49 protein-coding genes, 1 tRNA gene and 1 pseudogene are annotated in these 55,844 nt (G+C 44.0%); 36 read left to right on the forward strand and 15 right to left on the reverse strand.

Annotation, left to right across the window (positions count from 1 at the left end; genetic code table 11):
* Window positions 1-112: 112 nt before the first annotated feature.
* The 8 genes from F3I09_RS31390 to F3I09_RS31425 all read left to right on the forward strand — a co-directional run bounded on the left by F3I09_RS31390 (window position 113) and on the right by F3I09_RS31425 (window position 11,616).
* On the forward strand, window positions 113-2,098 hold the full coding sequence (locus F3I09_RS31390) for a DUF5977 domain-containing protein (protein ID WP_149699014.1): 1,986 nt from the start codon (window positions 113-115) through the stop codon (window positions 2,096-2,098).
* Between the two features lie 42 nt (window positions 2,099-2,140).
* Window positions 2,141-6,748, forward strand: coding sequence for a DUF6443 domain-containing protein (locus tag F3I09_RS31395; RefSeq protein WP_149699015.1), 4,608 nt, complete (start codon window positions 2,141-2,143; stop codon window positions 6,746-6,748).
* Window positions 6,749-6,758: 10 nt separating this feature from the next.
* The gene (locus F3I09_RS31400; RefSeq protein ID WP_149699016.1) at window positions 6,759-7,388 is read left to right on the forward strand and encodes a hypothetical protein; all 630 of its coding nucleotides are present in this window, start codon (window positions 6,759-6,761) and stop codon (window positions 7,386-7,388) included.
* A gap of 406 nt (window positions 7,389-7,794) precedes the next feature.
* Window positions 7,795-8,583 carry a Shedu anti-phage system protein SduA domain-containing protein gene (locus F3I09_RS31405; protein ID WP_149699017.1) on the forward strand — a complete coding sequence of 263 codons (789 nt, stop codon included), beginning with the start codon at window positions 7,795-7,797 and terminating at the stop codon, window positions 8,581-8,583.
* 341 nt (window positions 8,584-8,924) lie between these two features.
* Entirely contained in the window at window positions 8,925-9,341 is a 417-nt protein-coding gene (locus tag F3I09_RS31410) for a hypothetical protein (protein ID WP_149699018.1), read from the forward strand.
* 420 nt (window positions 9,342-9,761) lie between these two features.
* Window positions 9,762-10,373 (forward strand): hypothetical protein, encoded by a 612-nt coding sequence (locus F3I09_RS31415; protein WP_149699019.1) that lies wholly within the window; start codon window positions 9,762-9,764, stop codon window positions 10,371-10,373.
* A 195-nt stretch (window positions 10,374-10,568) separates the two neighbouring features.
* Window positions 10,569-10,805, forward strand: a complete 237-nt coding sequence (locus tag F3I09_RS31420; protein ID WP_149699020.1) for a hypothetical protein — start codon at window positions 10,569-10,571, stop codon at window positions 10,803-10,805.
* Window positions 10,806-10,836: 31 nt separating this feature from the next.
* Window positions 10,837-11,616, forward strand: coding sequence for a DUF2167 domain-containing protein (locus F3I09_RS31425; protein ID WP_149699021.1), 780 nt, complete (start codon window positions 10,837-10,839; stop codon window positions 11,614-11,616).
* A 472-nt stretch (window positions 11,617-12,088) separates the two neighbouring features.
* On the opposite strand, the gene F3I09_RS31430 is transcribed toward F3I09_RS31425, so the two are convergent.
* The 3 genes from F3I09_RS31430 to F3I09_RS31440 form a co-directional block, all read right to left on the reverse strand.
* On the reverse strand, window positions 12,089-12,625 hold the full coding sequence (locus tag F3I09_RS31430; protein WP_149699022.1) for a hypothetical protein: 537 nt from the start codon (window positions 12,623-12,625) through the stop codon (window positions 12,089-12,091).
* 375 nt (window positions 12,626-13,000) lie between these two features.
* On the reverse strand, window positions 13,001-13,696 hold the full coding sequence (locus F3I09_RS31435; RefSeq protein ID WP_149699023.1) for a LytTR family DNA-binding domain-containing protein: 696 nt from the start codon (window positions 13,694-13,696) through the stop codon (window positions 13,001-13,003).
* A complete protein-coding gene (locus tag F3I09_RS31440) occupies window positions 13,693-14,739 on the reverse strand; it encodes a sensor histidine kinase (RefSeq protein WP_188134034.1) in 1,047 nt (348 codons plus the stop codon). The genes F3I09_RS31435 and F3I09_RS31440 overlap by 4 nt, the downstream gene beginning before the upstream one ends.
* A 194-nt stretch (window positions 14,740-14,933) precedes the next feature.
* Here F3I09_RS31440 and F3I09_RS31445 point away from each other — a divergent pair, with 194 nt between their 5' ends.
* Entirely contained in the window at window positions 14,934-17,333 is a 2,400-nt protein-coding gene (locus F3I09_RS31445; protein ID WP_149699025.1) for an outer membrane beta-barrel family protein, read from the forward strand.
* Between the two features lie 164 nt (window positions 17,334-17,497).
* Here the strand turns inward: F3I09_RS31445 and F3I09_RS31450 are convergent, their stop codons facing one another.
* A complete protein-coding gene (locus F3I09_RS31450) occupies window positions 17,498-19,126 on the reverse strand; it encodes a M1 family metallopeptidase (protein WP_149699026.1) in 1,629 nt (542 codons plus the stop codon).
* Between the two features lie 508 nt (window positions 19,127-19,634).
* On the opposite strand from F3I09_RS31450, the gene F3I09_RS31455 reads away from it, so the two are divergent.
* From F3I09_RS31455 to F3I09_RS31475, 7 genes and pseudogenes are all read left to right on the forward strand, one after another.
* Window positions 19,635-20,231: an AraC family transcriptional regulator gene (locus F3I09_RS31455; RefSeq protein WP_149699027.1), complete on the forward strand. Its 597-nt coding sequence runs from the start codon at window positions 19,635-19,637 to the stop codon at window positions 20,229-20,231.
* A 55-nt stretch (window positions 20,232-20,286) separates the two neighbouring features.
* Entirely contained in the window at window positions 20,287-20,643 is a 357-nt protein-coding gene (locus F3I09_RS31460) for a nuclear transport factor 2 family protein (RefSeq protein ID WP_149699028.1), read from the forward strand.
* Between the two features lie 100 nt (window positions 20,644-20,743).
* Complete coding sequence (locus F3I09_RS34850; protein ID WP_370512674.1) at window positions 20,744-20,866, forward strand: transposase; 123 nt, start codon at window positions 20,744-20,746, stop codon at window positions 20,864-20,866.
* An 18-nt stretch (window positions 20,867-20,884) separates the two neighbouring features.
* A complete protein-coding gene (locus F3I09_RS34855; RefSeq protein WP_370512675.1) occupies window positions 20,885-21,052 on the forward strand; it encodes a hypothetical protein in 168 nt (55 codons plus the stop codon).
* Window positions 20,994-21,260: pseudogene (locus F3I09_RS34860) on the forward strand (transposase); the annotation flags it as partial. The gene F3I09_RS34855 and the pseudogene F3I09_RS34860, both read left to right, overlap by 59 nt.
* A 19-nt stretch (window positions 21,261-21,279) precedes the next feature.
* Window positions 21,280-21,777 (forward strand): hypothetical protein, encoded by a 498-nt coding sequence (locus F3I09_RS31470; protein WP_149699029.1) that lies wholly within the window; start codon window positions 21,280-21,282, stop codon window positions 21,775-21,777.
* 289 nt (window positions 21,778-22,066) lie between these two features.
* Window positions 22,067-22,906 (forward strand): alpha/beta fold hydrolase, encoded by an 840-nt coding sequence (locus F3I09_RS31475; RefSeq protein WP_149699030.1) that lies wholly within the window; start codon window positions 22,067-22,069, stop codon window positions 22,904-22,906.
* 353 nt (window positions 22,907-23,259) lie between these two features.
* On the opposite strand, the gene F3I09_RS31480 is transcribed toward F3I09_RS31475, so the two are convergent.
* Window positions 23,260-24,069, reverse strand: a complete 810-nt coding sequence (locus F3I09_RS31480; protein WP_223233450.1) for a winged helix-turn-helix domain-containing protein — start codon at window positions 24,067-24,069, stop codon at window positions 23,260-23,262.
* 274 nt (window positions 24,070-24,343) lie between these two features.
* On the opposite strand from F3I09_RS31480, the gene F3I09_RS31485 reads away from it, so the two are divergent.
* The 3 genes from F3I09_RS31485 (at window position 24,344) to F3I09_RS31495 (ending at window position 26,574) form a co-directional block, all read left to right on the forward strand.
* Window positions 24,344-24,883, forward strand: a complete 540-nt coding sequence (locus F3I09_RS31485) for a hypothetical protein (protein ID WP_149699032.1) — start codon at window positions 24,344-24,346, stop codon at window positions 24,881-24,883.
* Window positions 24,884-25,233: 350 nt separating this feature from the next.
* Window positions 25,234-26,286 carry an exo-alpha-sialidase gene (locus tag F3I09_RS31490; RefSeq protein WP_149699033.1) on the forward strand — a complete coding sequence of 351 codons (1,053 nt, stop codon included), beginning with the start codon at window positions 25,234-25,236 and terminating at the stop codon, window positions 26,284-26,286.
* 42 nt (window positions 26,287-26,328) lie between these two features.
* A complete protein-coding gene (locus tag F3I09_RS31495) occupies window positions 26,329-26,574 on the forward strand; it encodes a hypothetical protein (RefSeq protein WP_223233451.1) in 246 nt (81 codons plus the stop codon).
* Window positions 26,575-26,675: 101 nt separating this feature from the next.
* On the opposite strand, the gene F3I09_RS31500 is transcribed toward F3I09_RS31495, so the two are convergent.
* Both F3I09_RS31500 and F3I09_RS31505 read right to left on the reverse strand, forming a co-directional pair.
* Window positions 26,676-28,145, reverse strand: coding sequence for a serine hydrolase (locus F3I09_RS31500; protein WP_149699034.1), 1,470 nt, complete (start codon window positions 28,143-28,145; stop codon window positions 26,676-26,678).
* A 1,069-nt stretch (window positions 28,146-29,214) separates the two neighbouring features.
* The gene (locus F3I09_RS31505) at window positions 29,215-30,219 is read right to left on the reverse strand and encodes an IS3 family transposase (protein WP_149699035.1); all 1,005 of its coding nucleotides are present in this window, start codon (window positions 30,217-30,219) and stop codon (window positions 29,215-29,217) included.
* A 31-nt stretch (window positions 30,220-30,250) separates the two neighbouring features.
* On the opposite strand from F3I09_RS31505, the gene F3I09_RS31510 reads away from it, so the two are divergent.
* The 5 genes from F3I09_RS31510 (at window position 30,251) to F3I09_RS31530 (ending at window position 34,087) form a co-directional block, all read left to right on the forward strand.
* Window positions 30,251-30,460 (forward strand): hypothetical protein, encoded by a 210-nt coding sequence (locus tag F3I09_RS31510; protein ID WP_149699036.1) that lies wholly within the window; start codon window positions 30,251-30,253, stop codon window positions 30,458-30,460.
* A 271-nt stretch (window positions 30,461-30,731) separates the two neighbouring features.
* Window positions 30,732-31,640 carry an AraC family transcriptional regulator gene (locus F3I09_RS31515; RefSeq protein ID WP_149699037.1) on the forward strand — a complete coding sequence of 303 codons (909 nt, stop codon included), beginning with the start codon at window positions 30,732-30,734 and terminating at the stop codon, window positions 31,638-31,640.
* A gap of 88 nt (window positions 31,641-31,728) precedes the next feature.
* Window positions 31,729-32,604 (forward strand): oxidoreductase, encoded by an 876-nt coding sequence (locus F3I09_RS31520; RefSeq protein WP_149699038.1) that lies wholly within the window; start codon window positions 31,729-31,731, stop codon window positions 32,602-32,604.
* Between the two features lie 22 nt (window positions 32,605-32,626).
* Entirely contained in the window at window positions 32,627-33,505 is an 879-nt protein-coding gene (locus tag F3I09_RS31525; RefSeq protein ID WP_149699039.1) for an NmrA family NAD(P)-binding protein, read from the forward strand.
* Between the two features lie 36 nt (window positions 33,506-33,541).
* Window positions 33,542-34,087 (forward strand): DUF1569 domain-containing protein, encoded by a 546-nt coding sequence (locus tag F3I09_RS31530; protein WP_149699040.1) that lies wholly within the window; start codon window positions 33,542-33,544, stop codon window positions 34,085-34,087.
* Window positions 34,088-34,311: 224 nt separating this feature from the next.
* Here F3I09_RS31530 and F3I09_RS31535 read toward each other — a convergent pair whose 3' ends face one another.
* Window positions 34,312-34,923: a TetR/AcrR family transcriptional regulator gene (locus F3I09_RS31535; RefSeq protein WP_149699041.1), complete on the reverse strand. Its 612-nt coding sequence runs from the start codon at window positions 34,921-34,923 to the stop codon at window positions 34,312-34,314.
* Window positions 34,924-35,068: 145 nt separating this feature from the next.
* Between F3I09_RS31535 and F3I09_RS31540 the strand changes: the two genes are divergently transcribed.
* From F3I09_RS31540 to F3I09_RS31555, 4 genes are all read left to right on the forward strand, one after another.
* On the forward strand, window positions 35,069-35,671 hold the full coding sequence (locus tag F3I09_RS31540) for a carbonic anhydrase (protein ID WP_149699042.1): 603 nt from the start codon (window positions 35,069-35,071) through the stop codon (window positions 35,669-35,671).
* 89 nt (window positions 35,672-35,760) lie between these two features.
* Complete coding sequence (locus F3I09_RS31545) at window positions 35,761-36,390, forward strand: metal-dependent phosphohydrolase (protein ID WP_149699043.1); 630 nt, start codon at window positions 35,761-35,763, stop codon at window positions 36,388-36,390.
* Between the two features lie 50 nt (window positions 36,391-36,440).
* Window positions 36,441-36,971: a DUF420 domain-containing protein gene (locus F3I09_RS31550; protein WP_149699044.1), complete on the forward strand. Its 531-nt coding sequence runs from the start codon at window positions 36,441-36,443 to the stop codon at window positions 36,969-36,971.
* Window positions 36,972-37,164: 193 nt separating this feature from the next.
* Entirely contained in the window at window positions 37,165-37,599 is a 435-nt protein-coding gene (locus tag F3I09_RS31555) for a hypothetical protein (RefSeq protein ID WP_149699045.1), read from the forward strand.
* A 54-nt stretch (window positions 37,600-37,653) separates the two neighbouring features.
* On the opposite strand, the gene F3I09_RS31560 is transcribed toward F3I09_RS31555, so the two are convergent.
* The 4 genes from F3I09_RS31560 to F3I09_RS31580 all read right to left on the reverse strand — a co-directional run bounded on the left by F3I09_RS31560 (window position 37,654) and on the right by F3I09_RS31580 (window position 40,958).
* Window positions 37,654-38,175: an SDR family NAD(P)-dependent oxidoreductase gene (locus tag F3I09_RS31560; protein WP_223233457.1), complete on the reverse strand. Its 522-nt coding sequence runs from the start codon at window positions 38,173-38,175 to the stop codon at window positions 37,654-37,656.
* 505 nt (window positions 38,176-38,680) lie between these two features.
* Window positions 38,681-38,764: transfer RNA gene (locus tag F3I09_RS31570), tRNA-Leu, on the reverse strand.
* A gap of 71 nt (window positions 38,765-38,835) precedes the next feature.
* Entirely contained in the window at window positions 38,836-39,981 is a 1,146-nt protein-coding gene (locus tag F3I09_RS31575; protein WP_149699047.1) for a glycoside hydrolase family 76 protein, read from the reverse strand.
* A 164-nt stretch (window positions 39,982-40,145) separates the two neighbouring features.
* The gene (locus F3I09_RS31580; protein ID WP_149699048.1) at window positions 40,146-40,958 is read right to left on the reverse strand and encodes a 2,3,4,5-tetrahydropyridine-2,6-dicarboxylate N-succinyltransferase; all 813 of its coding nucleotides are present in this window, start codon (window positions 40,956-40,958) and stop codon (window positions 40,146-40,148) included.
* 90 nt (window positions 40,959-41,048) lie between these two features.
* Between F3I09_RS31580 and F3I09_RS31585 the strand changes: the two genes are divergently transcribed.
* From F3I09_RS31585 to miaA, 5 genes are all read left to right on the forward strand, one after another.
* Window positions 41,049-42,179 (forward strand): glycosyltransferase family 1 protein, encoded by a 1,131-nt coding sequence (locus F3I09_RS31585; RefSeq protein WP_149699049.1) that lies wholly within the window; start codon window positions 41,049-41,051, stop codon window positions 42,177-42,179.
* Between the two features lie 3 nt (window positions 42,180-42,182).
* On the forward strand, window positions 42,183-42,752 hold the full coding sequence (locus tag F3I09_RS31590) for an L-threonylcarbamoyladenylate synthase (protein ID WP_149699050.1): 570 nt from the start codon (window positions 42,183-42,185) through the stop codon (window positions 42,750-42,752).
* Between the two features lie 28 nt (window positions 42,753-42,780).
* Window positions 42,781-44,214, forward strand: a complete 1,434-nt coding sequence (locus F3I09_RS31595) for a CCA tRNA nucleotidyltransferase (RefSeq protein ID WP_188134035.1) — start codon at window positions 42,781-42,783, stop codon at window positions 44,212-44,214.
* A gap of 121 nt (window positions 44,215-44,335) precedes the next feature.
* Window positions 44,336-44,911, forward strand: a complete 576-nt coding sequence (locus F3I09_RS31600) for a plasmid pRiA4b ORF-3 family protein (protein WP_149699052.1) — start codon at window positions 44,336-44,338, stop codon at window positions 44,909-44,911.
* Entirely contained in the window at window positions 44,911-45,807 is an 897-nt protein-coding gene (gene miaA / locus F3I09_RS31605; RefSeq protein WP_149699053.1) for a tRNA (adenosine(37)-N6)-dimethylallyltransferase MiaA, read from the forward strand. The genes F3I09_RS31600 and miaA overlap by 1 nt, the downstream gene beginning before the upstream one ends.
* On the opposite strand, the gene F3I09_RS31610 is transcribed toward miaA, so the two are convergent.
* The 3 genes from F3I09_RS31610 to F3I09_RS31620 all read right to left on the reverse strand — a co-directional run bounded on the left by F3I09_RS31610 (window position 45,797) and on the right by F3I09_RS31620 (window position 50,176).
* Window positions 45,797-47,356, reverse strand: coding sequence for a hypothetical protein (locus tag F3I09_RS31610; protein WP_149699054.1), 1,560 nt, complete (start codon window positions 47,354-47,356; stop codon window positions 45,797-45,799). The two genes, miaA and F3I09_RS31610, sit on opposite strands and share 11 nt — an antisense overlap.
* A 116-nt stretch (window positions 47,357-47,472) precedes the next feature.
* Window positions 47,473-49,059, reverse strand: a complete 1,587-nt coding sequence (locus tag F3I09_RS31615; protein ID WP_188134036.1) for an OmpP1/FadL family transporter — start codon at window positions 49,057-49,059, stop codon at window positions 47,473-47,475.
* An 82-nt stretch (window positions 49,060-49,141) separates the two neighbouring features.
* Window positions 49,142-50,176 carry a DUF3300 domain-containing protein gene (locus tag F3I09_RS31620; protein ID WP_149699056.1) on the reverse strand — a complete coding sequence of 345 codons (1,035 nt, stop codon included), beginning with the start codon at window positions 50,174-50,176 and terminating at the stop codon, window positions 49,142-49,144.
* 245 nt (window positions 50,177-50,421) lie between these two features.
* On the opposite strand from F3I09_RS31620, the gene proS reads away from it, so the two are divergent.
* The 3 genes from proS (at window position 50,422) to F3I09_RS31635 (ending at window position 55,657) form a co-directional block, all read left to right on the forward strand.
* A complete protein-coding gene (gene proS / locus F3I09_RS31625) occupies window positions 50,422-51,897 on the forward strand; it encodes a proline--tRNA ligase (protein WP_149699057.1) in 1,476 nt (491 codons plus the stop codon).
* Window positions 51,898-51,965: 68 nt separating this feature from the next.
* Window positions 51,966-54,899, forward strand: coding sequence for a histidine kinase (locus tag F3I09_RS31630; RefSeq protein WP_149699058.1), 2,934 nt, complete (start codon window positions 51,966-51,968; stop codon window positions 54,897-54,899).
* Window positions 54,896-55,657: a LytTR family DNA-binding domain-containing protein gene (locus tag F3I09_RS31635; RefSeq protein WP_012793534.1), complete on the forward strand. Its 762-nt coding sequence runs from the start codon at window positions 54,896-54,898 to the stop codon at window positions 55,655-55,657. The genes F3I09_RS31630 and F3I09_RS31635 overlap by 4 nt, the downstream gene beginning before the upstream one ends.
* Window positions 55,658-55,844: the final 187 nt, after the last annotated feature.

The following is a 55,844-nucleotide window of genomic DNA, read 5'->3' on the forward strand; positions in this document are numbered from 1 at the left end:
ATTCCGGTATATAAATGAAAATGGTTCCAGTTCTGGCTTTGCCTTCTTTATACCTAGGTATGATTACCTATTCAATGTTTTTTACAGGAACGGGGGGGATAAAGAATATTTTGTGCGAGTATCATCACCCATGAATAGTCTTGACTATGTGTGGGGCACAGCTGTTGGTTATAGCCGGGTAGAAGAAATATTGCCTGGTAACGGTAAAACCGTACACGAGTTCACCACCTATAAAGACGTTAACTATTTTCCATCACCGCCTCAATATCCTTTCGCAGCGGAACTGTATCCTTCCTGGGAATTGGGGTTGCCCAAAAAGGCGACGGTATTCGATCAATACAACCAGATAAAGAAAATCAACGAGAACAGGTACGATTTTACCGTAACTGTTTTGTCAGACACCGCTTTTAAGTCCATCAAGCTCCTAACGAACGCACAATATTACGGTAATACCTCTGCACTCTATCTCGGCCCGGGCTACGGAAGCGATACCTATTACGGGTTGACGGGTACTGCGCTATTGGATTCCACTGTAGAAAAGATCGTTTCCGGTGCCGATACCGTACTGCAAAGCGCCAGCTTTGTTTACGATAGTCTGAATAATTTGGCGTCCTTAAAAAAATGGGTGAGCAAGGATCTTCAAAAGTATATTCAAACCAATATTTACTATCCTTATAATTACTCCCTCACAGGTCCTGTAAAAACACTTAGGGATAGCGGAATAATAGTGAAAGTTGCGGAGGAGCAATGGGTGAAAACACCCACTTCGGAAAGTCTGATCAGTGCTACGATTACAGGTTACGAGGTCATTACTGGCAATAAGATAAAGCCCAAATATATCTATGGCCTGCAATCGGATAAACCTGTTCCATTGAGTACCATTGGCGCTTTCAACCGTTTCGTACTCAATCGCAACAGTTCCCTTATTCCATTGGTGACCACAATTGAACGGTATGATGCCAAACTCGTCTCTCTACAGGTGGCTAATAACCTAACCGGTAGCCGCCAGTCTGTGATCTGGGATGACGAACATCAGACATCAGTTAGTACCATTACAGATGCAGCCTATACCGAAGTCGCCTATACCAGCTTTGAAGGACCCAACAACGGTAATTGGACCGTTCCCTCCGGGCAATACAACTATTCCGACGCTATAACCGGAAACAGGTCCTTCAAGCTAAACGGCACCATTAGCGCTTCCGTTACGGTGGGCAGGGAATACGTAGTGACCTACTGGACCACAGGTGCCGGTTTAACAATAAACGGTGTTTCTCCCGAAAAACTAGCCGCTAAAAGAGCCTGGAACCTTTACCGGAATTTGCTCCCCTCCACCACCACCAGTATTTCACTCACAGGTTCAAATGTTGTTATTGATGAACTCAGAGCATATCCTGCTGATGCGATGATGAGTTCAAATACTGTCGATTTCTTTGGCAATCAGACCAGTGTTAATTCCGAAAATAATAAGGTGGCATATACGGAGTACGATGATCTGGGTAGGGTCCGGTTACGGGAGGATGTGGAAGGCAATATAATGGAAATGTCCTGCTATGGTCAGGCAGGTGAAAAGGTTAACTGCAACATCATTTATAAGAATAATGCCATCAGCCGGAAGTTCGTGCAAACCAATTGTACCGGGGGGAATGTTCCGGATACCCTATTATACACAGTTGCTTCGGGTATCTATACGTCTTCCATTAGTCAGTATAAGGCAGATAGCCTGGCCATGAACACCGTTATAGCCAACGGACAAAGCTATGCTAATGCGAATGGCGGATGCGGCATTGTGTATGCAAAATTAAGTTATGAAGATGTGGATATGGACCAAGGCGAGGATGTAGTAGTTAAATTCTACTACGATGCCGCCTGCACAAAACCCAGGTACGTTCAGAATTTACAAGTGGTGACAGGCGTGAATAATACCTGCGAGATTATTCCAGACGATATACATACCGCCAACGGAACCGAGGTGGTAATTGCGTATTCCGTAACACGCGATTATGTGAAGACGGACTGCGATCCACCCGGATTTCCCTGTTGGACATTCGATTGCCATGTCGACTATTTCCTGAAGCCGGGTGATTATGTCATCAAGTAATTAGTGCAGATACCCATTATTCTCCATAATAAAATCATTACCGTGAAAACGAATTATAAACTAACAGGAAAGCTATTAGGGCTGCTGTTGTCGTTTCTAATTCCTGTATGCCTTCAGGCACAACAGGCCAACGACACCCTGAATTTCGATCTAAACTTCTCCCGTTCTTGGCGCCCCATGATCCCATTAAAATCCGGGGCCTCCATAATCAGTCTTTCCCGCACCTCGGCGGAAGTGGCGCAAAGCACCGTTTTATACGATGCCTTTGGAAGGGTGGTGCAAACTGTACAAAAACGCTGGTCACCTTTGGGTAAGGATATTGTGAACTTCAATATCTATGATTCCATGGGAAGGACGAGGAACGATTATCTTCCTTACATAGCTACCACTACTACCGGGGATGCTCAAAACAGTCCTTTAACGGACCATGCCAATTTTTACAACATCTACTATAGCGGCGAACTGACGCCCTATACACAAAACGTTTATGAGCGTTCACCTATGGGCACAATGCAGAAAATGATGGCACCTGGACGAAGCTGGGGCGGTTCGTCGAGGGGGGTAACCAGCCAATATATGGTGAATGCCGTTTCCGACAGTGTACGCATTTGGATAATGAATGGTAACCTGCCTGCCTCCTCCAGCAGATATGCTGCAGGTGAACTATTGGAGGATACCCGCACCGATGAGAACAACCGCAAAGTGGTAACTTATACTGATAGGGAAGGACATGAGGTGTTAAGGAAAGTACAGGTAGCCGCAACACCGGGCACCGGCCACGTGGGCTGGCAGTGTACTTACCAGGTGTATGATGATATGGGCAATCTTCGCTTTGTGATCCCTCCACTGGTGGTGGCAAAGATCATGGGCAGCTGGAACTTGAGCCTCGTTTTAAATCTATGCGCCCAATACCAATACGACCAACGGCAAAGAGTGATAGTAAAAGAAACGCCGGATACAGATTCTACCGAATACGTGTACGACCGCAAAAACCGGCTCGTTTTCGTCCGGGATGGCAACCTGCGTGCTCAAAACAAATGGCAGGTGTCCTTCTATGACAGGCGAGACCGGAACATCATGACTGCGTTATATAACTCGGCCAGTACACGGGTTCAGCTGCAGACCAGCATGAATTCCGCTTCCGCGAGTCAGGCGTTATCTTACACTATTCCTGGTATAGAAGATATGGCCACAGCAGTTAACGACGCCAATCTGTACCAGGCTGGCAGCAGTATCACGTTTCTCAGTGGCTTTGCCTGTACCAATGGGCAGACAGTGGTTGCTGAAATAGTGCCGGTGTCGGGACAGGTAGTAAGTATTACTGCCGACAATCCACTGCCTGCAATACCTGCCAGCGCGCTTACCCCGCTTGTCTACAATTTCTACGACGACTATTCCTTTTCAGGTGCTCAAGCCGCCAATACTGCAGACTTTCAAAAGCCTAAGGCGGGTAGCGACCTATATCCTGAGCGTCCCACGGCAGTGAGCAAACTCACAGAGGGCCTGGTGACTGGTGGAAAGATCAGAATAATCGGTACAGATCAATGGCTGACATCAACCCTGTATTATGACGATAAAGGCCGGGTCATTCAAAGCATTGCTGATAACGAAACTGGCGGAACAGACGTTGTAACCAACCTTTACAATTTCGCCGGAAGATTAATCGGCAATTATCTGAGGCATGCTAATAAACGCAGCGGGTTTACGCCTACTACAACCGTATCCAACGCAATGACCTACAACCATAGGGGGGAGCTTATAAAAGCCACCAAAGAGGTGAATGATAACGGAGTTTCAAAAACCATTTCGCAACTTCGTTATAATGAACTGGGTCAGGTTAAAACAAGTGTTCTAGGGGCCGCGATTGACAGTCTTGAATATGACTACAACATCCGCGGCTGGTTAAAGAACATCAATAAAGGATATGCCGTAAATGGCGCGGCTGATGCTAAGAACCATCATTTCGGTGAACAACTGTTCTACGACAGTACCTATACGCCGCAATATACAGGCAATCTGGCCGGTAACAGATGGCGAGGGTTCAATGATAACGCCTTCCGTTCCTACGGATTTGGCTATGACCCCGCAGATCGCCTGCTTAAGGCCGACTTTACACAATTCACCTCCGGTAGCTGGAATACCAGTGCAGGTATTGATTTCAGTATGAAGGTAGGGGATGGTATCAATGCCGATTCAGCCTACGATGCCAATGGCAATATTCTTTCCATGAACCAGAAAGGATACCAGCCCGGTGGCAGCATTACGGTAGACAACCTTCGGTACACCTACGAAGCCAATAGCAATCGCTTGAAAGGGGTAAGAGATCTCGCCAATAATTCCGCTTCTACCCTGGGTGATTTTAAAGAGGTGAATGGAACCGGAGATAACGATTACAGTTACGATGCTTCCGGCAACTTTACCAGCGACAATAATAAGCGGATCACCAGCATATCCTACAACTATCTCAATCTACCCGAAACCATTAAAGTGTTTGGTAAAGGAACGGTGTCATATTTGTACGATGCTAATGGACAGCGGATCAGGAAAACTGTTATAGATAGCACATCCGATCCCGTTAGAACCATTATCACCGATTACATCGGCGGCTTTGTCTACCAGAACGATTCCCTTTCCTATTTCAATCATGAAGAAGGACGAGTGAGGATGGTGTATAATACCAATCAAGCTCCTCAGAGTACCTACGACTATTTTGTAAAAGACCACCTGGGTAATACCCGCAGTGTATTAACTGAACAAACCAATTTTACCATGTATGCGGCCACTATGGAGCCGGAGAACGCCCTCGTAGAAACTGCTACATTTAGTAATGTGGATGAAACCCGTGCTGCCAAGCCTGTAGGTTATCCAGAAGCTGATACTTCACAAGGCTCATTTGTTGCTAAACTAAATGCAAAATCCGATGGCAAAAAGATAGGTCCCTCCATTGTATTGCGTGTAATGGCCGGCGATACTATTAAGATCAGTGCCATGGCATTCTTCAAGTCTGACGGACCAGTGAATGACGATAAGGCAGTACCTGCGGAAGACATGATAGTATCTCTTGCCCAGGTATTTGGCGATGCTAATGCCATAGATGCTCTGCATGGCAACGGACAAGCAATTCAGCAACAAAGTTTTACCAGTAATTTTTATAACAATAACTATCAGCAATTAAAGCAAAAAGACCTTGGTCGAGGGGGAATCAATAAGCGTAAGTCCTATATCAACTTCGCTCTCTTCGATGATCAGTTCCAGCTGGTGGATGGAAACAGTGGTGTTAGGCAGGTGAAAAATACCCCTGACGAGCTACAGCATTTATTGGTTGATGGGATGGTGATGGAAAAGAGTGGTTTCCTCTATGTATTTCCCACCAATGAAACAGCGCAGGACGTCTATTTTGACGATATCGTAGTTACGGATATTACCGGACCCGTATTGGAAGAAACCCATTATTATCCTTATGGGCTTGTGATGGATGGTATCAGTAGCCGTACACCCCTGAGCCTTGAAAATAGGCAACTATTCCAGGGCAAAGAACTACAGAGGGGTGAATTCGCCGATGGAACTGGCTTAGAATGGTACAATTTCGAGGCACGCTACTATGATCCACAGTTAGGTCGGTGGTTCTCTACCGACCCTGCGGGGCAAGATTATAGTCCTTATATGGCTATGGGCAACAGGCCTATGATCGTTGTTGATCCTGATGGCAGATTCTGGCATATAATAATAGGCGGATTTATCGGTGGCGCTTTAAATGCCTATAGTATGGCATCGAAAGGCTATGCTTCCCGGCTAGATATTGTGAAATCATTTGGAATAGGATTCGTGGCGGGAGCTGCCGCAGCAGCAACAGGCGGCGCTGCTTTGGGCATTATAACCGGAGTAGGAGCAGGTGCGGGGATAACTGGTACCGGTATTGCTGTTGGTGCTGGTGGTTTTTGGGGAGGCTTAGGTGCTGGCGCCGTCGGTGGAGGGGTAGGTGGTATGATTCAGGGAACAGGGAATGCTGTAGCATTTGGAGATATGAGTATTGGCCAATCTCTTGGAGAAGGTGCCAAAGAAGGGCTGTTCGGAGCGATTGGGGGAGCAGTACTGGGAGGCGTGAGCAATGGCATTCTCGCTAAAATTGAGGGCAGGAATTTCTGGACGGGAAATTTGAAGTTGCAAAATATTGATCCAATTCCTACTATAAATGCTCCGGGTGTAACGCTTAGTGATGATGCCACTAAGATAGGAGAAGTAACAGAATGGAGTTTTCGAATGGATGCTGATGGTAACTATCCAAGTTCCACTATTACCGAATATCCAAGTTCTACCATCACCGAGTATCCTTCCTCTTACGTGGGAAGTAGCAACAATCCTAATTATCGGGATTACAGGCTGTCGTTCAAGACTTATACAGGAACCAATCCAGCGTCATCCGTAAATGCTCATCATAATTTACCCCAGGCATTCGAGGCACAGTTTAACGCAGCAGGATTAAACATCAACCATCCGCTGCATATGTCCTGGTGGCAAAGTCCTGCTCATCAGCAAAATGCCAGATTATTTAATGAGTATTGGAGAATATTTTTCCGAAACAATTCAAATCCTACGAGGCAGGAGATATTGACGGAAATGAATAGGATAAAAGCTATTTTTGGATTATAAACTCGGTTATATGAATTTTTTTCTTCTCGATAATAAATTTTTGAATGGAGCTCTTATCGTCAATCCAGATGCTCCGATCGATGGGTATAAGTTTTTAAGAGGAGAATTGGACTTGGATGCGCCTATTCATTTTTCTAAAAATATGGGAAAGAAAAAATATGATGCGATTCATGGGGGCGATGTGGGTGTCCAATTATTTCACAACAGACTATTTGAGGCATTCAAATCGGAAAATGTTACAGGTTATCATGCTATTCCGGCATTAATTAACTTGAAGGAGGGGGTACTGGAAGATTATTCATGTTTAGTAATAGCTGGTAGAGCGTCTGGCATAGATGATTATAAGGGAGAAATAGTCCGTAAAGGGCCTTTTGTTGCAGGTGGACAACCAGACTATTTTAAAAAAGGAATATACTTTGATGAAACCACTTGGGACGGATCCGATATTTTTTTGTTAGACGGCAAACTATTTATTGCCGTAACGCCGAAAGTTAAAGGTATTATTGAAAAGCTGCGAATGACGAACATCGATTTAAAAGGTATTGAAGAAGAGGAAATACCTGTTACAACGTTAGGTCTTCGTAGACCAGAACTGCTTGAATATTATCGCAAACAAATTGATAAGATGGAGGGAAGATAGCCCTTCAATCGTTTGAATTAGCTAACGATACTAGAAAAAAATAGCCAGGGTGTTCTTTAAGGAGCGCCCTTTTCTACGTTTCCTGCTCAAATGTTTATGATGTTGGTGATAAAAGTAAAAAAAGGAGAATACGGGAGGGCTTTACGAAATAACAAATGCTTTTCTAAAGGGGAAGCCCTGCCACCAAGCCACTGGTTATCCGGAAGCTTACACTTCGCAAGGCTCGTTTGTCGCGAATCGAAAGCGGCTTACTGTTGGAAAACGTTACAGTAGGTGTGCGATTTTGTCGAGAATTGATCGTTCTATGTATTCATCTATATCCAGGATCTCCTTCAGAGTAACACTACTTCGGAAAATTTAATTTTTAAATCATTTTTTTATATTTATAAAAAAATATATAGCCTCAATGATATATAATTGGAGTAAGTTAACTCAAACTGAAATTTACCGAGATATATTATCGCAATGGGAGTCTCTTGTGAATAACAAGGCTTTAAAGGAAAAGGATTACCAAGAATTTTTGCGAACACATCCTGCAATCTTTTTAACGATTATTGAATCTTATCTTGTTATTTCTAAGCTTAAGTTGGGTAGTGACTATGAGACCGACTTTGTTGTTGTCAGAGAAGGTTATAGCGACGGAACAATTTATGAGCTAATAGAAATTGAAAGCCCGCATACTAAATTATTTGATAGTTCAGGCAAACTATCTTCAAAATTTAATTCGGCTCTACAACAGATTAGAGACTGGAAAAGATGGTTAATAGATAACAAGAGCCAGTTTAAAAAAATACTACCCACAATAAATACAAAAGTCTTACAAAATAGTAGGCTTCAATTTAAAATTATTATCGGAAGAAGAACTGATGACCTATTGGAATTGGAAAAAAGAAGACAGATAGCCGAAACTGAAAAAATAGAAATTATATCTTTCGACAGATTGACAGATATTGCAAAAAGAAGAAGAAACTTTCAGAACGAATCGACTATTTCATCGGCTCAAATGCATTTTAATGTTACATATGAACAAGAGAATGAACTTGCTAATCCATTTTTTGAATGTATAACGGATTCGGAGTGGAGAAAAATGTGCTATAAAGGAGGAGCGCATTTTCATACAAATCAGCTGGAAAATATTCTGAGAACAAGAACTTATAATGAGCATTTTGATAAATTCAGGAATTTAATATTTTAAAGTTACTTGATTTGATCAGATTCGAATAAATAATAATTTCTTTAGTTTTTTATAATCTGGTGGCTGTTTCGCAAGGATATCACACATAATATTTGAGATTGATCTCAATGTCAATTTGAGAACAGATCTTATCAATAAGATGATTTCCTGGGTTGTTGCCCTATCCTTTCATTATAGTAGAGAAGCTTTTGAGTGTTCATGAACAGTTGTCCTAACATTACCATAGCCATGCGCTTGTGCCAGCTTTGAGCGCTTCGGGTCTGATACTCATTTAGTCCAAATTCCTTTTTACCTTCTCTAAAGGATTTTTCTATAAAGAACCGCTTGCACTGCATATAAGAATGATCGGAACCGAACCTCTATTCTCCTGGGATGATGATTTTAGATACGTAAAATATTATTCCAGCAAGGATTCCAGTATTAAAATAGAAGTTTGTGTGCGCTACGCTCAGCTTAATCAATTACAGGCGTACCAGGATCAGGAAGCTGCCCCTTTATTAAGTAGAATTGATGCTATAAATGAGCGGATCATTTCTAATGAATTTAAAGTAATCAGAGGCAAAAAGGTAATACTGGTTACATGCGACTATGAACAGCCAAAAAGAAAATTAAATAAAGGTCAGGCGATGCGTATCGTCTTCAATACGTCTGCTGGACTTACAAGTGTAATTGTGTCTCATAATTACAAAAATGAGTCGGATAAAGAAAATGGGAAAAAACTATTCAGTACTATTGTTGACAAGTTGGAAATGCATTGAATACTCCAAGAGTTCAACTTGATCCCACATTACCTGAAGCAGGTTTAGAAAGATAGATATAAAACAAAAGGGGCTGTATCAAAACTATGATGCAGCCTTTTTTTTCGGGTACCTGATGGAGACAGGTAGTCATTTAAGCGGCTTTCTGATACATCCCCTTTGCACATTTAAGTGCCCGATAGTGGTCGAAAAGGGTGATTGAGATGGATTCTACAAATACGTTGATGCCGCCATCAAAAGAAGGTAGTCTGACAGATTACTATTTTCCTTATTTTACTGTAACTTGTTCCGGCCTTACATGGTCGCAGGAATCTATTGTGGTAGCGGATAAACAGGGGATACATGTTGGCGTATGTTGTGCAGTCTAAGTCGTTTACATTATTCCTGTTGCCAGACAGGCCTCTAAACCTGAATAAACACATGTTACAAAAACTTGAGCACGACAGCTACGAAACTTGGGTAGAACAATTCCTGGACTCAGGAACAAAAGAATACGAGGTTACTGAAAATAATACACGCCACCATGTGTCAACACGCTTCACCGAAGAAGAACGTGCTTCCAACGAAAATACAATACTGCAGCTCGTTATTGCGCATGCTGAAAAAAAGGAATACCGTAGTCTCTGCATGATGGGTGAATATCTCCGGGCACATGGACATTTCTATTGGGACGCTACTCCCGTAATGTGCAAAACCCTGCAATTGCTGCTACAGCAGGCGAATGAGACAATCGATAACGAAGAGGTGTTCAAAGATCCTTATGTACTTTGTCTCGCCAATTCAGTGTATGATATCGTTTTTCATCAGATCCGGTTTGGAGAATATGGGCTGATCTGCGAGACGTTATACAATCAGCTGATAGCAAAGATCGAGGGCGAAAAATTTGTGCAGTCGTGGCAGGATGCGAAGAAAAACTTTGTTGGAGAATGGTTTCCGGACGGATATTATGAGCAATGTAACTATTTTATCAACTTTGGAAAAGGTGATGAAGAAGAAGATGATGATGACAGTGGTCTCGCTCGACCAGAATAACACAGGGAAAGTGGTCTAAACAACAACACTGCCACTCCCATTTTTCTATTCATACAACATTGCAAAACTATTTCCTATATTTGCCCCGTTGAGGACAATAACGTTTAATGGTCAGGTTTGCCCCTTTTAAGAAATTATCATAAACAAATCCCTTATCGAACTACAACCAATCATTACATGCTAAAAACTTTGTACATGATTGTACTGTTGCTGGGTGCATTGACCCTGAATGCAGCAGTCCCCACTAAAGATTCTACTGAGATCTACAGAGAACAAATGGAGCACTACGTCGATTCTGTCAGAAAAGCTCAGAAATTTGAAACCGGTCTAATCAACCTTCCAGGCGGTAAAGCCTCGGTTGACGTACCTAAAGGATTCAAATTCCTTAACCAGGAACAGAGTAAATGGGTATTGACAGAACTTTTGGGGTAATCCTCCTTCCGGTGCGAAGAACGTACTGGGTATGATATTTCTAGAAAACTCCGATCCTTTTACAGATGGCTCTTATGTTTTCGTTGTTGAATACGAAGACATGGGGTACGTAAAAGATGATGATGCGGAAAAGATCGACTACGACGACATGCTGAAGAACATGCAGGACGATGAAAAAGAAACCAACAAAGTGCGCGTAAAAGATGGTTATCCTACCCTGCATTTCGTTGGATGGGCACAGAAGCCCTATTATGACAAGGAAAAGAGAGTGCTGCACTGGGCTAAGGAAATCAAATTTGGCGACCAGGAAGGTGCCAATACGCTGAATTACGACGTACGTGTATTGGGGCGTCATGGTGTTCTTTCCCTGAAGGCCGTTTGTACTATGGATGAATTGCCACTTGTTAAAGCCAATATCGACAAGGTATTGAATATGTCATCCTTTACCAGTGGTAATGCCTATAGTGATTTTGATCCGAAGATCGATAAGATAGCGGTGTGGACCATCGGCGGACTGGTAGCAGGTAAGATACTTGCGAAGGCGGGTTTATTCGCTGTTTTACTGAAGTTCCTGGCTGCAGGCTGGAAATTCATCGCTATTGGTTTTGTTGCATTTATCGGCTTCCTGAAAAACCTTTTCTCCCGCAAGAAGAAAGAGAAAAATATTGACACCACTGACTTGAATCCCGTCGATGAACAGCAGGATACAGTCGCTGTGGAGGAAGAAGCACAGGCTGCGGAAGGGCTTGCAGCAGATCATACCCCTGCCCCGGAAGCCGGCAATAGTGATACGACATCTAACAACGTATAATTGAAATTAAACCTTATACAAGCCCTCATAAAGTTAGTTTTATGGGGGCTTGCGTAGCTTCCGTTTTGACGAGCCAGACAACAGAATATTTATAGCACACCTCCCCGGGGCCAATTTCTCCAATGAGTATTTGCTTCTTTACTTGGCCTATGTGATAATATATCACCAGTTGAGATAACTGAGGCCAGTTGTTGAAAGGTCTCATTTTCACTCGGTTTTTCGCCGACTGCAAGGTCCGGATGATGCCATTCCCTATCAAAGTCAAAGATCAGTAGGTGCCAGTGATTCATGATCTTCAGCATTACTATTCCAAATGCATCATGTCAGAGTACCCCGATAAAATTGTTAACTACGAATTTATGAGAGGACTAATTCCGGAATATTCGGATCTTAGGGGGAGGGAGGGGGGATGTAAAAAAATAGCAGGTAACAAATCGCGTTACCTGCTGTTCTATTGATAAGAAGTATTTAGTTATTTCCACTCTTCTAACCCGAACACAACGCTATTATCATCATTACGTCGCAATGCTGTGTCGTATATAAGCACGCACTTTTGTGCTGTATTACGTTGCAGCATATAGCTGCGCAGATCAGCAATGCTCTGGATATCCATTCCCGCTGAATTGATCAGGAACAGGTCATACCGATGATAATAGTACTCAAAGTTAAATATCTCATTGCAGAGCACTCCGCGTAGATCTTTGACAATGACATCATGAGGAAGATTAAAGAACTGAAAATAGACATCCACTATCTCCTTGTTCTTAATTCTTTTCTCAAGCAGCTGATACACACTTCTGAATCTGAACCATTTTATCACATTCGAATATGGAATATGATATGCTTTTCCGACTATATCATGATCACTGTGTTGCTTATCCATTAAAGATGTTGTCAGCACATCAATATTTGATTTCAGGAAATAGACTTTCCCTGTCTGCAGCTCAAATGGAGCGATCTTTTCCTGATAGACTAATAATTCCCGGTTGAGTTTATATGTATACGCCATCGGATTATTTTTTAGGTGCTCCTATAGGAGGAAACTTAACTGGACTTTTTGCTGGTGTTGAATTAGGAAAATACTTAGGATTTGTATTAAACTGTATCATCTGATCATTACCTGTCTTCAGGAAAAACAGGATTGACGCAGCTGTACGATGGTTACCGTCAGAAACAATTGTTTTATGATCATTTGTGAATCCGGCAGCAGGGCCAGGCATCGGCCCGCCATTAGGAGTACTGTCGGGTATATAATTCCCATCTAAAGATTATATTTTTGAGATCATCGCCCTTAAATTAGTCAGATGCGTATACAAGTTGGTCTCTTCGTTGCATCATTGGTTGATGCTACCTGACTTTTTCTCTTGCTTGCCGGGCGGCAGGATCAACTGTTCCTGCTCCTGTTAAGGCTGGTCATGAATGCCGACTTGTGGCTTTCGCCAATGGGCAGGTAATGATCACCGATCACAATGCGGTTCCGCTCAATAGCGTCAATTTTGTCGATAGCAGTGATGTAGGATTTGTGACTTCTGACAAACAGCGAAGCCGGCAATATTTCCTCAAGGTTACGGAGGCTGTCAAGCGTAACAACTTTATCCTTATCCGTGTGAATGATCACGTAATCCCGAGCTCCTTCCAGGAAAAGAATTTCGTCGAAGCGTACTTTCACCAGCTTCTGGTCTGTTTTGATGAAAATATGATTGGCTACCGGCGATGGTAGGGTGGGAGCAAACAGCTCCACCACTTTCTGCACTGCTTTGCAAAATCGCTCAAATGCCACTGGTTTCAGCAGGTAATCTACCACATTATGTTCAAAACCATGGATGGCATATTCCGAATAGGCGGAAGTGATCACCACCCTGCATTTGTTATTGATGGCCCGCATAAACTGTAACCCATCCAGCTCGGGCATCTGGATGTCGAGGAAAATAAGATCTGTTTTTTCGGGCGTGGCCAATGACAGGGCTTCCAGCGGTTTGTCGCATGCGGCCACCAGCTCCAGCTCTGGCAGCTTGGATACATAGCTGGCCATTAACTCCAGGGCCCAGGGTTCATCATCTACCAGCAGGCATCTAATCATGGCTTAGTTGTTTTGTGTGTAAGCACCAGGTGTACGGTAAATATATTTCCTTCTTCGCTGATCTTTAATTTATGCCGGCCTGCGTATTGCAATGCCAGCCGGCTCTGCACATTCTTCAATCCGATGCCAGACACCGGGTCCTTCGTATGCCGGTTGATCTTGTTCTGCACCGTGAAGCTGAGCTGACTGTCTGTCGTTTCCAGCTGAATGCAGACGGGATGCGCAGCGTCTGTCACTACGCCATGTTTAAAAACATTCTCCACAAAAGAAATCAGGATGAGCGGCGCAATGTATTTCCCTGCCGTATCGCCAGACAGGTCAAACCGGAGTGCTGTGTTGCGGCTGCGGTACTGTTGTAGCTCAATATAATCCTGCAGGTAACTGATCTCGTTGTTCAGCGGTATTTCCTCGGCGCTGCCGTCGGCTATGACGTACCGCATCATACCAGATAGTTTTTGGATGGCCGGCAGGGAATTTTCCGAATGATGGTATACCATCGAATAAATGTTGTTCAGGCTGTTGAAAAGGAAGTGGGGGCTCACCTGCGATTGCAGCAAGGCTCTTTCCGCTGCCACTTTTTCTTCCTGCAAGCGCAGGCGCTGGCGCTCAGACTTGAGCCAGTTATCTACAAACCAGATGATGGACCCCGGCAGTATGATGTAACTGAAACAAAGCATAGCATTGCCGAAAATGTAGGCACCGCCTTGCCGGGAATAATCCTCATAACAATAATTGCAAATGCCCCACCACTTCTGGAACAGGTGCTCCTGTACGAGGAAGCGGACGCCCACAAACAACCCGGACAGCACGAACCAGCTGGCCACCAGGGCCAGAAACTTTCGTTTCTTAAAAAAGACTGGTAGCAATATGCAGTAATTCAGGTAGAAGACGCCCGCGAAAAGAATGATGTTCGAAAAGAGGATCAAATTCGGGTCCGGGCGGACTATCTGGTTCCTATATGCCAGCTTGTTCAGAAACTCTACGAAGAACATTGTGTAGAGCCAGTAAATAACATGCACCCATATGCGTACTTTCGTTTTCATGCCGGTGCAAAGTACCGAAAAAAGAGAAAGTGGGCCGGACTTCATTGCAAACGCCGCTTTTCATCCGACAAACACCCCTGTCCCGACTGCAAGCCGGATTGTGCCCCCAAAAACGATTCCTGCATTGATAGTAGGAAATGAAGTGTTTGCAGAAAATCTATGGCAGCCGGCAGCCGTGCCGGTAGTTTTGCCCCATGCGAAATTTACTTCACTTTATTCTGTTATGTTGGGCCGCTGGCGCCCACGCAGGTACCATCCAGGTAACGGTATACACTGCTGGAAACTTGCCTATTCCCGGGGCCATTATTACCCTGCAAGGCGTACACCCTCCTGCAACTGCGACACACGGTATTACTGACTCAGCCGCCCGCCTCACCTTCCAGCCTGTTCAGGCCGGGGAATATATCATCACCGCAGCCGCGCCAGGCTTCAGCACTGTCAGCACGGGCCCATTTGTATGGCAGGGGCGCGATACGGCCATTACGCTGGTATTGCCTTCCAATGTCCGGGAACTAGCCGGTGTTACGATTACTGCCGGCAAACCGCTGGTGGAAGCCAATGGAGACAAGGTTATTTACAACACAGAAAACGATCCTTCGCTTGCAGGGCTGTCAGCCACAGAGGCGCTGGCCAGGACACCTTTTGTGAGTGTTGATGGCGAGGGCCATGTGCAATTGAAAGGAAAGGGCGGCTTCATCATCATGCTCAACGGCAAGCAAACATCCATGTTTGCCAATAATCCCGGCGAAGCGTTGAAAGCATTCCCCGCCAGCATCATCAGCAAAATTGAAGTAAATACCCAGCCGTCGGCCAAATATGAAGGAGAAGGGATCAATGGCATCATCAATATTATCACCAAAAAGAAAGTGGCGGGCTACAACATGCACACTTCGCTTACCTATAACACCATTGGCCAGGTGAACCCCAACATGGCCTTTAACCTGAAATATGGTAAGCTGGGTATTACCTCTTTCGTATATTTTGCCAACAGCATGAACTTTCATGCGCACGGCAAACAGGTCTACACCCCGCTCATCACCGCGCCGTTTGCAGAACGCCGCACGCTCGATACCACTACCACCAACGGGTATATGGCCGGCGGCAACCTTGAAGTAGCATACGACATCGACAGCCTGAGAACGCTCAGCCTCTATGGCCGTCTTGCCGCAGGTGGCAAGACACTGGAGCAGCAAAGCCTTATCAGCTCCTATGGCGCCGGGCAAGATCTGTTGCAGCAAAGCCGGCTGACATCCAAAGATGAATCGCATAGCCCTTCCGGCGAAGCTGGGTTCGACTATCAGCAGCAGTTCCGGCAACCGGGCCGCTCCCTTTTTGTGGGCGTGAATGTGCAGGCCAGCGGGCAAAAAAAAATATTGCAAAGCGGGCAAGTGTATGCCACCGGGGACGAGCGATTGCTCCACAACCAGTACCGCGGCAGCAACACGCAAACGAGTATCCAGGCAGATTATGCCCTGCCGCTCCACCCATCTGTCATCCTGGAAGTAGGCACAAAAGCTATCTTCCGGCAGGTTGGCTCTGTATATACCAGCCAGGTAAAGGACCAGGGCGCCGAACAATACCACTCCGACCTTGCGAACGACGACGAGCTGACCTATACACAAAATGTATGGGGCCTTTACAGCATGGGTACCTGGAAGATAAAACATAGCGGTATTACCTTCAAGGCGGGCGGGCGGTTAGAGAAAACCAAGGTACAAGGACATTTTATCCGTAAGCAAACGGATGTGGCACAGAATTATTACAACTTCCTCCCCAGCTTTTCGGGTACTAAAAACTGGGAAAGTGGCCGACGCCTTACTCTACAGTACAGCCGCACGCTGACTCGCCCCGGCCTCACCTTCCTTAATCCCTACACCGATAACCGCGACCCACTCCTCATTACCCGGGGCAACGAGCACCTGCAACCCGAGTTCACCAATAATGCAGAAGTATCTTTCTCCGATTTCAACAGTACATTCTCTTACAGCCTCGCCCTCAGCGGAGCCCTGACCCACGGCGGCATTCAGCGATACATCCATTTTGACGAGGCAACAGGCGTCAGCACCCAAACGTACAACAACATCGGCCGCAGTCTGGTGGCCGGCCTTAGCGGCTACCTTTCTGCCAATCCGGTGAAGCAGTTTTCTGCCACTCTCAATTTCAGTTGTTACTATGCAGACTTTAACAACACCGCCAATGCTACCGAAAAGGGAAGCGGGCTATACGGCTCCTTCAGCACAGCATTAACTTATCTGCCCAATGAAAAGTGGATGTTCTTCAATAATGTCAATTACACCATGCCCGCGTTACAGATTCAGGGGAGGAGCGGCGACTTCCTGTTTTACAACATCGGGGCCGGTTACTGGCTGTATAAAAAGAAATTAAGGCTTACTGCGGCCATGCTCAATTTCCTGGACAAATACTGGCGGGTAAATGATCGCTTCGAATCTCCGCAGGTACGGCAGCAAAGCACCAGCTTCAGGGCCGTCCGGACTTTCTCCGTAGGCCTTCGTTTCAACTTTGGTAGATTAAAAGAAAACACCTCCCGGAAAAGAGGGGTCAATATTGACGATGCCAAACAGGAGCCGCAGTAACGGGCACTTACATAGGTAGGGGAAAACTATAAAAACAAGAAAGCCGGGGATATTATCTCCGGCTTTCGCCAAGTGCCCCGTAGCGGAGCATTATCGATTGCGCTGATGCAAAGTCCGTGTAAAAGTCTTTCCTGATCATTGTACTTCCACTATTTTAGATCTTCTTATAATTGTTTGGCCTGAATATAGTAGTTTTTATCAACGGAAAGACTTCGGCTCCCACTTTCAGGGAAAGGCATTTCTTGCCATTTAGTAGTTGGATTAATCGACAGCGATATGCGATTGTCCAATGAGATTTTTAAAGGCATGTCGAACCCCTCAACGCAATTTGTCCATCTATAGTTTAATTTATCTTCATGAAAGGAATATTCCAGCGTGGGTATCCGGGTTGTTGTCAGATACTGAGCAAATACTTTGGTAAAATCCTTCTTAGTATATTGATTGAGTAGTTCCAACACCTGATCTGTAGAAACAGTCCGATGATATAGCTCCTTGTTCAAGAACTGTAACCATTCTCTGAAAATAGCATCACCTAAGATTTGTCTGATGGTATGTAGCATAGCACTCCCCTTATAGTATTTGTCGGATGTGTTTGAACCTATGATCGGTTCGTCATTTTTTATCCGCTTCCATGTACCGATAGTATATTCATTGCCGGCAGCATTACCGAAAACAAAGTCGGTGTAAAGCGTTTCCAGGTATTTTGTAAAGCCTTCATGGATCCAACTTTCACCCATGCCACAGGATGTGATGCTATTGCCAAACCATTCGTGGCCACTTTCATGAATAAGAATAAAATCCCACTTCAGTCCCCATCCCGTTCCGGAAATCTTGTCTGTTCCTCCGTAACCATTCCGGAATCCGTTACCATATGCTACAGCACTCTGATGCTCCATGCCAGGCATCGGTGCTTCCACCAGCTTGTAACTATCTTCATAAAAGGGGTATGGGCCTAACCAGTATTCAAAAGCATTTAACATAGTGTCAGCCTGCAGGAAATGTGATTCAGCCTTCTTCTTATTATAATCCAATACCCAGAAGTCGCAATCCAGCGAACCTTTTAATCCGTTATATTGTCTATGCCAGCCGACGTATTTTCCAATACAGGGGATGATATTGTAATTATTGATCGGATTGATTACAGTCCATGTGTATGTAATCCTGCCCTTCTTGCCGATTCTCTTCTTTTCTAATCTTCCATTAGCTACAGCTACCAAAGTATCCGGAACTGTGATGCTGATGGATGCACCATTGTCAGGTTCGTCATATAGAACCTCTTTGCAGGGCAACCAGATACTGGCACCTGACCCTTCGCAGGCAATGCTCATCCAGGGCCTGCCCTTTTCATCTTTGGCCCAGATCCAACCGGCATCAAATGGCGGTTTTACTGCCTCTTTCGGATGCCCTTTAAAAGCGACGGATATCATTTGCTTATCACCAGCCTTCAAATCTTGTGGGAAAGTGATCAGGTAAATGCTTTTTAATTTTTTTTCAAATAAGAGCCGTTTTTTCTTCCATGTAATAGAGGTAATTATCATAGGCTCCTGAAGGCTGATTTGCATCACCTTACCTGCATTTATTACCGCAAAACTGATGTTGTTGCTACCAGATATATATTTTTTCTCATAGTCAGGAGTAACGTCTATTGAGTAGTTCAACAAGTTCCACCACCGAAGTTCCTGAGGGGTGTTTGCAGGCATATTCTCTTTGTCGCCATTTGATACTCTCTGACTGTTGACAGGCAAAGTGCAGAGTGAAACGATCGCTGTAAGTAACAGGTACCTAACTTTCATAACGAAATATACTGATTCTTCATTGGAGTTTATATGCCCGGGACTCAGGCTGCCATTATGCTAATGAGTAAAGATATCGAAACTTTCCTTGAAGAGGTGTACCAATTGTATGACGATTATTGATAGGAGAGTGGGTCGTGAGGTGGAGATTTATATATGAAACACCTCTAAATTACCCGACAGGTAACCAATCCTGTCCGGCAAGGTCTAGTTAATCATCGGACGCAAGTCTTGCGTAGTTACCAGAAATGTTGGCACGAAGCATAGACAGCGACTGCTGAAGGTATGCCATTGAGCCTCGAAACTGTCCTGGACGTTGAAGCTTTAGTTGTTCAAAAGCTAAAGTAACATCAAACCCGCATTACTGAAGAGTGGGGACGATTCGACCGGGGGCTAAGAACATATCAAAGGCAGACTGTCGGATCAAATTGGAGCTATTACAGTTTAGTAGTAGTATCAATTTGATCAGACAGTCTGTTATCACGAAGACTTTGTAAATTCGTGGTCTATGATCCGACTATATGAAAACTTCAACCAGGGTAGGGCAAAGGTAGAGCTGTTGTATGCTGATAGTGTAATGAACATGGCTTTCTGCCAGTACCGCCGCTCTTCCGAGGATGCGTTCTTTATGCCTTACGCTGCACTTACTTACGTACGCGAAGGCCGGAAAGTGGTTTTCCTGAACGGTGAACGATATGATATGAAAGCTGGTGATGTGCTTTTCGTTCCGAAAAATTCCATTTTATATTCTGATATCATCGTGAAGCGGGAACCTTTCGTAAGCCTGAACCTACTGCTTGGCGATGCGGATACCTTGCTCAGTCCCATGGCCTGCCACATTGCAGACCGTATGCAGCTGCAATATTACGCCAGCGATCACAACATGAGTCTGAGCACTTTTAAACGATGGTTCAAAAAGAACGTGGGCTGTAGTCCTGGTCAATGGATGATCGAAAAACGATTACAACAAGCAAAATACCTTCTGCAACACAAGCGTCTATCCGTAAAAGAAGCCTGCTATAGGAGCGGGTTCGAAGATGTATCTTACTTTATCCGCAGGTATAAACAGGCCTACGGCCATACACCAGGTCAGGTAGAAATTTGACCTTTTTGTCCTATTCTCTCATATTCCTACGCTGTACTTTTACCAAAAACAAAATATGATCTCACGCGAACAAGCCCTGCAATTTGCGGACGAATGGGTAGCCGCATGGAACGCGCACGACCTTGATGCGGTACTCGAACATTACACGGAGGATTTTGAAATGAGCAGTCCCTTTATACTACAAATGGGTATCAGCCCGGATGGCCGTCTGAAAGGAAAGGAAAACGTGCGGAATTATTGGGAAAAGGCGTTGGTGAAATATCCCGATCTTCATTTCGAGCTGCATGAAGTTTTATCATGTATGAATACTGTTATTATTTATTACACGAGTGTTAAGGGAAAGAAAGCGGCGGAATTTTTTGTGTTCGATGAGGACAGGAACATATTCCTGGCGATGGGGCATTACAATTAAAAGGATCGCAGTAAGTTTGGGGTAAGCGATATTGTGTAGCCGGCCCCAAAATTAAGGCTGTTTGAAGGACGACAAAATCGTTAACTTTAAACAGTCAAGCATGAAAAAGAATCGATTTTCCGAAGCTCAGATTATTAAGGCCCTCAAAGACCAGGAGGCTGGCGGGGACACCACGGCGATTTGCCGGGAGATGGGTATTCACATAACAACGCTGTACAATTGAAAGAAGAAGTATGGGGGGATGGAAGTTAGTCAACTCACCCAGATGAAGGAGTTGCAGGAGGAGAACCGGAAGTTAAAGGCAATGTATGCTGACCTAGCCCTGGATCACCGGATCCTCAAAGAGATCGTTGCTGAAGTACATACAACCTGGGAAACCCATGCAAAATGGCTACATCGTGCGGTTTAACCGCTTCTATCGGGAAGATGTACTGGACGCCTATCTGTTTAAAAGCATCGACCAGTTACGGATACTCAGTGAGGAATGGACGGCGTTTTATAACAACAAGCACCCCCATGAGTCGCTGAACGACATGAGCCCGAGGGAATATTTAGATGCCGTTAATACGGGCAAAATAGCAACCCACAGGGCATCACGGGCATTTAAAACAGTTTAATTTCGATAGATTTCAGGCTATGAAAACAGAATTATATAAAGCGCTAAAAGGGATCAGCGTTGAAAGCCTTAGCGAAGAAGATAAAGAAGAATTGCTGCGATTTTTTGTCGTTGCCAAAACCGACGTCATTAGGAATCAAATTGCCTTCATTTTTTCTGACGCTAATTTTAATAAGGCGATCCCGTTTATAATCGATAAAATCAATGACAAAAACTTGTCCCATAACAATGGGTCGTTAGTATACGCGTTGGAGAATTTGGACGTTAAGGAATACTTTATCGATTTTATAAAGATGGTTTGCGAAATGGAGTATGAGCCAAGATACCAGGCCTACGAAATAGTACAGAAATTTGCACCTACGATTTCAAAGGAGGTACGAGAAAAAGCTTTGAAACTATTGGAAGAACGTCAGATGCTTTTACAAGCAAAGTCCGCTGATACGGAGTCAGACAGCCCGTTAAACTTTGTTGAGCAAACCATAGAATTGTTACAGAACCTACAACAACATTCGGAATAGTAGTAATGTTGAAAATCTGTCGCCCGTAACTCAGTCTTAAAAATGGGGTGGCTAGACGTTAGTAAGAAGGCGCTCATTAATATTGAGAGTCCTTTGGATGATTTGTGGCGTAGCGGAAAGGTTGAATGGTAATAATATTTTATTTTGTATTTGCGTCGTAACAATGAGAAAGGAGAATACTACTACTTTGATTATCAATGCTGTTTTTTAGGTTAAGTCCTGTTAACGGCATATATTTAAGTGTTAGCGGCAATGCAGTCGCCGGTCACAGTTTAAAACAAATCAAAACATGAAAAAGTTTACAATTTCAATTTTGGTTTTCATCGCTTGCTTCACCACATACGGGCAAGTAAAAGTTAATCCTAACGGAAAATTCTTTAATTATAACGGTGTCAAAATATATTATGAAGATACCGGTACCGGCGAACCTCTTTTGTTACTCCACCACTTTTTTTCAACTGCTGACGAATGGAAACCGTATGTGCAAGCTTACGCAAAGCAGTTCAGAACGATTGCCATTGACATGATGGGGCATGGACGATCTGATATTTATAAGGAAGACGATTTCAATTTTAAGCATGGAGACTATGCGAAAATTGTTCTTGCCTTGTTGGACTCGTTGAAACTAAACAAAGTGAATGCAATTGGCGCAAGCAGTGGAGGCATGACACTACTACATCTTAATACAATGCAGCCGGAAAGATTTAAATCTGTTATTGCAATCGGGGCACAAATTTATTTTAGTAAGTATGACAGAGATTTTATAACAAAAAGAGGACCGGATAGTGCCAATGTGAAATTTATGGAATGGGCAACCCAACAATACGGTGCAGAAAAAGCGATGCTTTTGGCAAGGCAGTTTTGGCATAACCTAACACTTTATGGAGATCCTTCTTTTACTCCGGATATATTGGCTACAATCAAGGCTAAGTGGTTAGTTGTACAGGGAGATAATGACGAGGCTGTTCCGTTGCAGCAAGCGTTAGAAATGCATCAATACATACCCAACAGCCGGCTTTGGATTGTTCCTAACGGAGGACATCTACCACACGAGAATGTCGATTTTCAATCTGATTTTTTAAAGGTCTCACTTGAGTTTTTAAATGGAAAGTGGGACAAGAAAGATTAATTGCACTGCCGCTAACAGCTAAGCTGTTTTTTCTGCCCTACATTTAAGTATATGCTTCTTTTCGCTTTCTGCCTGTCGTTATAAATGTGAGAATTTATTTAAAATAAAATCTTCATCATCTTTTGTAGTTTTCTTTTGCTTCGGATACAGAGGCGATAACTGCTGATAATTAAATGATTATCCAACGGAATGGAAAATTCACGCAAACTAAAAGCTTAAACCGGCTTTGGGTAGTCAACTTCACCGGTGCGTGCAATGAGACGGCCTTTTTTTAGCAGATATAGCGTCTACATTCAATACGAACGTCTGGCATAGGCTTATATCCTAAAAAAGAGCAGTTTTGGGGATTTTTCTTAAGAGTTAATTTCAAGCTTATATCCTTTGCCGCGTATAACAACAATTTTAATGTTAGGATCAAATTCCAGTTTTTTTCTAAGTTTTGAGATGAACATATCCAGACTGCGGCCTACTATAACACCTTCATCTTCCCATATCTCTTTTTGTAGCCGGCTTCGCTCTATAGCCTCGTTAGGAGACAAGGCGAAAATACTCAGCACACGGGTTTCCGTTCTGGTAAGGTCTATGGTCTTTCCATTTATCATGAGCTTACGGTTCTCCGTGTCGAACGACATTGACCCCAACGTGAACCTACCCGTAGGCTGACTTTCAGGTAAGGCACTGTCAGGTATAGACCTCCGCGGCTTAACAGATCTCAAAAAAACAAATCCACCAAATCCTAACAATAACAGGGCGCCCAAAAAGTATCCATTCTTTGCTGTAGTTATAGCCGTTGGTTTAAATTTAATGTTAATCATATAACATGCTATGGGTTGCCTTCTTCCTATACAGGTTACAATATCATCTTTCTTATTTTTTGATATCGCATATCCATAGGCTACACTGCCATCGGCACAGTTAAGTACGTTAACGACGTAATCACTTGCAAGCGGGTCTTTGGCTAACAAACGCTGGGTAGTATTTACTAAAAAGCCGGGTTGAAAAGTAAGCTCATGCTCAAACCTGATTTGATATTCATTTTCAGCGATCTTTTTTACGGGAAGAACCCTGGATGTACTGTCGCCCGACTGTAAAAGCAGTTCATGTCCGATCCTGCGGAGCAAAACTTCCCTTCTGGAGATATCAAAATCGTCACTGTCCTCCATACTGAAAGCCACGCAGATGACAGAGATAAATACGAATAGTATCAATCCGAACAGGTATTTGCGTTTTCCGGAGAGGAGATTTTGACTAAGACGCATATTGTCAAGTATTTATTTACAAAGTTTACAATTCTATTTACAATCCAAATTCCCGCACTGGAAGATATCAAAGTAATTTTGCTGAGTCAACTTTGATAGCATATGAAAAATAAAAGTATGTCCTATCCGATGACTTATCAAGAGAATCTATATGGAATTTAATAAACCCACAAAAATCATGAAAAAAGTAATTTATGCGCTGATGTTACCACTGGTTGTGGCGAGCGGACTAGTATTTGCTAATCTTGAAATCAAGAATGAAACTACTAAGAAGCCGTCCCCAAGGCCGCTTTCTGCTGCTGAAAGGAAAGCCGAATTGAAAAAATGGGAGGCTACCCCTGCTGGTATAATGTACAAAAAATGGGAAGCGTCTCCCGCAGGTAAAAAAGTGCATGCCGCTGAAGTTAAAATAAGGAAACACATTAAAGATTATGCCAATATGGAGGGAGCTGTAACCTCTCTTTCTCTTCCGCCAGGCTCAAGATTAGGTTTCGGAGTGATGGTCAGGATTAATGGTGACGATTATATTGTAAAATTTGAGCCGGAAAAGTCTCAACTTGAGCAATTGCATAGCCTGAAAGTTAACGACAAAATAATTATAAGAAGCCATAGCGTATCGCACGCGCCTAAGTATTCATATCCAATAGTATCGTGCGACTATGTAGAACGAGATGGTAAAGTAATTTTTAAACGTGTCCCCCGCAAAGGCGGTTGCTGAGTGAATAAATTATGAAATACATTCACGTATATGCTCTGTTCTTGATGCTTGTTTTTTGCACTTGCCGGTAACCTGGAAATTAATGGGAAGGTCTGGGCACTTTCCCGTTTTGATCAAAAGTCCCTATACGATAAAAGGCCCCCTGCAACCCAAATTATGTTGGGGGAGCAAATTCGCCGTTTTTTTGCTAATACCGGGATTTTAGAAGCTGACGATGGAAGTGTCTGGTTCGTAGGGGTTGGAACTACGGGCAAGCTGTATCGCTATGATGGAACGACCATCACGCGCTGCCCTACCTGCTACTTTCCGCTAATTATTAATCAATATGTTTTACTCTAAATTTAAAAAAAATGAAAAGATTATTTGTGTTTGTCCCGGCTATCCTCCTGGTATTATTTCTATTAAGTTCTTTTGTGCTAAAAGAAAAGGATGCGGGAGAGAAAACAACCAAAGGGACTAAATCATGGCCTGTAAACATCGTTTTCAAATCTACAGATGGCGGACAAACCTGGCAGGACATCAGCAAAGGGCTGCCCGAAAATTTGCGGAAAGATAGTATCAAGGGAAATAGCTTCTTTGCAAATGATAAAGGGCTGTTTATAAGGGTTGGAAACGGACTCTATCACAGTACACCAAATGCCACAGCTCCTTTTTGGACCAAAGAGATTTTCCCTGACGAACATAGCAGCATTGCCCCCGGTAAGTCCTGGATATTTGCCAACAATTACTGGGGTATAAATTTGAAAAAAACAAGCGGAACGAGTGTATGGTCGCCGATATTCGAAAATTTTCAGGAGCCACGAATACGCAGCGTTTTTGAGACTGCCGGAGGTACAATTTTTATCGGCACCGACAGAGGCTTTTTTAAAACTGCTAACAATGGAAAAACCTGGAAACATGTCCATACCGGAAGCTTGGTAGGGCATTTGGCAGAGTCGAATGGCGTACTGGTGGCGATTAGTATGAGAAAGATAATAAGATCGACCGACAATGGCGAAAACTGGGCGGTGGTGAGCAGTGAGGGGGGGGAGGCTTGGGATGTAAAACAGATCAAAGGTGGATTCGCTGCTATCACTTCTAGTTCAGCGTCTAATACCAGGGGGCTAAGGACATCCTACGACGGAGGTAAAACCTGGCAGCCCATTGATGCTGGCCTTCAGGGCAAAGATTTTATTGATTCAATATGGCGGACCTGGAATGATCGCCTTAGTTTGCAAGCCTTCATGACTTCAATTATCCAGGTTGGTGAAAACTTCTTTTGTACTCATCCTGCCGGCATTTTCAGATCATCAGACAAGGGAAAAACATGGAAATTATTACTTCCTTCTATAGAAAATAAGGTCTTCAATTTATTTGTTTCAGGCAACGTGATCTATGCCATACCCAGCAAGGGTGGATGTTAAAAACTCAGATTAACATTCATGCATTGTTTAAAATTACCGCAGGTGGCAGATATGATACCTTGCTCACGGTGGGGAGATCATGAAAAAAAGATAGCGGCCCGTTATATCGCAGCTTCCCCAATCGGCAAAAAACAAATCATCGGTTCGATCTTCGCAGAAAAGCTGATTTTTTCAGAAAACAAATTTCGAACCACAGCACCCAACATCATCCTCGAGCTAATAAGCAAGCCCTTAGCGACCTTAAAAACAATAACGCCGAAGATACAATCTCCGGCGTTAGGCAAGTAGAATTGACCAAACAAGCAAAACCTGCTCTAATAGCGGGTTTTGCATTTTATGTGCCCGGTAATGGTAAGTTATCGAACCAAATTAGATTGATATTCAAGTAGTTAATTTAATTTAACTGATCTAAGCAGCTTTAAATGTTGATCTGCATTTTTGCTTTGAGGATTTAGTTTCAATGACTGTTCATAATTTTTGATAGCTGGTTCTACATCACCTAAAATTTCATAGATCTCGCCCAGGCTATCATATGTATTGGCGCTGTCAGGATATAAATAAACATTCAATTTGAATATTTCCAGTGCATCTTTGACCCTTTTTTGTGAGAGCAGTTTATATCCCATGCCATTTATTTCTTTCTCTGTAGCGGTAAAGCCACTCTTTGTTTTCCTCAGTTTCTTTACTTCTTCTATTGCATTCTTATAACCCACCTTATCTAATGAAATTTTCAAATATTTCAGCGAAGAAGAAAGCCCGAAGCCATTCGCTTCTTTCATATCCGGAATGAACAGCCCTGCCAGTTCATCAATGAATACATCCGGCGAACCACCGGACAGATTTGTAAGCACAATAATAGAAAGGTCATCATTAGGGTATACAAATAAGGCCGAACGGTTACCACCAACAGGCGCAAGAGCAGGGTGGTCAGTTCTTTTTATAACGGGCCAGCCTGCAGCATAACCATTTAGTAAGCTGCTAAATCCACGTGTTTCGCCATTATTCAGTATAGCAGGTGTCCAAAGTGCGTTAAGGCTGGAGGGTTGTTTTAATAATCGCATGCTTTGTAAGGCTATAATCCAGTCTGCCAGTTCCTTTGCTGTTGAACTCATACCGGCAGCTGTCTGCAAAAATGGAGGAAGCGAAAAGAACATATTTGTTAGTTTTCCCTTTTGATACTGATAACCGCCGGCTGCATGGGCTACAATTTCTTTTGTGGCACCAAAACCTGCCTGTAAAGTCTTTGGCATACCTACTTTTTCCAATTGTTCTTTTCTGATAAACTCTTGGAACGACATGCCGCTTAATTTTTCGATTATACGGCCAAGCAGTAAATAATTGGTTTGGTTATAACTAAATTTTTCTCCGGATTTAAACTCATTGGGCATTTGAAGGATCTTCGTCCATGCTTCCTCAGGATCACTGGCTATTAAAACGGCTTCCTCTTCGTCCATAATATCCGGAATACCCGAAATATGTGATAAGAGTTGCTGAATGGTTACTGACTTCCACGTATCGGGTATGTCGGTGAGGTATTGGGAAATAGGTGCATCCAGTCTTATTTTCCCGGTTTCCAGCAATTGCACGATCGCAATGCCCGTAAATGCTTTGGTGATTGAATTAATGGTAAAAACAGTTTTATCACTTACTGGGATTGAATCCTGCAGGTTGGCCAATCCGTAATTGCCTGCTTTAATAATTTTCCCATGCCTTACAATTGCTAGTTGTAAGCCAGGGATTCTACGTTGCTGCATTTGGGTTTGCACAAAAACATCAATACTATCTGCCTGCCCAAAAGCACTGTTGGTAAAAAAGAGAATCATCAATGCGATAAGTCCTTTCTTCAAGAAAATGGTCATAGGTATCTTTTATATAAAGATCGCAAATGTTTGATAATATTTCTTGTTGCCTTTTCTATTTGAGTTGAGATCATATCGTTATGGCTGTTAGGTTATAGGAGATAGTGAGAAATGGATATGCCGTTCAATAAGGCTATGGCAATGCGCTGATAGTTTAAGGAGAGTTGTTATAGAATAGGGGAAAGAGGGATAAAAGAATTTTGCTTGTCAATTGACTCTCAATAATAACGTCCCGGAGCAGACCTTGACAACATAAAAAAACAAAAAGGTCAGAGATTCCCCCAAGAAGAAAGGTTTTTCTGTACTAAGACAGACTTTGTAAGTCCACCTATGCGTCGGGTATGCGTCGTATGGGAATCCCCCAAGAATTCGAATTGATCCATAATCAGGCCCATAGCGGGCTCGGAAGAAGATAAAAAAAGAAAGGTCGGAGATTTCTCCGACCTTTCCACTAGTGTGCCCAGTGGCGGTAAATTATCGAACCACATATTGTTGATTATTAAGTCTTTAATGAAATAGATGCGATATCAGATCAAATATCAGCCATTACATATTATATTATAACCCGTTTCAGATTTGATGATTAATTAGTTATGATTTGTTCTTTGTACATAGGAAAAATACAAACTAGTTGGTATTGTTAGCTGGACTTATTTTCATCAATTTTAGATTTCTGATTCCATAGCACACTATCTAGGCATGATATTCCCAAGCAATGGCTAATGTCACAAGAAATACCTTCGGTTAAGTATTGTTCTGTAATCTATTAGCGATAATGTTGTGTTAAGGATATCAATCTATTAGTCTTAACAGTGTCTTTAAATCTGTTTGAATAAAAATTTTCACAAAATTTTACAGTTGCCCAGATAAGAATCTTGTGGCGGAATTTGAATGAATTTACCAAACCATATCGAGTACCAATTTATACACAAATAGGGCGTAAATGGATTTTTTAATTGGCTTGTCAACTTTGATGGCCTTTGAGACTATTGATTGAAAGCGACAATTAATCAAATTATAATGAGTTTAAGAATTAACTTGGATTTGCAACAAAATAATGGACAAATTATTAAGCTGCTTGTTTTAAAATAGATTTTCCAAATTCTTCATGGGTTAAAAATCCTAGAATTGAATGTATGCGCTGCCTGTTGTACCATATTTCGATGAACTCAAATAGCTCTCTTTTTGCGATCTCGATAGAAGAATATACTGTGTTATACCCCGTCTCTGATTTGAGGATCTTGAAGAAATTCTCCATTACAGCGTTATCCCAGCAATTTCCTTTCCTACTCACACTTTGTTGTACTAGCTTGTCTTTAAGCAATTCTCGGAACTCCTGGCTAGCATACTGTACACCTCTATCGGAGTGAAAGAGAATGTTTCGGACCACCGATCTATTCCGGATTGCCATCTTCCAGGCCGCAACAACTGTTTCTCTTGCAGTCATACCGGTACTCATTGACCAGCCAACGATTCTTCTATCAAACAGATCCATAATAGCGGTAAGATAAAGCCAGCCTTCCTGGGTCCGGATATAAGTAATATCAGACACCCATTTTTCTGAAGGCCCCTTTGCATCAAATTCCCGTTCAAGGACATTATTAGCCACCTCAAGGCCATGATTTGACTCCGTTGTACAGACTTTAAATTTACCCGTAATAACGCTGCGAAGGCCCTTCTTTTTCATTATTCTGGCTACTCGTAGCCTAGATGCATCTATTCCCATAGATACTAGCTTCTTTGTAATCTTCGGACTCCCGTATCGCCCTTTGCTGCTATGGTAAATTTCTTCGACCTTTTTAGAAATTAGCTCATTGTTTATGGCAAGTTGCGATGGCCTCCTGGTAAGCCAGGTATAATACCCACTATGACTCATTTTGAAAACCCTACACATCTTCTCAACAAACAAATGAAAAGGATCAAAGAACTGTCCTGGCTGAAATGGTATGAGCTGGGATATCTTGGGTGGCTTCAGTTGGTGATAATTGTGAGTGGACACGGATGGCATGAAAATCTGATATGTGGTGTTGTTACGTACCTGATAGCAGGAGATAAAACATTGTAAATCAATCATAATGTTAGATTTTTTATGTTATATTTATAGTATGGCAAAATTCAAAGAGGTTATTGTAACGCTTTCAAAAAAGCATCCCCAAACCGGCGAACCCGCGCAGGCCGGACATTCCTTCGTTATTGGAACTTTAGGTAAGAAGACAGGCTTTTACGAGATTGAAACAGAACAATTGAATAAGTTAAAGAACGAAGATCTTCAGCAGGAGCTTTTCAAGTTGTTACACCCGCAGACTCATCACTAATTGATAAAATAGGGCTGTTTATACATTGTTGCCGTAATGAGGTATTACGGTATGGGATATTTATGTGGAAACAGCAACTCAGCTAATCCATTAACTGCTGAAAAGTTCCCAAGGGAGCTTTGACTGCATTTTGGATGTCTGGAAACCTGGCAGCATTCAAGGTTGAGCTATTTACTATTGATCTTATTGTCAGGCAAATGTCCGATCCTCGAAACTCCCGGAAATTTTGTAGATATTTGAAGAAATTTTGCTTCTCTAAAGGTGCATCACAATGGCTGGCATTTCTCAACTTCAGGATTTTCCGTCTCATATACCGGTGACTCATGATTATTTTCACAATTGGAATATTCGGGTAGTCAATGCGGAAACATTAACCTGCGAGAACTACATCTCTCCTAACAGAAGGGATTTCTATAAGGTATTGTTTATAAAAAATGGAGCGGGACTATTTTCATTGGGCATGAACAACTATAACATTAAGGATTCAACTATTCTGTTTCTACACCCCAATGAGATTATATCATGGCGAAGTTTATCGACCAGTATGGTCGGGTTCTATTGTTTGTTCAAAAAACGCTACGTTGATGCTCACCCTTTGCTAAAAGCCTCGCTGGAAAAACATAAATTATTCACTGATCTCAAAAGAAGTATCATTCGCCTGGAACAACCATCGATAGATACCATTAATGGCTTGTTTTCCCAAATGCATGAACAGGGCCAAATGGGCGGTAGTTTGGCAGAGGAGGCAATGCAGGCATACCTTCAACTGATCATTATTGAAAGTGTAAAATCAGTGGATTTTCCATCGCCGCAAAGCATTACAGAGGAATATCACCATATACATGAGTTTTTCCGACTCCTTGAAACTGAAACTTCAAAACTTAATAAGGATAACCCAATCCGTATAAAAACTGCAAAAGAATTCGCGGACGAGCTCGCACTATCTCCCAATTACTTAAATGCCCTATTAAAGAAACATACCGGTCAAAATATCAGCACTCACCTGAAAAACCGTCTATTGGAAGAAAGTAAAGCATTGCTTATTCAGACTGACTGGACATTAAATGAGATTGGATTAACAATTGGCTTTGCTGAACAGTCCAATTTCACGCTGTTTTTTAAAAAGAACCAGGGCATGACACCAAGCGAGTTCAGAAAGAGCTGCCCAGAGTACATCTGATCAAATAGTTGAAATTCATAAATAGTGCATTGATGCTGCGAAGGTGAACCATCTGCAGTTGTAAGACCTTTGATGTAAACTTCAAAGGATGAAAACAAAAGTATGGTTTATAACCGGAGCATCAAGAGGCTTCGGATTTGAAATCGCCAAAGCGGCACTGGCTAATGGCGATAAAGTGGTGGCCACTGTCCGCAGCCAGCCTGAAAAACTCTCCGGCACACTTAAACATGATAATCTTTTGGTGGTTACCCTGGATGTGACCAGCGAAACCCATGTACAAGCAGCAGTTCAAAAAGCGATAGCTCATTTCGGGAGGATCGATATCCTGGTCAACAATGCGGGCTTCGGACTACTGGGGGCTGTTGAGGAAGCAAGCGATAAGGAGGTCCGTGAATCATTTGAAACAAATGTATTCGGTTTACTGAATGTTACCCGGGGTGTATTACCTCACATGCGTTCGCAGCGATCAGGTCACATCATTAATCTATCATCAGTAGTGGGTCTTACTTCTCCTCCGGGTTGGGGAATCTACGCTGCTACAAAATTTGCCGTTGAAGGAATTAATGAAGGATTGGCAGCCGAATTAAAACCGCTTGGCATATCTGTGACTGCTGTTGAACCGGGCTTCTTTCGGACAAATTTTCTGGATGGATCTTCACTATCAACAACCCGCCAGGTAATTGATGACTACAAAGAAACCGCCGGATATATGCGTAGTGCTGCCACGCAACTCAATTACAATCAGCCCGGAGATCCGGTAAAGCTCGCAGCGGCTATTCTTACACTCGCGGATTCTTCTAATCCTCCCGTTCATCTGCCTCTCGGCAACGATACGCTTCATTATTTCAAACAAAAGATGGACAACCTCAATCAGGAGCTCCTTGCGTGGAATGATCTTAGCCGAAGCACTGACTTCAATGATAGTCAGGCCGGCAATCAATCACAATCTTCAACTAATGAATAAGTAGATAAAAAAATTATAACATATGGAAAAGCAATTCAAAGTTTTGATTACCGGCGGTGCCGGTAAAAGTGGCGGTGCGGCCGTAAATGAATTACTAAAATTGAATGTTTCGGTAAGAGCATTGGTCCACAGAGAAGATGAACGCTCAGCACAACTCAGGGCGCGCGGAGTTGAAGTAGTCGTTGGTGATCTTCTGAACTTCAATGATATTTCTGCCGCTATGAACGGTATCGATACTGCCTATTTTTGTTTCCCGATTTTAACTCCCGGGGTTCTGCAGGCGACTGCTTATTTTGCGCAGGCCGCGAAAGCATCAGGATTGAAAGCTATTGTCAATATGTCGCAGATTTCAGCGCGCAGGGAAGCAAAAAGTAATGCGGCACAAGATCACTGGGTAAGCGAACGGATTTTTGATATGTCAGGTATTCCTGTCACACATCTCAGACCCACCTTTTTCGATGACTGGTTCCTCTATGTCAGAGAAGATATCCAAAAACAAAACGCTATTGTATTGCCTTTTGGCAATGGACGCTGGGCACCAGTCGATTCAGCGGACCTGGGGCGTGTAGTCGCACATATTCTTGCTAAACCAGCGGGTTATCAGGGAAAAGTAATTAAACTTTTTGGCCCTGAGGAATATGATGTCTTTGAAATGAGTGGTATTCTTTCCAGGGTCTTAGGACGAAACATAACGTATCATCCTGTAAGTATTGAGCGTTTTACGGAACTGGATGAAGCAAAAGGCGCTCATCCTCATTTCGTACAACATGTCACACACGTAGCACAGGATTGTATAGATGGCATATTTGCGGGTACAAATACAGCGGTAGAGGAGATTACCGGGCAAAAAGCCACAACACTTGCTGCGTTTTTTGCAGACAAGAAAGAGGCATTTATGTAATGGATTCATCAGGGGCTTGCTAAATCTATAAAAGCAATGAAGCACAGAATTTTTAATAAGGAACTTTGGTATTCCTTTATCGCGATCGCCAAACACATTCCTAATGAATTGACGACACCACGGATAAATGGATCTGACTTCTATATACCGGAGGTAACTGCATCATTTGTTAAACGTATACAAGGTTTAAGTTCAGATGCCTCTCCCGTGTGGGGAACAATGTCTGTTGCACAAATGCTGCATCATTTGTCTTTATCACTTGGGGGTGCCTTAGGCTTTTATGCTCAGTCGGATGAGAGTTATTGGCTGAGTAGAACACTTTTTAAATGGATCCTGATAGACCTCTCTTCTGCACAACCCAAAGGGCTTCGCCTTCCATTAAATTTTGTTATTCTTTCGGAACAGAATTTTGACTTTGAAGAGGAAAAGAAGATCCTGTTAGCAATTATAAACAGGGCCTCGACAACGAAATCAAGCGAAGATTGGTCAAAACACCCTTTATTTGGAAAGATGACGAGTGAGCAATGGGGTAAGCTGGCCCAAATGCACATTGACTACCATTTAAGACAATTCAACGTGTAATCTGGTGCAATAGTTAGTGAGACATTTGACATAATCGCCACGAACATAATTTGAATGCGCATGAGGAGTATGGGAATTTACCATATCCCTCATGCGTTATTTACTATTGCCTGCATGTGCCCGCGGCGGCTATATAATTTACATAATGAAGAGAAGGATATAACGATTTGAGATGCAACTTTTATTAATCCAGTAGTCCATAGCTTCATTTACTACGCGCTGTGTTAGGCTTCCAGCAAGGACCTGGCAATTGCTTTATTCAATGTAGCAATACTTTTATCTCCTGTAGCATGCGCGACAACCATCGCACCAACGATTAAACTAAGCAGTTCCAGCAGAAGCGCTTTTGCTTTCGCAGGTTTTACCATTTGCGCCAGGCGCTCACCAATAAAATCTGCTGCTTTTTTAAAGTGCAGATTTACCTTATCGAGTAGTAGACTTGTGTCTTCTGATGTAAAGTCGCTTAGTCCGCGGGTGAAAGTGCATCCGTGGAAGTCGTTTTGCCCAATCCAATCTTTAAGGGCATCAAATACAGTCAAAATCTCTGTTTGCGGATCATGGACCTTCAATGAAGCAAGGTGTTTGGCCAGATTATCGAACCGGAACTCATCCCAGAATTCCAGATAAGATAATATAAGATCATTTTTTGAAGGATAATAGTTGTAAAAAGTGCGCTTTGATACATTACTTTCTTCAATTATCTGGTCAATACCAATGGTGTTGACGCCATATCTGTTAAAAAGTGTTATCGCCGTTTTTAAAATCCGTTCTCGCGGTTTTAAAGTTTCCAGATCTTCAAAACGTAGGTCCCGAAAGGCAGGCGCTGAATTTGACATATGATTCAATTTTCTACTCACATTATTAGCCTTACAAAAGTACGAAAAAAAAGTACACCGATCTGTCTACTTTTTCTTGGTAATGTAAACAGATCTGTCTACTTTTGTAATACTGGATTTCCCCAGTAAATAAAACAGAAGTTATATGGAAGCAAATAAAACGCTCGATTTGAGCCAATTTGAATTCAGGAATATTCCTGGATTCGATCAGGATAATTTTCAGGGTTTTGACCAGGCGATCCCACTTAAAACCATCGTTATATATTGTTTTGACCCACGGGCATCTGAAATTCCAAAGGCGGTAGCTGATTATTTAGGCGATGAAGTATATCCTGGAGAAAATATTACTAACGAAGATGGCGTTCGCGTTGGCCACACGCGTACGTTATTTGCGTTGTCGAATGGCGGTGGCCGTGCACTGCAGGCACTGCAAACTATAGCCACGATGGATTATCTGTTTCACTACAAGAACGTTGTTGTGGTTCACCATTCTTTTTGTGGCATGACCGCCTATACGCCAGATCATATGATTGAGAAGTTTCATGATCATCACCATGTTGATATTTCCGGTATGTGGGCGCATGAAGATATGGCGATTGTCGACTACGAGAAAACGATCAGACATGATGTCGAGTTATTGCGCAATAACGCTATTGTGCCTAAACACCTCAATATCTACGGCTTCTTTTACGAAATCAACTCCGGTCAGTTGACTGAAATCGTACGCGATTTAGCAGTAAAAGAATAGGTTTTTATCCTGTCGGGAAGTTTGTCAAACACAGGATTTTCGACAGGGTATTATAATTCATACTATTCATCATTATTAAAGTTTTTGAGATGATAGCAAATGTGAAAGTTCCGGATAGTTCCATAGTGAAGCAGGCAGAAGAATATGTGCGATCTGTTTCAGATGACATGCTTTTTAACCATGTGATGCGTTGTTATTATTTTTCCCAGTTGTTTGTAAAACATGAAAATAAAAAGGCGGACACTGAGTTAATGTTCCTCTCTACGGTGTTACACGATCTCGGTTTTACAGATGCGGGGAAAGGGCCTAACAGATTTGAAGTCGAAGGCGCACATGCTGCCCGAAAATTTCTGCTCGACAATGATGTGCCGGAGGACAGAGCCTGGAATGTCTGGCACAATATAGCGCTGCATGTCGGCGATCTTAATATGTTTAAAGACGACACTACCCGCTTGATGCAGATGGGGATTCTTTATGATTTGTCTGCGATGCCTTTCTCGCGGAGTCTTGATCCCCGGGATGTTTCGGCGGTTTTAGATCATTATCCGAGGTTAGGATTTAAAAAAGGATTTTTAGCCTTATTTGAGAATGAACTAGATCAAAAGCAGCCCTATCCACATCGATTCCATATGTGTACCTGCATTGAGCATCATCGGACAGGCTCTCTGGATATTCCGGTGCCAGATGCATTTTTTGCAAGTGCACCGTTTGAAGATTAGGACTTAACGTAACAATCGAAATATAACATCCTTTCCAAGTATTGTGTAATATGAATGATAATATCAGAAATTACAGGCCCTTAATATGGTCTTTAGCATTGAGCATCAATGCGCTTATTATATTCGCTATATTTTGTCCGGGTAAAGAACAGTTCAGTCAATATGATTTCAGTTTTCTTCCTTTATTAAATGCCATTCTCAACGGTACAACATTTGTATTACTTTCTCTGGGATTGTGGGCAATTCAAAGAAAGAAAATCAAGTTACATCGTCATCTGATTGTACTGGCATTTAGCTGTACTTCCGTTTTTCTATTATCATATTTATGTTACCATTTTACGACCCCATCTACAAAATATGGGGGAGTGGGATTTTTAAAATATCTCTATTTCATCATTTTAACCACACATATCATACTGGCTGTAATCATCGTTCCGCTGGCGCTGATTTCAATGGGCCGGGGATTGAACAGGGAGATTGATCTGCATAAAAAAATCACTCGCTGGTCGATGCCAATATGGCTTTATGTGAGTTTGACGGGGGTAATTGTTTACTTAATGATTGCTCCGTATTATAAATGATGTTTCCGTGAACAAGGGCGATGCTGTTATATAATAAAAATGGCTATGATAGTAAAGAAGGGGACGTTTCATGAATTTGAGACGTCCTCTTCCGCTTTTGTGCCCGGCAGTGGGGATCTGACTCGGATAGTGTTTTTATAATATGATGTATCTTTGTCGGCAAATGGCGGATTATATTAAACCTAGACCTTCTATGAAACCAGCATTTTACATGATGTTGACAGCAGTGTTGCTGCTCGCAGCCTGCAAGCATCCAAACACACCACTTCAGAAAGAATTCAAAGGTCTCTCCGGCAGATGGAAGTTTACCGCACTTTACCAGGGCTATAGTAGTGACTATGGTCTTAAGATCTGGAGAGCTGTGCTGGAGGATAAATATATACAGTTCAATATGGACGGCAGCATGACAGATGACCGGTATAATCACAATGCTTTTAAAGTTGTTGATTTCTATTCCGATGGACAACTCGACAAAGACAGCGTCATATTTACTTATAGAAAGGATAGTTTTCAAAGTGATACTATCAGGTATTCATATGAACTGTCATCTGATGAATTAATTCTTTATCCGCTTTTAACCGGCGTCGGAACGTATGCGCTGAAATATGTTCGCGTTACCGGTAAATAAATACTGGCGGAATAAAAGAGCATCCATGAATTTTAGCAGACGAAATACAAGTACTCACTCCGATTTTTGTCCATATGCGCTATTAAGTTCTTTTTTCATTTCGGTTTTCATAGCTCTTTCAAGTAAGGCCCCCGGGATTCTCAAAAGAAAGAATGTCTGAATTAGATGTGGCCAATAGGGCATTATTACTCTTCTCCCACAACCAACGGCTTTTAAAACATGTTTTGCATATGTCTCCGCACTTGGACGCATAAAGGACACCGGCTTTCTGTTGGATCCGGAATTCACGCTGCCTGTTAACAGGGAAATAACCCCCACGTTGCTTAGTTCCTGGGCTAACGATTGTGAAAAGGCATTATTATGGGCTTTTGTACCGGCATAAACGGCGAGATATGGTGGCGGTAAAAGCGCTGTATACGAGGAGACATTAAGAATCAATGCCGGAGAATGGAGATAAGGCAAAATTTGCCTTGTCAGCTTTGTCGGAAATATTGTGTTTAAGGCAATAGTGTCTTGTATTTGCTGGCCGGTCATAGCGTCGAAATGGCTGAAGGGTCCAATACCAGCATTGTTGATGCAAAGGGGCCTTCAGAAAAATGGGTGTCTGATATTTATCAATAATTCGCTAAAGAAAGATAACAAAGGAAGGGAGCAGGAGCTAAAAGAACACAGGCCGAAATAGACAAACTATATATAAGGATACAAAACGCCCGTTCTTTACGCTTAGACGATGAATTTACAGCAGAAGAGTTTAAAGAAATTAAGTCAGATCTAACTAAGAAGATAGAAGAACTGGAAAAGAAGAAAACAAAGCTATTATCTACCAACGACAACTACCACGAATACCTTTCCCAAGGCGGCGAAATCATGAAGAACATTGCCCATCGTTATGTTACAGCTTCCCCAATCGGCAAAAAACAAATCATTGGTTCGATCTTCGCAGAAAAGCTGATTTTTTCAGAAAACAAATTTCGAACCGCAGAACCAAGCGTTATCCTCGAGCTGATAAGCAGACCCAGAAAGGATCTTGACCACTATAAAAAGCAAAAGGTCGGAGACATCTCCGACCTTTCCGCTTTAGTGCCCAGAACTGGATTCGAACCAGCACACCCTTGCGAGCGCTGCGACCTGAACACAGTGCGTCTACCAATTTCGCCATCTGGGCAACTGATTCCGTGTTAAGGGATTGCAAAGGTAGACATTTCTCTCAATCTTCCAAATTTTTCTTTCAAATTTCTAAAACAACCACACCCCATTCATCATCGCCACTCCACAAGTCGTCTCAAAAGAGTTAACATAACTATCCGGTGTCCTACGCCACCACTGACCCCACATCAGACCATTGGAGTTGCGATATGTCCAGGCTTCGGACGCGTTATAATTTAGCCATCCGGCATAAGTACTCTGGAGGCCCTGATCGCGGACGAACTTACAAGCCCAGCGTGCGAAAATAGCCTTAAAACCCTGGCAGTCATCGCAATCATATTCATCCGGCAGCAGTCCCTGGGCATTGCACATATTCGCCTTCGTATAGTCCATTGCTTTAGCGGCCATAGATTTGTAGTTGCCGGAAGGGTAGGAGCTATGCAGCATACTACATGCACCGATAAAAGTACCTTGTGTATAGGTACGGGCGCCTTCTGTGATAGTACCCGCAGCATTCATAGCACCTTTCACTTCCCCGGAACTTGCTGAATAAAGTTTACTGACCATCCAGTCGATGATCATTTTGGCTTTGTTCCGGTAGTTCACATCACCTGTGGCCTGATACAGATACATAGCGCAGATAGCAGCAGGAGCATTGACACAGGCGTTTTTGGAATTATTGGCAGTGGTCCACCAAAGGCCGCCACCAAGATTCGTATCCCAGGCCCGGTTCCAGACAAGGTCGAAGTTGTTCTTCGCCATATCTTTCATCCCGCCGTCATTAGTGATCTGAAAGGCACGGATGCACATCAGCGCACCCCAGATCACATCGTCATTATAGATGTTAGAGCTCCATAGAAGGCCGTAGGCGTCCCGCATACCGTTATACAGGTAGACCATCTTATTCCTCAGATCTGCGTCGTTATTGGCTGTATAAGCGTCTATGAGCGCCTCAATAGCCTCTGCCTGCCGCCAGAAATCCATTCTGCCGGTATGAGTGACGTCTGAGTAGTAATAGGCCTTGTAAGAAGGTCCATAGGTGCCATACTGATTGTAGAATGCATTGTTGTAACACTGCATTGCCAGGAGCGCCTCCTGGCGGGTAGGTTGCGCGGCACTGATGGCGACTACCCCTTTAGTGACATCCGCAGGGGATAGCTTTTCCGCGTCTTTTAATTTCCCGCAGCTGGTCATAGCGAGGACAAAAAGCAATGTCATAAACAGTGGAATTCTCATGTTTTTCAGTTTTTATTGAGTGAAGGGTTTTTCTACGTGGTTCGTGGAACGGGTTTTCGATCTGCTACCCTAACAAGACAGCTGAGAGCGGGAAATTCCTTACAGAAAATAAAAAAAAGCCGCTCCCGTATGGAAGCGGCTTCAAAAAATATATGCAAATAGGCTTATACAGCTACATTGAATTCTCTCAGCGTGTCGTTCAGGCTGGTCTTCAGGTCTGTAGATGCTTTACGCTGACCGATGATCAGTGCACAAGGTACCTGGTATTCGCCGGCAGGGAACTTCTTGGTATAAGTACCGGGAATTACAACGCTGCGTGCTGGTACACGGCCTTTGTATTCAATTGGTTCCGGACCACTTACGTCGATGATCTTGGTGCTCTTGGTCAGTACCACGTTAGCGCCCAGTACCGCCTCTTTTTCTACGATCACGCCTTCCACCACGATGCAGCGGGAGCCGAGGAAACAGCCATCTTCAATGATCACAGGACCGGCCTGCAGTGGTTCCAGTACGCCGCCGATGCCCACGCCACCACTCAGGTGAACATGTTTACCGATCTGCGCACAAGAGCCTACGGTAGCCCAGGTATCCACCATGGTGCCTTCGTCAACATAAGCGCCGATGTTTACGTAAGATGGCATCAGGATAGCTCCCCTACCAATAAAAGCGCCATAACGGGCTATAGCATGAGGCACAACACGTACGCCCAGATCTTTGTAGCGGGACTTCAGTTTCATTTTATCATAGAACTCGAATGGTCCGAGGTCTATGGTTTCCATCGGCTGAATAGAGAAGTACATTAAAATGGCCTGTTTTACCCATTCATTTACCACCCATCCGTTCTCTCCGGGTTCTGCCACTCTGCTTTTGCCTTTGTCTACAGCTTCGATCACACATTTTACCGCATCACTGTACTGTGATTCCTGCAATAAAGCACGATTCTCCCAAGCCGCTTTTATTAGTTCTTTTAGCTCCATCGTTGAAATTTTTTACAAACATAAGGAAAACCTGTTAGTAGTTGCAAGCTGGGGGCGATTCCTTACCTTTACAGCCCTTTAAATGATGCTATGAATATCGCTTTTGACGCAAAACGGGCCTACCAGAATAATACAGGTTTGGGAAATTACAGCCGAACGCTGATTAGCTCACTGGCAACCTATTACCCTCAGCATAATTATTATCTCTATGCGCCTAAGCTGACAAACATGTACACAACGGATGTTTATCCGAACATGCAGCCGGTATTGCCTGAAAAACGGCTGCACCGCTGGTTCCGTGGTGCCTGGAGAAGCAAATATGTAGTGGGGGAACTGGCGGCAAAAGGTATCGATATATACCATGGACTCAGCCATGAGATCCCCTTCGGCATTCATGAAAGCGGTGTGAAGAGTGTAGTGACCATGCATGATCTTATCTTTGAACGTTACCCCGCGCAATACAATCCCATTGACGTACAGACCTACCGGCGCAAAGCGAAATACGCCTGCCGGTATGCAGATAAAGTGATCGCCATCAGCGAACAGACCAAACAGGATATCATTCAATATTATAAGACGCCGGCGGAAAAAATACAAGTAGTTTACCAGAGCTGTGATGAATCCTTTGCCGTTACGCACGACAAAACACGTATCGGACAGATGAAAGAACAGTACGGACTGCCGGCATCCTATTTTTTGTATGTTGGGTCTATTGTAGAAAGAAAGAACCTGCTGGGAATACTGCAGGCTATGCTACAGCTGAAAGGAGAGGTAGACCTTCCCCTGGTGGTCTTAGGGGGCGGGAGTAGTTATAAGAATAAAGTAAAGACCTTTGCGCAGAAACACGATCTTTCCGGACGGATCATCTGGCTCAATGAAAAGGCCAGGATAGCAGATGCCGATGTGCCATTATTATACCAGGGAGCGGAAGCATTATTATATCCCTCTATCTTTGAAGGGTTTGGTATTCCCATCCTGGAGGCGCTCTGGAGCCGTACACCGGTGATCACATCTGCCGGCTCCTGTTTCGGGGAAACGGGCGGTGATGCCGCTTTGTATGTCAATCCACTGCAGCCGGCCACGATTGCAGATGCGATGAAGAAAGTACTGAACGAAAAATCATTCGCAGAAGAAATGAGAACAAAAGGATGGGCGCATGCACAACTGTTCAGCCGGGACAAGTGCGCTGCGGCCGTGATGAAGGTCTACGAAAGTTTATAAATTATGATTGATTTTGAAAATGATGTAACGGCTTCCCTGCAGGCATTACGCACCGGTGGACTGATCCTCTATCCCACAGACACCATCTGGGGCATAGGTTGTGATGCGACAGACGAAGCTGCCGTTAGAAAAGTATTTGATCTGAAACAGCGGCCGGAGGCAAAAAGCCTGGTCATTCTCCTGGCAGAGGTGCGCGACCTGCTGAAGTATGTAGCACATACCCCTCCTGATATTGCGGATATTATCGCCGGGTTTGACCGTCCTACAACCGTCATCTATGAAGGAGCGCTTGACCTTGCTCCCAATGTGATCAACAGCGATGGTACCGTTGCTATCCGGATCGTGCAGGATACGTTCTGCCGCCACCTGATCAAGCGCCTACGTAAACCGCTGGTTTCTACTTCTGCGAATATCAGCGGGCACCCTTCACCGGCTTCCTTCAGGGATGTGGACGCAGCCATAAAAGAAGGGGTGGATTATGTTGTTAACTACCGGCAGGACGATATTAGTCCGGCAACGCCCTCCCGGATCATTAAGCTCCTGAAAGATGGCAGTGTTCAGGTGATCAGATAAAAACTTACTTTTGCCGTTTTATTCATTTATGATCAGCAGAAAGCCTATAGATATTCCCTGTACTTTACAGGAACGGAAAGTGTTGGAACAGATAGCGTTAGCGGCCCATGAACTGGGTACGCCCTGCTACCTGATCGGCGGCTTTGTGCGGGATAAAATACTGAACAGGCGTACCAAAGATATGGACGTCGTATGCGTGGGCGACGGTATCGCCCTTGCCCATAAGGTGGCCGAATATTTTGATAATGCGAAGGTTAGCTTCTTCAAAACCTATGGTACGGCACAGGTCAAATGGAACGACCTGGAAATCGAGTTTGTAGGTGCCAGAAAAGAAAGCTACCGCCATGACTCCCGGAACCCCGATGTGGAACCGGGTACCCTGAAAGATGACCAGCTTCGCCGCGACTTTACCATCAACGCGCTGGCTATTAGTCTCAATGAGGACGACTATGGCAGCCTGGTGGATCCTTTTGGCGGCATTGCCGACCTGGAAGCAAAGATCATCAGAACACCACTGGAGCCTGCACAGACCTTCATAGACGATCCCCTGCGTATGATGCGGGCAATACGCTTCGCGTCACAACTGCAATTCACTATCTCCGAAGAAGCTTTCAGAGGTATTAAGGAAAATGCAGAACGTATAAAGATCATCTCACAGGAGCGTATCACGGACGAATTGAATAAGATCATGCTGTCGCTGGTACCTTCCGTAGGCCTTGACCTGCTCTATAAGGCTGGTATTATGAAAATAATACTGCCGCAGATGGTAGACCTGGTAGGCGTGGAAATGGTGGAAGGAAAAGGGCACAAGGATAATTTCTATCATACCTTACAGGTGGTGGATAACATCGCCCGCAATACCAAAGACCTTTGGCTGCGCTGGGCCGCTTTGCTGCATGATATCGGCAAGCCCGCCACCAAACGCTTTGAGCAGGGACATGGCTGGACCTTCCATGGACATGATGCGGTGGGAGGGAAGATGGTGCCCCGTATCTTTACCAAACTGAAACTGCCGCTACATGAGAATATGCGGCTGGTAAAGAAGCTGGTAGAACTGCATCTGCGCCCTATCAGCGTAACAAAAGAGAATATAACCGACTCTGCTATACGCAGATTGCTGTTTGATGCAGGCGATGATATAGAGGGACTGATGATGCTTTGTGAGGCGGATATTACCTCAAAAAATAAAGTCAAAGTAAAACGCTATCTTGAAAACTTCGAACTGGTGCGCCAGCGCCTGAAAGAAGTGGAGGAAAGTGACCGTATCCGCAACTGGCAGCCACCCGTTACCGGAGAAATAATTATGGAAACTTTCGGCCTTTCGCCTTGCAGGGTAGTGGGAGATCTGAAAAATGCTATCCGTGAGGCTATCCTGGATGGGGTGATTCCCAATACCTACGAAGCAGCTTACGCATTCCTGCTCGAAAAGGCGAAAGAGATGGATTTGACACCAGTTAAATAAAAATGTTAATTTAGTAGTGTTAATTAATGTTAACGCTGCCTTTTTCAGGATCAGGTCTGATGTTTGCACATGCTAATTTGATCCTGGAAATACCAGATTATTAATAAAATCCTTTATTGTCATGCCTGTTTTGAAATTCAGAGTTTACTGGGAAGAAGATGAAAGTGTGTACAGGGATATTTCCATTAAACCGGACCAGACATTTTTACAATTTCATCAAACCATTTTACAGTCATTCGAATTTGACAATAAACATAAAGCGACTTTTTTCCGTAGCAATGATAACTGGCAACGGGGCAGAGAGATCATTCTTGAACAGGATGGCGCTGCACGTAAGGTAGAACCACTGTTAATGGAAGACACGCCTATTGCCGCAGCTGTAAAAACCCCCAATCAGAAGTTCATTTACCTCTATGACTATGCGAAAAACTGGACATTCCTGGTAGAACTGATCGGTGTATCAAAAGATGAAAATTCCAAAGTAGCATATCCTTTCTGTACAAGAAAAGAAGGATTGGCGCCCAGCCAGTACGGCACCAAAGGTCTCGTAGGAGATAAACTGGTGGAAATGGAAGAGAAATATGACCTTAATAAAGAAGGCATGAGTGAAGATGGCTTTGGGGAAGAAGGAGAGGAGGATACTAACGATTCAGATGAGGAAGCAGCTGAAGATAATAGCAACGAAGACATGTTTTAGTGAAGACCGTTATTATCATCGCAGGTCCCACGGCGGCGGGCAAAACGGCTAAAGCAATAGAAGTGGCCCAACACTTTGATACAGCCGTTATCTCTGCAGATTCCCGCCAGTGTTATCGTGAAATAAGTATAGGTACAGCAAAACCCAGTCAGCAGGAACTGCAGACTGTTACCCACTATTTTATTGATTCCCATTCCATAAAGGAGGAAGTTAATGCCGGTGTTTACGAAAGACTGGCATTAGACTATGCTGCCGAAGTCTGGAAAGACCGGGACGTAGTGGTGATGTGTGGAGGTACGGGGCTGTATATCAAGGCGTTCTGTGAAGGTATTGATAACATTCCCGCAGCTCCCGCAAGCGTCCGTTCCTCCATCCAGGAACGCTATGAAAAGGAAGGGTTGGCCTGGCTGCAACAGGAAGTACAGACTAAAGATCCTGCTTTTTATGCAGTGGCAGAGATCCAGAACCCGCACCGCCTCATGAGAGCTCTGGAAGTATTATATACTACTGGTCAGTCTATTACCAGTTTCAGAACAGGTAATACCGTTCAACGGGACTTTAATATCATCAAAACAGCCATTACCCTTCCCAAAGAACAGCTACACGCTAATATTGAGCGCCGCGTACACCAGATGGTGGCCGATGGCCTGCTGGAAGAGGTTCGGGCTGTATTGCCTTACCGTAATCATAACGCTTTGCAAACCGTTGGATATAAAGAGGTATTTGATTACCTGGATGGTAAACTATCCTGGGCAGAGGCCGTAGAACAGATCATTATTCATACCCGCCAATACGCCAAACGACAACTAACATGGTTTCGGAAAGACAAGGATTTTAGATGGTTTGAAGCCGGTAACGGATTGCTGGAAGAAGTAGACCAGCTGCTTAAAACCTGACGCCACAAGTCAGTACCGCTCTTGTTGTAGTACTGTTAACCTGCGCTGCCGGCGGATTCACATAGCCATAATTGTTTGGCAACACTTCATAAGGTACTTCCCGCCGCTGCTGTTTGCCTCCCGTAACTATGGAAAGATCCATATAATAGCCGCTGCCAGCCTTGTACCCCACACCACCACTGTAATAAGTCCGTGAGCCATCAATGTTGCTGTCTTTATAAGGACTGCCATAGCGGGCAAAACCGAGCCGTAAGGCATAAAGGAGATATTTTATTTCCGCACCCGCACGGAAATTACCGCTTGTCCGGTAGGAGGCCTTTACCTGCTCACTGTAATAGTGATTATCCGGTGTACTGCCATATTTCAGCTTCATGGAGCGATAGTCGTCCAGCTCATAATCAACGCTGATAAACCCATAGGGACGGTCAGGACTGCCCCCTGTATTCAACAATAGCACGGCGCTGGCGGTAGCCTTCCATGGCGTTCTGAAGCTGTAATTGAGATTATTTAACGCTGATTGAGTGGTGTCATCGATCATATAAACAGTAGATGCTGTTACCACACCGGCCGACTTGGTATCGGTAAGCATATCTGTCTGATAGTCCTTATTCACGCCATACCAGGTCGGAGATTGCAGGGTAAGGCCCAGGTTGAGCGGAACCACCGGTTTATAAATACCCCCTAATTTCAGATTGACACCGATGCCGTTTGTCGTAGTTGTTTGTTTTACCTGGTAATAATTCAGGTCAGCGTGTACCGGATTAATGTTCGTTTCCACCCAGATATCCTGCTGGCCCTCTTTGATAAAGTCAATATTCATACTGCCCCCGAAGAATAGCTTTTCGCTGTGTTGCTTTCCGAAAACGAGGGCCAGTTCGGTAGTACCTCCATGTGTGAGAATGTGTCGGGATTGCTGAACCAGTACGCTGTAGTCGTCCGCTTCCGCTGCAGAGGTGAACTTGTATTGATCGCCTTCCCGGTAGGCATTGATCAGGTAGGTCTGATAGGCAAGGGATGCGCCATGCCTGATCGCTACATCCTGTTTGGCAGATAATAAGGCGTCAGGGTTGCTTACATGGGCATTGTCTGCCTGGATGAAGTAATTGAGCGATTGGGAGGAATTGGCGATGTTTCCCTGATAGTACACATCCTCCCGGAAGTTATTCGTCCTGTTCACACCCATGGCAAATACCAGGGGGCGTTCTTTTGCCTTGCTCCGCATGAGTAGCGTAACATTGTCAAACTTCAGGGCGCCTCTTTTGGAATTGTCTTTATTGCCGAGATAATAGTTGCTGTTGTTAATGTGCTGATAGCCAATAGAAAAAGATAGATCGCTTCCACGGAAAAACCCAGTTGCCGCAGGATTCACATAGATCGCTGCTATTTCCCCTCCCAATGCGCCGGTAGCGCCACCGATGGCTTGTCCGCGGGCAGAACCGGCGGATATATCGCTGCTGAATTTTAAGACTTCCTGTACGGTTTGAGCCGCAACAGGATATGCAATTGCCGGCAAGGCAAAAGCCAGTAATAGTGACAGTTTGTAAGTCATAGGTTTGTATAGCCGGCGCAAAAATAGAGAAAAATGAATTGATCTCTCTTCCGCTTATAAAAAGGGCGTCCACTCAAAGCGGACGCCCTTTTTGAAAAATATGTTTGCTGACCGGATCAGAATTTCCAGCCAAAAGTAGCATTGATGTTAGCCTGTTTGCTGTCGATCTGGGCTGCAGCCGGTGTTGTATAGTGGTCCTCCGGAATAGCATTGGAAGACAGTACATAGGGCTGGCTGCTGATGGTATTGCTGCCATATACCACGCCAAAGTCCATATAGAAGCCACGGTTCCTGTAACCGATACCACCGCTGTAATACTCGCGTTTACCGTCAATAGCACCATTCTTATAAGGGTTGCCGTACAGGGCATAACCCAGTCTGAAAGCGATCACGTGCAGTTTTAGCTCACCACCCACGCGAATGTTGGATGCTCCCTGGTAAGTTGATTTAATAGCCTGGTTACGCTGGTCAGAGTCCTCTTTATCATAACTTTGGTCGTTCCGGAAACGCATCTTCATGGAAGCATAGTCCATGTATTCATAATCGAATGAGATGAAACCTGTCGGCTTCCTGGTGTCGGCGGAAGGAGCGAAAAGGAAGGCTGCGCTCAGTACACCTTTCCAGGGGGTTCTGATAGTATACTTTGACTCGTCCTCAAAACCATCAAGGGTCTCGGTAGAAGAGGCAGACAGCACGCCAAAGGTCTTGGTAGAAGTGGTCATATCTGTCCTGTAAGTATCTGTAAAGCTAATCCAGGAAGGAGAGTGAAAAGTAGCTCCCAGGCTTAAGGCTTTAACGGGTTTATAAATACCACCGATCTTAAGATTGATGCCAGTTCCTTCTGATCTGAGGGTTTCAGTAACATCAAAACTGTTCAGGTCTGTCGGCACTGTATTCTGGTTTGTTTCTTTCCATGTTCTTGAATTTTTGTAGGTCATGGTCGGAATATTCAGGCTACCACCGAGGTATAACTTATCATCATAATTAGCAGCAAAAGCGAATGCTACATCATAGGCGCCGCCTTTGGCGTCGACGATGTTCTCTTGTTTTACATTGATACTGCGGTCTTGTGCCTGTGCTGCAGAATAGAAGTTACCGTTAGGCACGCCATTATCCAGATAAGGAGAAATAAGTCCCGTCTTATAAGCCAGCGCAGATGTATGAGCCAGGGAGCCGATAGTCTGACTACCCCCCAGCTGTTCGTTCGGGTTGGTAACGCCTGCTGCTTCTGCGTCCAGGTAATAATTCAATGACAGGGATGAACTTGTATTAGTGCCTGTATAATAGATCCGCTGGTTATAGTTCTGTGTACGGTTCAGGCCCAGGCCAAAGCTGAAATTCTGCCATTTGCTGTCCGGCCTTTTCCTTCTGCCGCCAAAGATCATGGTGACATTGGAAATGAGTGGAATGAACTTATTATCATCACCCTTCTTATTCAGGTAAGTGCCCGTGTTGGAAATATTCTGGAAACCAACAGTAAAGGAGAAATCATTTGTTCTGAAAAAGCCGAGTCCCGCAGGGTTTACATACAGGGAAGAAGCTTCTCCTCCCAATGCGCCCAGGGCGCCGCCTACCGATTGTGCTCTTGTTGTACCTGAAGGTGAAGTCGTGCTGAATCGTAAAGCATCGTCTATCGTTTGTGCATGTAGGGATATACAGGTTCCCGTCAGTGCCAGGGCGAACACCATTCTTTTAATCATCATAGTAGAATTAAGGGTTAAAAAATACCCTGGCTTTTGACCAGGGTACATTTTTAGAATATCAATGATCAAATCATTTTAGTATTTAGTTCCTTGTTCTGCCTGCGCGACCACCACCGCCGCCACCGCCACCGATGGAACCACCACCACTGCCACCAGATCTGGGCGTATAGGATGGAGCCGGTGTATAGGAACGCTGTGGCTGCTGCATTGGCTGGAATGACCTGGTAGGAGGATTGTAAGAGCCACTGGTGCGGCCACCGCCATCGCTACCTACAGGACGTTCGCCTGAAGAAGGTGTAAATGCACGTCTTGGTGTGTAATAACCATCAGGATTGGTTCTGCCACCGGTAGTAGGACGTTCTACTACACGTCCGCCGGGATCAGTAGTACCGGAACCCCTTCTGGCAGGAACATAGTCTGTTCTGGTTGTACGTCCGCCAGGATTTGGCGTTGTACCGCCAACTACCCTGCCTGGGTAAGATGTACCGAAGCTACCGCGTGTACGGCGTCCTACAGAGGAATAACCATAGTAACCTCCGTGGCCACCGTAGTAGCCAGGATAATATCCTCCACCGTAGTAACCACCATAATATCCACCGTAGTACCATGGATTGTATGACCAGCTGCTGTACCATGGGCTATACCATGGATTGTAACCCCAGCCATAACCGAAGCCTATACTGATGGAAGGACCCCAGAAAGAGCTATAGTAAGGAGAACCCCAGCCATAACCAAAGCCACCTCCGTAGTAGCTGCTCATACCCCAGCCGCTGCCGTAGTAAGCGCTGCCGTAATAAGGACTACCGTAAGCACCGGAATACACATTCGGTGAATAGTAATCTGAGTAAGACCCCCTATAGTTGTTGTTGTTAAACATATCTATACGGCGTGAATAGTCCCCCTGATCTTCATCGTCATATGTAACATAGGTGCCGCCATCACCGTCAGCATCAGTCACAGTAACGTTATCGTTATTTTGATTATTGCTTGAAGCATAAGTGGGTTTAACTCTCGGAGAGTAGTACACATCGTCCGGTGTTTGTGTGGTTTTATATGCTGACGAACAACTGCTTAGAATAAACAGCGCTAGTGCAGCGAGGTAAGGAATTGATTTCATTTGTCGGAATTTTTAGCCTGATTTCTATAGTAAATTTACACTATTTTTAACGTAAAGAACGGTTAATGCTACAATAATATCTAGCCACTCATAATATTTTACCAAACTGTTTGCACGTTTCTGATTTTCATGTAGGTTTGTGACATTTTACCTTTTGGTAATATATCTAGTACAAATATTAAGCCAAATTCAGATTTGTTTTAAAATATATGTACTGGTCATGATTATTAATATTTCAACACTATATGAGTAAAGAGATCACAGCCCGTTCTGAAGATTATTCACAATGGTATAATGATTTGGTTCTGAAAGGAGGATTGGCAGATTATTCTGCGGTGAAGGGATGTATGGTGATCAAACCATACGGTTTTGCACTTTGGGAAGGCATGAGAGATGTGCTGGACAAAAAATTCAAAGACACCGGACACCAGAACGCTTACTTCCCCTTATTCATTCCAAAAAGCTTTCTGAGCAAAGAGGAAGATCATATTGAAGGTTTCGCTAAGGAATGCGCAGTTGTAACACACCACCGTCTGATGAAGAATCCGAACGGTAAAGGTGTTGTGGTAGATCCTACCGCCAAACTGGAAGAAGAACTGATCGTTCGCCCTACTTCCGAAACGATCATCTGGAATACATATAAAGACTGGATCCAGTCTTACCGCGACCTGCCGCTGCTGATCAACCAGTGGGCAAACGTAGTACGCTGGGAAATGCGTACCCGCCTGTTCCTGCGTACAGCTGAATTCCTCTGGCAGGAAGGTCATACCGCTCACGCTACCGCTGAAGAGGCGATTGCAGAAACCGAGCAGATGCTGGAAGTATATGCCGACTTTGCGGAGAACTATATGGCGATGCCGGTAGTGAGAGGGGTTAAATCTCCTGCTGAACGTTTTGCCGGTGCCATCGACACTTACTGTATCGAGGCGCTGATGCAGGATGGTAAAGCACTGCAGGCAGGTACTTCCCACTTCCTGGGACAAAACTTCGCCAAGGCCTTTGATGTACAGTTCTCCAACAAAGAGAACAAACTGGAATATGTGTGGGCTACCTCCTGGGGTGTATCCACCCGTCTGATCGGTGCGCTGGTAATGGCGCACAGTGATGATGATGGTCTGGTCCTGCCTCCCCGTATTGCTCCATTACAGGTGGTGATCGTGCCTATCTATAAAGGTGATGACCAGAAGGCAAAGATCGACGCAAAAGTTCACGAGATCATGGGCCAGCTGAAGAAAGCCGGTATCCGTGTGAAATACGATGATAATGACAATGCCCGTCCGGGATGGAAATTTGCGGAATATGAAATGAAAGGCGTGCCTGTACGTATCGCACTGGGCGCCCGTGACCTGGAAAACAATGTGGCTGAAGTAGCCCGCCGCGATACCAAAACCAAGGAAAGTCTGCCGCTGGATGGCCTGGCCGAACGTATCGGTACACTGCTGGAAGATATTCAGCAGCAGATGTACAATAAGGCGCTGACCTTCCGTGACGAACATATCACGCCTGCCGATACCATGGAGGAATTTGAACGCCTGCTCGAAGACAAAGGCGGATTCATTTATGCTCACTGGGATGGCACTACAGATACAGAAGAGAAGATCAAGGAGCGCACTAAAGCGACCATACGTTGCATTCCTTTAAACAATAAACAGGAGGCTGGTACCTGTATCCTTACAGGTAAACCTTCTACGCAAAGGGTATTATTTGCCCGTGCATATTAATAAAACTTACCGGTAGTGCCAGCTGAGCTGGTACTGCCGGTTTTATTATCAAAATCCGACCCGTCTTGATGCCTAAGGTCCGTTATATACTTTTATGGTGGATACTAATGGTTCTGAGCACTGTCAATAACGCAGCTGCCCAGGGGCTGATGATCCGTAATTACAACGTAAAAGACGGTCTTGCGAATGCTACGGTCTATGCTGCTGTTCAGGACAAAGAAGGATTTATCTGGTTTTCTACCCCCACCGGCGTCAGTAAATTCGACGGCAAACGCTTCCGTAACTATTCCAGGAAAGACGGACTTACCGACAATGATGTCGTAAAACTCTCAGCCGATTCAAAAGGACGTGTCTGGTTCTCTACCCTCAACGGCTTACCTTCCTTTTTCTGGAATTATACCATTCATACCGGCCAGAACGATTCTTCCCTGCATGTGGACGCCCGCGGACAATACATGCAGTATATGTTCGAAGACTACGCCGGTTTCATATGGTTTCTTAATACCAACAATCGCATCATTCAATACAGCGGTAAAAAAACAACCTACGACAAGCTGGGCGCCCTGAGTACCGATCTGTTCTACTTTCTCCGTAACGATACTATTTTTAAGCCCCTGCAGCCTTACTTCAACCTGAATGACCTGAAAGATGTCAATAACCCTGATCAGAAGATATCAAGTGTGTGTCCTTTCCCCCTTGATCAGGTTTCCATCCAGCGGGTACGAGAACACCCGGTGATCATTGTGGATAATAACCTGTATACCTACAGCAACAAGGAGGCCGTTTGTTTTTTCAGAGGAACTGACTGGGGTATAAGGGACGAGATCAGTAACATCTGTGTCGATAATGATAATCTGTGGATAGGCACCCCAAGGGCGCTCTATTATCTGAAAGGATTCTTCCGCGGTGAAAAGAAGTCCGCCAAATTGTTGCAGAACCATTACATCACATCGCTGCTTAAAGACAAGGATGGTAATATCTGGATCACAACATTTGGAGACGGCGTTTACAATATTCCCTACAAGAATTTTTACTTTAACTATCTCGACAATACGAACGGACTGTATTCACACTCCATCTTCAGCATCGGTAAAGATGAGAAGACCGGTACACTGCTGATAGGACAGAATGCCGGTGTATTGAATACAATGGATAGCAATAACAGGTTTCGTCAGTTCAACCTGGATACGACCAGTGGACGGAACAGCATCCTCAGTATCCTTCCGTACAAGCCTAATGAAATGCTGATCGGCTCTGACAATGGGCTGTTCACCTTTAATACTGTCTCGCAAAAGCCATTGTTGCTGAAGCGTGTTAAAACGCTGAAAGATGTGGATATCACTCCCAGTGGAAAAATACGGATAGCGACTAAAAACCAGGTGATCAGCGGAGATGATTATATTGTCCCGAAAGAAGATGAGCTGATCACTTCTATTGCCTGTATCAATGATTCTGCTTATTATGTCGGCACCAACGCCGGGTTGTTTTATGGCGATGATGTCTCACATACCTTGAAAATACGGACCACTAAACCTGCGCTGCATTTAAGCATCAAAGACCTGAAATGGATCGATGATGAGCTTTGGGTAGGTACCAGCGATCACGGGTTGTATGTGTTGAGGAAGGATAACAGCGTGGACACTCATCTGAGCACGGCAGACAAACTTGTCAGCGACATCTGTCAGCAGCTGTATTACGATGGAATAGGCCGCTTATACGTTGCTACCAATAAGGGCGTTTCCGTTATTGATGTAAAAACAAAGACACTCATCCGCAATATTACTTCCAATGATGGTCTGATGAGCGATGATGCCCGTAGTGTTTTTTATCAGCAGGGGATTTTATATATCGCAACTTCCAATGGCCTGAGTTATTTCAATGATGCGAAGATGCCGGTAGATACAGTGCCGCCGACTATTTATCTGAATCATGTGCGGTATGGCGACAGCACTTACCTGCCTGGCAAGGAGTTTGTGCTGATGTACCAGCGGAAGGCTTCTTTTGAGGTGGAATTTGGCGCCATTGCCTATGACCTGCCTGAGCTGGTGGAGTACCAGTATAACTTTTCCAGCGATACCTCAAGTGGATGGATCACGACAATGTCTAATATCGTACCTTTCCCGGACCTGCAGCCAGAGACCTATCAGCTGCAGATCAGGGCCAGAAAATACAGAAGTAACTGGAGCCAGCCGGTGGTCGTTACCGTTACCATCCTGCCACGCTGGTACCAGCAATGGTGGGCAAGGGGGATTGTGATACTGCTTGGGTTAATACTGGTAGCCTTCGTATTGAGGGACGTCATCAGAAGGATACAACAAGGGGAGATGAGAAAGACGGAGTACAACCGGAGGATAGCAGAACTGGAGGCAAAAGCGCTGACAAACCAGATGAATCCTCACTTCATCTTCAACTCGCTGAACTCAGTGCAGCACCTGATCATGGAAAAAGAGGAGAAACAGGCACTGAACTTCCTGGCGGATTTTGCTACCCTGATGCGGCAGATGCTGAACAACTCGCGGAAGTCATTTATATCGCTGGAAGAAGAGATAGCCTTCCTGACACGGTATATTGAACTGGAGAAGATCCGTTTTGCGAATGTGTTCACCTATCAGTTCGTGCTGCAGGATGACTTGAAAGACTATACAATCTACATACCACCCATGATAATACAACCGATTGTTGAAAATGCGATTAAACACGGACTGGCTCCGAAAAATGGCAGCGGCAGACTGGAAGTGAAACTGGTGCTCCGGGAAGATATGTTATACTGCTCCGTAGATGATGATGGGATCGGGTGGGAACGTGCGAATGAGATCAAAAGCGGGCGATTGGTAAAGCATGAATCCACCGCTCTGAGCGTGATTAGGGAAAGGTTGCAGATTATAAAATCTTTTAATGGAAATGTTGGAAAGTTAGAAATTATTGATAAATTTAAGTCTGGTTTCGGCAATAAGGAGGGTACCCTGGTTGAAATACTGATTCCCATTGTTAAGATGTTATGAGTAATATAAAAGCTGCGATCGTAGACGATGAAGTCCGCAACATCCATATTTTGCGAAATATTCTGGAGAATTACTGTAAAGATGTTACGGTAGCGGGTGAGGCGCAGAACATTCATGACGCGGCGGAAATGATCAAGAATACCCAGATTGACGTTTTGTTTCTGGATATTGAAATGCCGCCACATAATGGCTTCCAGTTACTGGAAATGTTCCCTGTGTTGAACTTCGAAGTAATCTTCATTACGGCCTTTCAGGAGTATGCATTGCAGGCGATCAAATTTGCTGCGTTGGATTATCTGCTCAAGCCTATCAAGGTGAGTGAGGTTGAAGATGCTTTGGAAAAAGTGAAGAAGAGCAAAAAAGGCCGCCTGAATGAACTGGCTTCTATCCTTAAGGACTACGTTAAGAACAATGATAATGCTTTCTCCAAGATAGTCATTCCTGTTAATGACGGTTACAACGTTATCGATCTGAAAGATATCATCTACTGTGAAGCATTTGACAGCTATACCAAAATACAGCTGATCAATAACGTATCGCATCTCATCTCCAAATCACTGAAGGAGTATGAAGAGATGCTGTCAGATAAAGGCTTCTACCGTGTACATAAATCTTTCCTGATCAATATTCACCATATCGTCAAGATCATAAAGGGGCTGGGCACCGCTGTAGTCATGAGCGACCAGAAAAACATCCCTATTTCTTCCCGTAAGAAAGATGAATTCTTCGCCCAGCTGAAAGGGGTGATCAATTTGTAAGCGATTATTATTTATGGTAATATAACTGCCGCCGCCGTAAGGGGGCTTCTGGTGTTTATAACCATTTCCCCGGGGGAAACCTGTTTCGTTCCGGGGTGTACGCCCGTTTGAATCCCCGGGTTGAAATCCGTTTCGTTTCCGGGGGGTATGTCCATTCGGAATCCCGGGGTTGAAATCCGTTTCGTTT

The sequence above is a fragment of the Chitinophaga sp. CF418 genome (genome assembly GCF_900142925.1).
GTDB lineage: Bacteria > Bacteroidota > Bacteroidia > Chitinophagales > Chitinophagaceae > Chitinophaga.

What these genes read in the sequence shown, in the direction of transcription:
- F3I09_RS31400 (WP_149699016.1), top strand. Translation starts at nt 6,759, where the DNA reads ATGAATTTTTTTCTTCTCGATAATAAATTTTTGAATGGAGCTCTTATC.
- F3I09_RS31405 (WP_149699017.1), top strand. Translation starts at nt 7,795, where the DNA reads ATGATATATAATTGGAGTAAGTTAACTCAAACTGAAATTTACCGAGAT.
- F3I09_RS31410 (WP_149699018.1), top strand. Translation starts at nt 8,925, where the DNA reads ATGATCGGAACCGAACCTCTATTCTCCTGGGATGATGATTTTAGATAC.
- F3I09_RS31415 (WP_149699019.1), top strand. Translation starts at nt 9,762, where the DNA reads ATGTTACAAAAACTTGAGCACGACAGCTACGAAACTTGGGTAGAACAA.
- F3I09_RS31420 (WP_149699020.1), top strand. Translation starts at nt 10,569, where the DNA reads ATGATTGTACTGTTGCTGGGTGCATTGACCCTGAATGCAGCAGTCCCC.
- F3I09_RS31425 (WP_149699021.1), top strand. Translation starts at nt 10,837, where the DNA reads ATGATATTTCTAGAAAACTCCGATCCTTTTACAGATGGCTCTTATGTT.
- F3I09_RS31430 (WP_149699022.1), bottom strand. Translation starts at nt 12,625, where the DNA reads ATGGCGTATACATATAAACTCAACCGGGAATTATTAGTCTATCAGGAA.
- F3I09_RS31435 (WP_149699023.1), bottom strand. Translation starts at nt 13,696, where the DNA reads ATGATTAGATGCCTGCTGGTAGATGATGAACCCTGGGCCCTGGAGTTA.
- F3I09_RS31440 (WP_188134034.1), bottom strand. Translation starts at nt 14,739, where the DNA reads ATGAAAACGAAAGTACGCATATGGGTGCATGTTATTTACTGGCTCTAC.
- F3I09_RS31445 (WP_149699025.1), top strand. Translation starts at nt 14,934, where the DNA reads ATGCGAAATTTACTTCACTTTATTCTGTTATGTTGGGCCGCTGGCGCC.
- F3I09_RS31450 (WP_149699026.1), bottom strand. Translation starts at nt 19,126, where the DNA reads ATGAAAGTTAGGTACCTGTTACTTACAGCGATCGTTTCACTCTGCACT.
- F3I09_RS31455 (WP_149699027.1), top strand. Translation starts at nt 19,635, where the DNA reads ATGATCCGACTATATGAAAACTTCAACCAGGGTAGGGCAAAGGTAGAG.
- F3I09_RS31460 (WP_149699028.1), top strand. Translation starts at nt 20,287, where the DNA reads ATGATCTCACGCGAACAAGCCCTGCAATTTGCGGACGAATGGGTAGCC.
- F3I09_RS34850 (WP_370512674.1), top strand. Translation starts at nt 20,744, where the DNA reads ATGAAAAAGAATCGATTTTCCGAAGCTCAGATTATTAAGGCCCTCAAA.
- F3I09_RS34855 (WP_370512675.1), top strand. Translation starts at nt 20,885, where the DNA reads ATGGAAGTTAGTCAACTCACCCAGATGAAGGAGTTGCAGGAGGAGAAC.
- F3I09_RS31470 (WP_149699029.1), top strand. Translation starts at nt 21,280, where the DNA reads ATGAAAACAGAATTATATAAAGCGCTAAAAGGGATCAGCGTTGAAAGC.
- F3I09_RS31475 (WP_149699030.1), top strand. Translation starts at nt 22,067, where the DNA reads ATGAAAAAGTTTACAATTTCAATTTTGGTTTTCATCGCTTGCTTCACC.
- F3I09_RS31480 (WP_223233450.1), bottom strand. Translation starts at nt 24,069, where the DNA reads ATGGAGGACAGTGACGATTTTGATATCTCCAGAAGGGAAGTTTTGCTC.
- F3I09_RS31485 (WP_149699032.1), top strand. Translation starts at nt 24,344, where the DNA reads ATGAAAAAAGTAATTTATGCGCTGATGTTACCACTGGTTGTGGCGAGC.
- F3I09_RS31490 (WP_149699033.1), top strand. Translation starts at nt 25,234, where the DNA reads ATGAAAAGATTATTTGTGTTTGTCCCGGCTATCCTCCTGGTATTATTT.
- F3I09_RS31500 (WP_149699034.1), bottom strand. Translation starts at nt 28,145, where the DNA reads ATGACCATTTTCTTGAAGAAAGGACTTATCGCATTGATGATTCTCTTT.
- F3I09_RS31505 (WP_149699035.1), bottom strand. Translation starts at nt 30,219, where the DNA reads ATGATTGATTTACAATGTTTTATCTCCTGCTATCAGGTACGTAACAAC.
- F3I09_RS31510 (WP_149699036.1), top strand. Translation starts at nt 30,251, where the DNA reads ATGGCAAAATTCAAAGAGGTTATTGTAACGCTTTCAAAAAAGCATCCC.
- F3I09_RS31515 (WP_149699037.1), top strand. Translation starts at nt 30,732, where the DNA reads ATGGCTGGCATTTCTCAACTTCAGGATTTTCCGTCTCATATACCGGTG.
- F3I09_RS31520 (WP_149699038.1), top strand. Translation starts at nt 31,729, where the DNA reads ATGAAAACAAAAGTATGGTTTATAACCGGAGCATCAAGAGGCTTCGGA.
- F3I09_RS31525 (WP_149699039.1), top strand. Translation starts at nt 32,627, where the DNA reads ATGGAAAAGCAATTCAAAGTTTTGATTACCGGCGGTGCCGGTAAAAGT.
- F3I09_RS31530 (WP_149699040.1), top strand. Translation starts at nt 33,542, where the DNA reads ATGAAGCACAGAATTTTTAATAAGGAACTTTGGTATTCCTTTATCGCG.
- F3I09_RS31535 (WP_149699041.1), bottom strand. Translation starts at nt 34,923, where the DNA reads ATGTCAAATTCAGCGCCTGCCTTTCGGGACCTACGTTTTGAAGATCTG.
- F3I09_RS31540 (WP_149699042.1), top strand. Translation starts at nt 35,069, where the DNA reads ATGGAAGCAAATAAAACGCTCGATTTGAGCCAATTTGAATTCAGGAAT.
- F3I09_RS31545 (WP_149699043.1), top strand. Translation starts at nt 35,761, where the DNA reads ATGATAGCAAATGTGAAAGTTCCGGATAGTTCCATAGTGAAGCAGGCA.
- F3I09_RS31550 (WP_149699044.1), top strand. Translation starts at nt 36,441, where the DNA reads ATGAATGATAATATCAGAAATTACAGGCCCTTAATATGGTCTTTAGCA.
- F3I09_RS31555 (WP_149699045.1), top strand. Translation starts at nt 37,165, where the DNA reads ATGAAACCAGCATTTTACATGATGTTGACAGCAGTGTTGCTGCTCGCA.
- F3I09_RS31575 (WP_149699047.1), bottom strand. Translation starts at nt 39,981, where the DNA reads ATGAGAATTCCACTGTTTATGACATTGCTTTTTGTCCTCGCTATGACC.
- F3I09_RS31580 (WP_149699048.1), bottom strand. Translation starts at nt 40,958, where the DNA reads ATGGAGCTAAAAGAACTAATAAAAGCGGCTTGGGAGAATCGTGCTTTA.
- F3I09_RS31585 (WP_149699049.1), top strand. Translation starts at nt 41,049, where the DNA reads ATGAATATCGCTTTTGACGCAAAACGGGCCTACCAGAATAATACAGGT.
- F3I09_RS31590 (WP_149699050.1), top strand. Translation starts at nt 42,183, where the DNA reads ATGATTGATTTTGAAAATGATGTAACGGCTTCCCTGCAGGCATTACGC.
- F3I09_RS31595 (WP_188134035.1), top strand. Translation starts at nt 42,781, where the DNA reads ATGATCAGCAGAAAGCCTATAGATATTCCCTGTACTTTACAGGAACGG.
- F3I09_RS31600 (WP_149699052.1), top strand. Translation starts at nt 44,336, where the DNA reads ATGCCTGTTTTGAAATTCAGAGTTTACTGGGAAGAAGATGAAAGTGTG.
- F3I09_RS31610 (WP_149699054.1), bottom strand. Translation starts at nt 47,356, where the DNA reads ATGACTTACAAACTGTCACTATTACTGGCTTTTGCCTTGCCGGCAATT.
- F3I09_RS31615 (WP_188134036.1), bottom strand. Translation starts at nt 49,059, where the DNA reads ATGATGATTAAAAGAATGGTGTTCGCCCTGGCACTGACGGGAACCTGT.
- F3I09_RS31620 (WP_149699056.1), bottom strand. Translation starts at nt 50,176, where the DNA reads ATGAAATCAATTCCTTACCTCGCTGCACTAGCGCTGTTTATTCTAAGC.
- proS (WP_149699057.1), top strand. Translation starts at nt 50,422, where the DNA reads ATGAGTAAAGAGATCACAGCCCGTTCTGAAGATTATTCACAATGGTAT.
- F3I09_RS31630 (WP_149699058.1), top strand. Translation starts at nt 51,966, where the DNA reads ATGCCTAAGGTCCGTTATATACTTTTATGGTGGATACTAATGGTTCTG.
- F3I09_RS31635 (WP_012793534.1), top strand. Translation starts at nt 54,896, where the DNA reads ATGAGTAATATAAAAGCTGCGATCGTAGACGATGAAGTCCGCAACATC.